General features: G+C 35.8%; 34 protein-coding genes and 4 tRNA genes (1 of these 38 running past the window's edge). 34 read left to right on the top strand and 4 right to left on the bottom strand.

What is annotated here, in order from left to right:
* The first annotated feature begins 4 nt into the window (after window positions 1-4).
* From H9655_RS11430 to rocF, 5 genes are all read left to right on the top strand, one after another.
* Window positions 5-77, top strand: a tRNA-Thr gene (locus tag H9655_RS11430).
* Between the two features lie 11 nt (window positions 78-88).
* Window positions 89-172 (top strand) — tRNA-Tyr (locus H9655_RS11425).
* A gap of 79 nt (window positions 173-251) precedes the next feature.
* Window positions 252-326, top strand: a tRNA-Gln gene (locus H9655_RS11420).
* A 5-nt stretch (window positions 327-331) separates the two neighbouring features.
* Window positions 332-404, top strand: a tRNA-Lys gene (locus H9655_RS11415).
* A 253-nt stretch (window positions 405-657) separates the two neighbouring features.
* Entirely contained in the window at window positions 658-1,554 is an 897-nt protein-coding gene (gene rocF / locus H9655_RS11410) for an arginase (RefSeq protein WP_191813986.1), read from the top strand.
* 24 nt (window positions 1,555-1,578) lie between these two features.
* Here rocF and H9655_RS11405 read toward each other — a convergent pair whose 3' ends face one another.
* Window positions 1,579-1,743, bottom strand: coding sequence for an aspartyl-phosphate phosphatase Spo0E family protein (locus H9655_RS11405; RefSeq protein WP_095371073.1), 165 nt, complete (start codon window positions 1,741-1,743; stop codon window positions 1,579-1,581).
* 322 nt (window positions 1,744-2,065) lie between these two features.
* Here H9655_RS11405 and sigW point away from each other — a divergent pair, with 322 nt between their 5' ends.
* The 11 genes from sigW (at window position 2,066) to H9655_RS11350 (ending at window position 16,015) form a co-directional block, all read left to right on the top strand.
* Window positions 2,066-2,629, top strand: coding sequence for an RNA polymerase sigma factor SigW (sigW, locus tag H9655_RS11400; RefSeq protein WP_191813984.1), 564 nt, complete (start codon window positions 2,066-2,068; stop codon window positions 2,627-2,629).
* 13 nt (window positions 2,630-2,642) lie between these two features.
* Window positions 2,643-3,272, top strand: a complete 630-nt coding sequence (locus tag H9655_RS11395; protein ID WP_191813982.1) for a zf-HC2 domain-containing protein — start codon at window positions 2,643-2,645, stop codon at window positions 3,270-3,272.
* 235 nt (window positions 3,273-3,507) lie between these two features.
* A complete protein-coding gene (cdaA, locus tag H9655_RS11390; RefSeq protein WP_191813980.1) occupies window positions 3,508-4,350 on the top strand; it encodes a diadenylate cyclase CdaA in 843 nt (280 codons plus the stop codon).
* The gene (locus H9655_RS11385) at window positions 4,343-5,674 is read left to right on the top strand and encodes a CdaR family protein (protein ID WP_191813977.1); all 1,332 of its coding nucleotides are present in this window, start codon (window positions 4,343-4,345) and stop codon (window positions 5,672-5,674) included. The genes cdaA and H9655_RS11385 overlap by 8 nt, the downstream gene beginning before the upstream one ends.
* Before the next feature lie 36 nt (window positions 5,675-5,710).
* On the top strand, window positions 5,711-7,057 hold the full coding sequence (gene glmM / locus H9655_RS11380) for a phosphoglucosamine mutase (RefSeq protein WP_191813975.1): 1,347 nt from the start codon (window positions 5,711-5,713) through the stop codon (window positions 7,055-7,057).
* 486 nt (window positions 7,058-7,543) lie between these two features.
* Window positions 7,544-9,343: a glutamine--fructose-6-phosphate transaminase (isomerizing) gene (glmS, locus tag H9655_RS11375; RefSeq protein ID WP_191813972.1), complete on the top strand. Its 1,800-nt coding sequence runs from the start codon at window positions 7,544-7,546 to the stop codon at window positions 9,341-9,343.
* 686 nt (window positions 9,344-10,029) lie between these two features.
* Window positions 10,030-10,884 carry an aldo/keto reductase gene (locus H9655_RS11370; protein WP_191813970.1) on the top strand — a complete coding sequence of 285 codons (855 nt, stop codon included), beginning with the start codon at window positions 10,030-10,032 and terminating at the stop codon, window positions 10,882-10,884.
* Window positions 10,885-11,018: 134 nt separating this feature from the next.
* Window positions 11,019-11,375, top strand: coding sequence for an MmcQ/YjbR family DNA-binding protein (locus H9655_RS11365; RefSeq protein ID WP_191814039.1), 357 nt, complete (start codon window positions 11,019-11,021; stop codon window positions 11,373-11,375).
* A gap of 1,704 nt (window positions 11,376-13,079) precedes the next feature.
* Window positions 13,080-13,946 carry a bacteriochlorophyll 4-vinyl reductase gene (locus H9655_RS11360; RefSeq protein WP_191813968.1) on the top strand — a complete coding sequence of 289 codons (867 nt, stop codon included), beginning with the start codon at window positions 13,080-13,082 and terminating at the stop codon, window positions 13,944-13,946.
* Window positions 13,947-14,485: 539 nt separating this feature from the next.
* A complete protein-coding gene (locus H9655_RS11355) occupies window positions 14,486-15,631 on the top strand; it encodes a hypothetical protein (RefSeq protein WP_191813966.1) in 1,146 nt (381 codons plus the stop codon).
* 117 nt (window positions 15,632-15,748) lie between these two features.
* Entirely contained in the window at window positions 15,749-16,015 is a 267-nt protein-coding gene (locus H9655_RS11350; protein WP_191813964.1) for a DUF7662 domain-containing protein, read from the top strand.
* A gap of 396 nt (window positions 16,016-16,411) precedes the next feature.
* Here the strand turns inward: H9655_RS11350 and H9655_RS11345 are convergent, their stop codons facing one another.
* Window positions 16,412-16,855: a MerR family transcriptional regulator gene (locus H9655_RS11345; protein WP_191813962.1), complete on the bottom strand. Its 444-nt coding sequence runs from the start codon at window positions 16,853-16,855 to the stop codon at window positions 16,412-16,414.
* A gap of 257 nt (window positions 16,856-17,112) precedes the next feature.
* Here H9655_RS11345 and H9655_RS11340 point away from each other — a divergent pair, with 257 nt between their 5' ends.
* From H9655_RS11340 to H9655_RS11325, 4 genes are all read left to right on the top strand, one after another.
* Window positions 17,113-18,642: a hypothetical protein gene (locus tag H9655_RS11340; RefSeq protein WP_191813960.1), complete on the top strand. Its 1,530-nt coding sequence runs from the start codon at window positions 17,113-17,115 to the stop codon at window positions 18,640-18,642.
* Between the two features lie 187 nt (window positions 18,643-18,829).
* The gene (locus H9655_RS11335) at window positions 18,830-19,564 is read left to right on the top strand and encodes a DUF1385 domain-containing protein (protein WP_191813958.1); all 735 of its coding nucleotides are present in this window, start codon (window positions 18,830-18,832) and stop codon (window positions 19,562-19,564) included.
* A 79-nt stretch (window positions 19,565-19,643) separates the two neighbouring features.
* On the top strand, window positions 19,644-19,925 hold the full coding sequence (locus tag H9655_RS11330; RefSeq protein ID WP_225230577.1) for a hypothetical protein: 282 nt from the start codon (window positions 19,644-19,646) through the stop codon (window positions 19,923-19,925).
* A 6-nt stretch (window positions 19,926-19,931) separates the two neighbouring features.
* A complete protein-coding gene (locus H9655_RS11325; protein WP_191813953.1) occupies window positions 19,932-20,744 on the top strand; it encodes an ankyrin repeat domain-containing protein in 813 nt (270 codons plus the stop codon).
* A 15-nt stretch (window positions 20,745-20,759) separates the two neighbouring features.
* On the opposite strand, the gene H9655_RS11320 is transcribed toward H9655_RS11325, so the two are convergent.
* Window positions 20,760-21,278, bottom strand: coding sequence for a hypothetical protein (locus H9655_RS11320; protein ID WP_191813951.1), 519 nt, complete (start codon window positions 21,276-21,278; stop codon window positions 20,760-20,762).
* Between the two features lie 187 nt (window positions 21,279-21,465).
* Between H9655_RS11320 and H9655_RS11315 the strand changes: the two genes are divergently transcribed.
* The 12 genes from H9655_RS11315 to H9655_RS11260 all read left to right on the top strand — a co-directional run bounded on the left by H9655_RS11315 (window position 21,466) and on the right by H9655_RS11260 (window position 41,946).
* Complete coding sequence (locus H9655_RS11315; RefSeq protein WP_191813948.1) at window positions 21,466-21,744, top strand: helix-turn-helix domain-containing protein; 279 nt, start codon at window positions 21,466-21,468, stop codon at window positions 21,742-21,744.
* Between the two features lie 411 nt (window positions 21,745-22,155).
* Complete coding sequence (locus H9655_RS11310) at window positions 22,156-22,392, top strand: TIGR04540 family protein (RefSeq protein WP_318245473.1); 237 nt, start codon at window positions 22,156-22,158, stop codon at window positions 22,390-22,392.
* 31 nt (window positions 22,393-22,423) lie between these two features.
* The gene (locus H9655_RS11305) at window positions 22,424-23,020 is read left to right on the top strand and encodes a DUF1819 family protein (protein ID WP_191813946.1); all 597 of its coding nucleotides are present in this window, start codon (window positions 22,424-22,426) and stop codon (window positions 23,018-23,020) included.
* An 11-nt stretch (window positions 23,021-23,031) separates the two neighbouring features.
* Window positions 23,032-23,598, top strand: coding sequence for a DUF1788 domain-containing protein (locus H9655_RS11300; RefSeq protein WP_191813944.1), 567 nt, complete (start codon window positions 23,032-23,034; stop codon window positions 23,596-23,598).
* Window positions 23,599-23,617: 19 nt separating this feature from the next.
* Window positions 23,618-27,202 carry a BREX system P-loop protein BrxC gene (gene brxC / locus H9655_RS11295; protein ID WP_191813942.1) on the top strand — a complete coding sequence of 1,195 codons (3,585 nt, stop codon included), beginning with the start codon at window positions 23,618-23,620 and terminating at the stop codon, window positions 27,200-27,202.
* A 14-nt stretch (window positions 27,203-27,216) separates the two neighbouring features.
* The gene (gene pglX, locus H9655_RS11290) at window positions 27,217-30,711 is read left to right on the top strand and encodes a BREX-1 system adenine-specific DNA-methyltransferase PglX (protein WP_191813940.1); all 3,495 of its coding nucleotides are present in this window, start codon (window positions 27,217-27,219) and stop codon (window positions 30,709-30,711) included.
* 78 nt (window positions 30,712-30,789) lie between these two features.
* Window positions 30,790-33,348 (top strand): BREX-1 system phosphatase PglZ type A, encoded by a 2,559-nt coding sequence (pglZ, locus tag H9655_RS11285; protein ID WP_191813938.1) that lies wholly within the window; start codon window positions 30,790-30,792, stop codon window positions 33,346-33,348.
* A 30-nt stretch (window positions 33,349-33,378) separates the two neighbouring features.
* Window positions 33,379-35,424, top strand: coding sequence for a protease Lon-related BREX system protein BrxL (brxL, locus tag H9655_RS11280; RefSeq protein WP_191814035.1), 2,046 nt, complete (start codon window positions 33,379-33,381; stop codon window positions 35,422-35,424).
* A gap of 1,504 nt (window positions 35,425-36,928) precedes the next feature.
* Window positions 36,929-37,669, top strand: a complete 741-nt coding sequence (locus H9655_RS11275; RefSeq protein WP_191813936.1) for a helix-turn-helix domain-containing protein — start codon at window positions 36,929-36,931, stop codon at window positions 37,667-37,669.
* Between the two features lie 93 nt (window positions 37,670-37,762).
* The gene (locus tag H9655_RS11270; protein WP_191813934.1) at window positions 37,763-39,625 is read left to right on the top strand and encodes a DNA primase family protein; all 1,863 of its coding nucleotides are present in this window, start codon (window positions 37,763-37,765) and stop codon (window positions 39,623-39,625) included.
* A gap of 147 nt (window positions 39,626-39,772) precedes the next feature.
* Window positions 39,773-40,666, top strand: coding sequence for a hypothetical protein (locus H9655_RS11265; protein ID WP_191813931.1), 894 nt, complete (start codon window positions 39,773-39,775; stop codon window positions 40,664-40,666).
* Between the two features lie 200 nt (window positions 40,667-40,866).
* A complete protein-coding gene (locus tag H9655_RS11260; protein WP_191813929.1) occupies window positions 40,867-41,946 on the top strand; it encodes a four helix bundle protein in 1,080 nt (359 codons plus the stop codon).
* Window positions 41,947-42,006: 60 nt separating this feature from the next.
* Here H9655_RS11260 and H9655_RS11255 read toward each other — a convergent pair whose 3' ends face one another.
* Window positions 42,007-42,468 (bottom strand): hypothetical protein, encoded by a 462-nt coding sequence (locus tag H9655_RS11255; RefSeq protein WP_225230575.1) that lies wholly within the window; start codon window positions 42,466-42,468, stop codon window positions 42,007-42,009.
* 280 nt (window positions 42,469-42,748) lie between these two features.
* Here H9655_RS11255 and H9655_RS11250 point away from each other — a divergent pair, with 280 nt between their 5' ends.
* Window positions 42,749-43,318 carry a tyrosine-type recombinase/integrase gene (locus tag H9655_RS11250; RefSeq protein ID WP_080848942.1) on the top strand — a complete coding sequence of 190 codons (570 nt, stop codon included), beginning with the start codon at window positions 42,749-42,751 and terminating at the stop codon, window positions 43,316-43,318.
* A gap of 109 nt (window positions 43,319-43,427) precedes the next feature.
* On the top strand, window positions 43,428-43,467 hold the beginning of the coding sequence (locus H9655_RS11245; protein ID WP_080848941.1) for an AraC family transcriptional regulator. The gene runs 314 nt beyond the window's last position; 40 of the gene's 354 nt are visible here — the first part of the coding sequence; the start codon lies at window positions 43,428-43,430; its stop codon lies beyond the right edge, outside the window.

Raw genomic sequence — 43,467 nt, 5'->3', positions numbered from 1 at the left:
ATTTGCCGGCCTAGCTCAATTGGTAGAGCAACTGACTTGTAATCAGTAGGTTGGGGGTTCAAGTCCTCTGGCCGGCATCGTTTTTCATGGAGGGGTAGCGAAGTGGCTAAACGCGGCGGACTGTAAATCCGCTCCTTCGGGTTCGGCAGTTCGAATCTGCCCCCCTCCACCATTTCAATTTTATTTGAATGAAAATCCAAAAAGCGGACATAATATAATTAGTCCTTTTTATTTTGTTTTTTTACATATGATGGGCTATAGCCAAGCGGTAAGGCAACGGATTTTGATTCCGTCATTCGCAGGTTCGATCCCTGCTAGCCCAGCCATTTTCGAGCCATTAGCTCAGTTGGTAGAGCATCTGACTTTTAATCAGAGGGTCGAAGGTTCGAGTCCTTCATGGCTCACTAAATCCTTAAACATTTATGTTTAAGGATTTTTATTTGTTGTTTAACATTTTTCCCAATTACAAAGATTTTCACAGACTTCCTAAGCATGCAGAAGAAACGCAGCTATTTTTGGTGATTTTATAATTGCCCCTAGCGCTTTAATAAATGTCCTTTTTTTGTATAGATATACAAAATTTTGCACAGTTGAACCACCAGAATGTAACCGTTTACAATAGAATTAGAATTTATTCTGGGTAGGGGGAGCAACTATATGAAAAAAATTTCGATTATTGGTATGCCGATGGACTTGGGACAATTAAGAAGAGGGGTAGACATGGGGCCAAGTGCCATCCGATATGCGGGCATTGAAAATAGATTACAACAACTTAATCACCAAGTTGATGATTTAGGGGATATTGAAATAGGTAGGTCGACTGAACAAATAGATAAGGATACAGGTTTAAGAAACTTGGACTTAATTGCAGCGAAAACTAAAATCTTAGCAGATCAAGTTGATGGGGTAGTAGAAAAAGGAGCATTTCCTCTTGTTTTAGGAGGGGATCATAGTATTGCTATTGGTACATTAGCTGGTTTATTGCAGCATTATCACAACTTAGGTGTCATTTGGTACGACGCACACGGGGATTTAAATACAGCAGAAACTTCTCCTTCCGGTAATATTCATGGTATGTCCTTAGCAGTTGCTTTAGGACATGGACATCCGTTGTTATTAGAAGTGGGCGGCGTCCATAGGAAGTTAAAGCCAGAAAATGTTGTAATTATCGGAGCAAGGTCTTTAGACGAAGGAGAAAGAGATTTGATTAAAGCTAAAGGAATAAAAGTCTTTACGATGCATGAGATTGATCGTTTAGGCATGCCGAGGGTAATGGAAGAGACGATTAGTTATTTACAAGACCGAACAGATGGTGTTCATCTTTCGCTAGATTTAGATGGTCTTGATCCATCTGATGCACCTGGTGTGGGTACACCGGTTATGGGGGGAATTAGTTATCGTGAGAGCCATCTGGCAATGGAGATATTAGCTGAATCACAATTGATTACTTCGGCCGAATTTGTTGAGGTTAATCCGATATTAGATGAAAGAAATAAAACAGCTGATGCAGCGGTGGCTTTAATGGGCTCGCTATTCGGAGAAAAATTACTATAAAGTGAAAGAAGCTTGAGTCGATGCTCAAGCTTCTTTTTTTAATGTTAATGTATAGTATCTATTAATTAGGTTGTCCAATTCAATGCTCGCTTTAAGAACTTGGTGGTTTGAAAATGAAGAAATAGAAGCAAGTTCAACCATTTTAGCTCTGTGGATTTCAATATCTTTTAATAGTTCCTCCGTATACATGAGATCATTGTCCTTTCCATTTGAAAAATTTTATGCCAGCACGTAGACAATTTTTAAATGTATGGTCTCTTGTTCGTTGGAGCAAAAATATTGAAGGGAAGGTCTTTTTTCCTTCGTCAACACACTGGTTTTAAATCCTTTATACCCAGTATGAAAATTAATTAAACTACTTTAGTTAAAATTTGTTAAAATATTATGTGATAACTCTTATATAACTGAAGTACTTATGGAGGAAAAGGAACCAAATAAAAAATATGTGAAACCTTTTTGCTATCGATTCGTAAATGATTATCGATAAGCCGCATAGAGCGGGGGTAAATAGATGGAATTGTTGGTGAAGAAAAGAATTAAACAAGTATTAAAAGGAGATCAAGATGCTTACGCTGAAATAGTAGAAATATACAAAGACAGAGTATATCATATCTGTTATCGAATGTTGGGTAATCAACATGAGTCTGAAGATATTGCACAAGAAGCTTTCTTACGAGCATATGTAAATATACAAAGCTTCAATACGAACTTAAAATTCTCAACTTGGTTATATCGCATTGCAACAAACCTATGTATCGACCGGATCAGGAAGAAAAAGCCTGACTATTATTTGGACGCGGAAGTAGCAGGAACAGACGGTTTAAATATGTATTCACAGATTCCTGCGAATACGAAACTACCTGAAGAAGATGTAGAAAAAATGGAGTTACAGGAAACCATCCAAATGGAAATTTCGAAGCTACCGGAAAAATATCGATCGGTCATCGTGCTTAAGTACATTGAGGAACTGTCCTTGAATGAAATCAGTGAGACCTTAGATTTACCATTAGGTACTGTGAAAACGAGGATTCATAGGGGAAGAGAAGCTTTAAGAAAGCAATTACGCTACGTATAAGAAGGTGATTTCAGTGAAATGTAATGAAGAAATTATTGAATATATGCATGAATATTTAGATGAAGAAATAACAGATGAGCATAAACAAATACTCAAAACACATATAGAGCAATGTGAAGAATGCCGCACGCATTTTCATGAACTAAAACGAGCGATTGCCTTTGTACAGAGTACATCACATTTCCAAGCGCCTGCAGGTTTTACTGAAAATGTGATGGCGAGACTGCCTAAAGAAAAGAAAAAAGTAGGTGCACAAAGATGGCTTAGGAAGCACCCGATGCTTGCTGCAGCATCCCTCTTTCTCATCTTAATGTCTGGTAGTGTTCTATCTGCCTGGAATCAAGAAAATGCATTGTCTGTCTCCAAGCAACCTAATCTAGTGATTGAGAACGAAACAGTCATTGTCCCAGAAGGAGAAGTGGTCAAGGGCGATGTTGTCGTTAAGAATGGAAACTTGCAGATAAACGGTGAAGTTGAAGGGGATGCAACGGTCATTAATGGTGAGCAATATTTAGCCTCTGCTGGTAAAGTAACTGGGGAAATTAAAGAAGTGGATCAGCTTTTTGAATGGTTATGGTATCACATTAAAAATACAAGTAAAAGTTTAATCTCGACTGTTACACAAGAGAATAAAGAAAAATAAGGTCACTGCTAAGATGCGGTGGCCTTTTCCTTTGTTCAAAGAAGTATAAATATGTAATAATTTGTTAATAAATCGCTTAATCTTTGCATATGTAGTAATAAAAATGTAGGATATATTTTAATAACGTTAACGATTGTATACATACCTAGAAAATTGGATTCCAGTAGAAATATGGTATAATAAGTAGGTTAAACGACTATTTTAATGGTGGAAATAAATACTTGGAGGAAGGAAAATGTCGCTTTTAGATTTATCTTTCACAGATTTACCTTTATTAAGGCTTTTAGCGAATACAGTAGACATTCTCCTTGTCTGGTTCGTTATATATAAATTAATTATGATTGTTAAAGGGACGAAAGCCGTCCAATTAGTCAAAGGGATCTTTATTATTCTGATTGTAAAGGTTTTAAGTGATATCCTACAATTGCAAACATTAGGATGGATGATGGAACAAGTTCTCTTATGGGGGGTACTAGCCATTATAATTATCTTCCAACCAGAGTTGCGTCGTGCACTAGAGCAGCTTGGTAGGGGTAAATTCTTCGTTAGAAGTGGCAACCAAGAAGAGATGGATCAAGATCAATTAGTTACTGCAATTGTTAAGTCTGTTGATTATATGGCTAAGCGGAGAATTGGTGCGTTAATTTCGATTGAACGTGAAACTGGTATGGGTGACTATATTGAAACTGGTATTCCATTGCATTCCAAAATATCATCAGAATTACTTATTAATATCTTTATTCCCAATACACCATTACATGATGGCGCCGTTATTATACAGAAAAGTCAAATTGCAGCGGCCGCATGTTACTTGCCGTTATCAGAAAGTCCTTTTATCTCCAAAGAGTTAGGTACGAGACATCGAGCGGCGATGGGGATTAGTGAGGTAACAGATAGTATCACCATTATTGTGTCTGAAGAGACAGGTGGGATATCTGTAGCGAAAAATGGTGAACTTACACGCGATTTGAAACTCGATCAGCTCAAAGAACTTTTAAATGAAGAGCTTATTCACTCAGCTAAATCAAAACAATCTTCTTCCACTCTTTGGAACTGGAGGGGAAAGAAAAATGGATAAATATATTGATAAGCTCATTGATACCAGATGGTTTATGAAGGTAGTGGCTTTATTAATTGCTCTGCTCCTGTTTGATTCGGTTTATGATACGAATAATGAAAATAGAAGTATCAATGTACCTGGGGATGATGGCTCAGCTGTCATAGAAAACGTCCCGCTTACAGCTTACTATGATACAGATAATCTTGTCGTAACCGGTCTTCCTGAAACAGTGGCTGTTACCTTAGATGGCCCAAGGAGTCATTTGGAAAATGCGAAGGCACAGCGGAACTTTGAAGTGTTTGTGGACTTATCAGATGCAGAGATTGGTCGACAAGAAGTAGAAGTAGGGATCAAAGATCTATCCGATAAGCTTGAATATATCATTGATCCTTCTACTGTAGATGTAACAATTGATGAAAAAGTAACAGAAGAGTTCAATGTGGAAGCAGAATTTAACAATAGTTTACTTGAAGAAGGTTACAAGGCCGAAGCGGCACTTGCTGAACCAAATACAGTCAAAATAACAGGTGCCAAAAATGTGATTGAATCGATTGCTTATGTGAAAGCAACTGTTAATACGAAAGGTTCTATTACGGAATCATTTACAGAAACAGCTGCGATTAATGTGCTCGATCGTAATATGAATAAATTAGATGTAGATGTTAGCCCAGGTGAGGTGGAGGTCTCGGTCGATGTGAAACGTTTAAGTAAGACGGTGCCCATCGATATTGTTGAAACTGGGAGCCTTCCTTCTGGAGTTGAGTTAGATTCTCTTAAGCTCAGCCAAACAGAAGCAACCATATTTGCTCCAGAAAATGTTCTAAGTGAGGTCAAAACGGTTAGGGTAGAGGTTGATTTAAGCAAACTCGATAAAGATCAGGAATTAAAATTACCTGTGTTTATCTCTGATGGAATTACTAGTGTCGATCCTAAAGAAGTGACGGTTGATGCCAATGTGACTGTTACAGAACAAGAGTCATCAGAAGATAGTAGTGAAGAAGAAGAAACACAAGTACAAGAACAAGAAAATGAGCAGGAACAAACCGCGGATGAACAAACAGTGAATCGTACGTATTCGGGCATGCCAATTACAATCACAGGCTTAGACGATCAATATGAAATGACCTTTCAAAGTCCTGATGAAGGTGAGACAAGCTTGAAGGTTTCTGGTAATGAAAAGGATATGAATAGTTTAAGTAAAAGTGATTTTACTCTATCTATAGATGTAACTGGCCTTGATCCTGGAGAACATGAGGTGAATATTCAATTAGACGCACCACCTGGTGTGGAGTCCCAACTTGAGAGTGAGACAGCAACAATCAATATTACAGAAAAAGAATAGATGAACAGCAGAGGAAAGTGAAGGAGCGATTTAATAATGGGAAAATATTTTGGTACGGATGGCGTACGCGGAGTGGCAAATAGTGAGTTAACGCCAGAGTTAGCCTTTAAACTAGGAAGATTTGGTGGGTATGTATTAACAAAAGATCAAGATCGACCAAAAGTTTTAATTGGGAGAGATACAAGAATCTCAGGACATATGCTTGAGAATGCACTAGTATCAGGCCTTCTTTCAATCGGTGCAGAGGTGATGCGACTCGGCGTTATTTCTACACCAGGTGTGGCCTATTTAACGAAAGCATTAGATGCAGAAGCGGGCGTAATGATATCTGCTTCCCATAATCCTGTTGCGGATAATGGAATTAAGTTTTTTGGTCCAGATGGCTTCAAGCTTTCAGATGCACAGGAAAATGAAATCGAAGAACTAATGGACAAGGAGAATGATTCCCTACCACGACCAGTTGGTGGTGATCTTGGACAAGTGAATGATTACTTTGAAGGCGGACAGAAATATCTGCAATACTTAAAGCAATCTGTTGATGATGATTTTTCTGGCATTCATATCGCTTTAGATTGTGCACATGGAGCCACTTCTTTCCTAGCGAATCATTTATTTGCTGACTTGGATGCCGATTTATCGATGATGGGCGCTTCACCAAACGGTTTAAATATCAACGAGGAAGTTGGCTCTACACATCCAGAAGCCTTAGCTGCTTTTGTGAAAGAAAGAGGAGCGGATGTAGGACTTGCCTTTGATGGTGATGGTGATCGCTTAATAGCCATCGATGAAAAAGGGCAAATTGTTGACGGTGACCAAATCATGTTCATTTGTGCGAAGTACTTGAAAGAACAAGGTAGGCTTAAAGAGGATACCGTTGTTTCTACAGTAATGAGCAACCTCGGTTTCTATAAGGGATTAGAGGCAAATGAGATGAAAAGTGTGCAGACGGCAGTCGGTGACCGCTATGTTGTAGAAGAAATGAAGAAGAATGGTTATAGTTTAGGTGGCGAACAATCCGGCCATATTATCTTCCTTGATCATATCACGACAGGTGACGGGCTACTTTCAGGATTACAACTAGTGAACATTATGAAAGTAACAAACAAATCACTTTCCGAGCTTGCCAAAGAAATGCAGAAGTTTCCACAAAAGCTCGTCAATATAAGAGTAACGGATAAACATCATGTAACAGATAATGAAAAGGTGAAAGCTGTTATAAGTGAAGTTGAAAAAGAAATGAATGGAGATGGACGTATTCTTGTCCGCCCTTCAGGAACAGAACCGCTTGTTCGCGTCATGGCAGAAGCAGCTACAGAAGAGGCATGTGAAGCATATGTCTACCGTATTGCTGCTGTTGTAGAAGAAGAAATGGGTCTGAAATAAGCGTGTAATAATGATGCATAAGGGAACGCTTCTGTTTTCTTATGCATATTTTATTTATGTATGAAAAAAGCATGATAAACTTCCATTTATAGTAATAAATACCTTTTAATTGATGGTTATTCGTTGACTTTCAACAGCGTATCGGTTATGCTTATCATGTTTTTGTATATAAAAAAGAAAGGTGGTTTAGAAGAACAATTTCATAATTAAAGCGCCCGGGCTAATCTTTGAACGGATATGGAAGGTTAGTTGACGAGGAGGAGGTTTATCGAAGCATCGGCGGGTACCTCCCGGTTGAAAAGCACAACCGTAATCATGTCTTTAAATCATTAGGGTAACCTAATGGACAAAGAGAGATGAATGCCATAAATATAGAAAGGAAAGGCATCTATGTCATGCCTTACTTTCACATTGAAAAAATACGGAGATAAGGGGCAAGTACGCCCTTAAAGGCTTCTTGCCCCTTCTACATTAGGAGGAAGAAGTATGTGCGGTATTGTTGGATATATTGGTAACCAAGATTCGAAGGAAATTTTATTAAAAGGCTTAGAAAAGCTAGAATATAGAGGCTATGATTCTGCAGGTATTGCAGTAGTTAATGAGGCTGGCGTGCAAGTTTTTAAAGAAAAAGGTAGAATTGCTGACCTTCGTGCGATTGTAGACGAAAAAGTTTTAGCGAATACAGGAATCGGTCATACACGTTGGGCAACACATGGTGTACCTAGTCAAGAAAATGCACACCCTCATCAAAGTAATTCAGGTCGTTACACACTTGTTCATAACGGTGTAATTGAAAACTATGAACAGATGAAGCGTGAATTCTTACAAGGTGTAGAGTTGAAAAGTGAAACAGACACTGAAGTTATCGTACAAATGATTGATCAATTTGCGAAAGAATTAAGCACTGAAGAAGCTTTCCGCAAAACATTGAAACAGCTTAAAGGCTCTTATGCACTTGCACTTGTTGATAATGAAGATAGAAGCACGATCTATGTAGCGAAAAACAAAAGTCCATTATTAGTCGGTTTAGGAGAGGCATTCAATGTCGTGGCATCTGATGCGATGGCGATGATCCAAATTACAGATCAATATGTAGAACTAATGGATAAAGAAATGGTCATGGTCACAAAAGACGGTGTAACGATTAAGAACCTTAAAGGGGAAACAATTGAACGTGCCCCTTATACAGCAGAACTTGATGCAAGCGATATTGAAAAAGGAACATACCCTCACTACATGCTAAAAGAAATCGATGAGCAACCACTTGTTCTTCGCAAGATCATTCAAAAATACCAGAATGACCAAGGAGAGCTAGCGATTGATGGCGAGATTCTTAACGCTATGAACAGTGCGGATCGTATCTACATTATCGCTGCCGGTACGTCTTACCATGCTGGATTAGTCGGTAAGCAATATATTGAAAAAGTAGCGAAAGTTCCTGTTGAAGTGCATATCTCAAGTGAATTTGTTTATAACACACCGTTGCTATCAGAAAAGCCGTTATTCATCTTTATTTCACAAAGCGGTGAAACAGCTGATAGCCGTGCAGTATTAGTTAGTGTAAAAGAAATGGGCTATCCGGCATTAACGATTACAAATGTCCCTGGCTCAACCTTATCCCGTGAAGCAGACTACACGCTCTTATTACATGCTGGACCAGAAATTGCTGTCGCTTCTACAAAGGCATACACTGCCCAAGTAGCGGTATTAGCGATCTTAGCAGAGGTCACAGCGATTGCTAAAGGTCGTAAATTAGAATTTAACCTTGTAAAAGAACTAGGTATTGTTGCAAACGCGATGGAAACCCTATGTGATTCAAAAGAAACATTCGAAGACATCTCACGTAGCTTCCTATCAACAACAAGAAATGCCTTCTTCATCGGCCGTAGCATTGATTACTACGTAGGCCTTGAAGGCGCATTAAAACTAAAAGAAATCTCTTACATCCAAGCAGAAGGCTTTGCTGGAGGAGAACTTAAACATGGTACCATTGCTCTGATCGAAGACGGTACACCAATCATCGCCCTAGCAACCCAAGAAGGCGTAAACCTAAGCATCCGCGGCAACGTCAAAGAAGTCGTCGCACGTGGCGCTAACCCATGCATCATCTCAATGAAAGGCCTAGACCAAGACGGTGACACATTCGTCCTTCCAGAAGTACACGAAATGCTCTCACCACTTGTTTCAGTTATTCCATTGCAGTTGATTTCTTATTACGCTGCTCTACACCGTGACTGTGATGTAGATAAACCGAGGAACTTGGCTAAGTCGGTTACTGTTGAATAAGAGGATTTTGTTGGATTTTAGAATTTGTGTTTGAATAATAAGGTTGTTTAAATATTTAACTATTTACACCCGTTCGCTTATAATTAAAATAAGCGAACGGGTGTTTTTGTTATTCAACTGTCTTATTCCTCTTCCCCATGCTAAAAAGTCGGTACCTACTGCTTAATAGTTGGTATCCAAACGGCAAAGGAAGCGGGGAGAGCAGCGGCAGATCTTTATGTACTCAATCGTATTTCAATTGGTTTTTTTAAATAAAAAATCAATATTAATTCGGGGCGGGTCCAATAGGACTTAGTCCCTTTTCTTTGTCTCCAATATTCCTTCAATCCCTTATTCAATAGGGGTGAAATCGTTTCGCCCATACAAAAATCCGTAGGATTTCCAATCTCTTTTCAGTGTGTTTTCCCAACCGTAAAACCGTCCCAAAAGGGCTGCATTTCCTTTCTTTTCTCCATCATTGGTACGAACTTAATACCATTGCCTTCAGGCGTAAAAGAGGGGATGGACCGTTGGAGGAGGAAGGATGGAGGGGATTTAGTGAGAAACCAAGAAAGTAACAAAGGCATAACTATCAATTCCGGTTGGTGTAGGATTTTTTAAATCGGGTATTGTAATTATGGACATCATGGAAATAGCTATTTCCAATCTCAACTTACATTGCAAAATTTTTAAAAGGAGATGAGGTTTTGACTTTAAATAATAATGGTTTTACTCTAAATGATGGTACAGAACTTCCTTTTGTGGGATTAGGTACGATCGGTATTAACGGAGATCAGGGTACGTTTGAAATTTTAAACGCCTTCAATATAGGACATCGCTTAATCGATACGTCAACAAACTACGACAATGAGGGGATTGTCGGTGAAGCTGTGCGTCGGTCCGCACTGCCCAGAGAAGAAATTTTGATTAGTACGAAATTGCCCGGTGCTTACCATGAATATGACAAGGCATTTATCTTTATTCAAGAATCTCTACGCCGCACTGGATTAAAATATTTTGACAAGTATTTAATTCATTGGCCCAACCCTAAGGACGGCAAGTATGTAGAAGCTTGGAAGGCTTTAGTGGATGCTCAAAAACAAGGGTTAATCAGAACCATTGGCGTTTCAAACTTTGAACCAGATCATCTGGACGACATTATCGAGGCAACAGGTGTGACACCTGCTACAAACCAGGTGGAGCGTCATCCGTATTTTAATAATAATCGTATGGTAGAAGAAAATAAAAAACGGGGCATTCTTACTGAATCTTGGAGCCCTTTTGGTAGAGGTTATCTGAATGACGTGCTAAAAAATAACACAATTAAAGAAATTGCGGATAAGTACGATAAAAGCCCGGCGCAGATTATTTTAAATTGGAATTACCAAGCAGACGTATTTTCTATACCAAAATCCAGTAATCCCGTGCATCAAAAAGATAACTTCAATAGTACCAACTTTGAATTAGCACCTGAGGATATTGAAAGAATTGATTCATTGGATAAAGGAGAAGCCGGACGTGTAGAAGGGCAGGACCCGAATGAATATCACGAATATGTATAGGCAGGACAATATATAAACATCGTGTAGTATTCGTTCAAAAAATGAATATCGTTTTGATATGATATTTGGTTGGAAACGCTGAATTAGATATTTTTGAACTATAGATAATAGAAGGGTTGGAGGGATTATCCAGGATATTGACAAGAGAAGATATCTTTAAGCATGTCAAAGAAAACTACGGGACATCGCCTGATTATCCATTTCAAAAATTTCCAAACTATGCTGCTTTAAGACATGAATCTAACGGAAGATGGTATGGTTTAATCATGAATGTTCCCTCAGAAAAATTAGGATTAGATGGTAATGATAAAATTGATGTTTTAAATTTAAAATGTCCCCCCGAAATTAGTGATAGTTTAAGAAATGGAAAAAACATTTTATATGGATATCATATGGATAAAGAAAATTGGGTTTCACTTGTTTTAGAACGTACCGATTCAAAAGGAGAAATTTATAAATTAATTGAGCAAAGCTTTAATTTAACCAAGTAAAAAAAGATTGTTCTTGCTCATCATCCCTAATAAATGTTGAAAAATTGATGAAGTGTAACCTTTGTGTTGTTCCGTTAACGTGGCGTTTGTTGAAGTATGTAGCTGTCTTATTCTTCTTCTCCATGCTAAAAAGTCGGTAGCTACTGTTAAATAGTTGGTATCCAGAGCGGAAGGAAGAGTGAGGAAAAAAGAGCAGGCGAACAATATGTACTCAATCATTTTTCAATCGTAAAATCAATTATATTTCAGGCTGGATCCAATAGTGGTCCAGTCTTTTTGTTTTGTCCAATATCTCCTCAATCCCTTGTCCAGTAGGGGTTCAATCATCCTTGCTCATTCTTTTCTCTCTTCTAATATGTTGTTTTCCTCACTGCATAAACCCGTAGGGTTTCAGTTCTTTTTCGTGTATTTCTCAACGTGTTTTTTCAATCTTTTCTCTTGATTCTTCCCTCCATTATGGAAGAACTTTTTAACATTGTCTGAATATTCGATACGACCCAGAACGGAAAAAAGAGGGCGAAAATGGGGGTTTTGGGGAAGAACTATGTAGCAGAATGGAATGAAGAAAAAAGGCAAGATAAGAAGGGTGGGGCTTAGAGTCGCAAGGGTTTGAGGGGAGTGAGAGGGAGAGGAAGACGGGGAAGGACTTTTTAGCAGGGCAATATAGTAGAAGGAAGTAAAGGGATGAAGCAAGAGTTGGATCGGTAAATAAAATGTATTTCAATGGGATTCAATTGAAATTTTGCGTTTCAATTCAGGATGGAATGTATTCAAGTTGTGACTGTGGAATTTACGAAGGCAATCCTGGTGGAAATAATATGTCCCTGCTACTTTCCTCTTCCACATGCTAAAAAGTCGGTACCTACTGTTAAATAGTTGGTATCCAAACGGCAAAGGAAGCGGGAAGAGCAGCGAGCAGTCTATTATGTAACCAATCGTTACTCAAGCAGTTTTTTCAATAAAAAATCAATAAAAAATTCGAGGCTGGGTCCATTAGTGATCTAGTCTTTTTGTTTAGTTCAATATTTCCTCAATCCCATGTCCAATAAGGGTTGCAGTCATCTTTTATCAATTTTACTCTGTTCTATTCTGTTGTTTTCCTCACTATATAAACCCGTAGGGTTTCAATACTTTTTCAGTAGTTTCTTTGCATTTTTTCCATTCTTTTCTCCTGATTCTTCTCTCAGTTCGGTACGAACTTAATAACATTGTCCGAATATTCGATACAAGCCAGAACGGAAAAAAGAGGGCAAAAATGGGGGTTTTGGGGAAGAACAATAAAGCAGAAGAAAGAGTGGGGGAGAGAAGAGGAAAGAGGGATGGGACTTAGAGCCGCAAGGATTTGAGGGGAGTGAGAGGGAGAGGAGGGGCGGGGAAGGACAAAAAGACAGGGGAATATAGTAGAAAGAAGAAAAAGGAGAGAAAAGAAAGAGTTCATTTTTATCACCTAAGTTTCTGAAAAAAAATTCCACTTTTCCTGTGCCAAAAGAAAAATAACGTTTCTAAAAATTATGTTTCTAATCCGAAGGTTCTTTCCTGTTTTGTCTTGTCAGCCTTCGTGATAAAATTGCAGAGTATGAAAGAAAAACTCCAGAACAAATGACTAAAAAGGCGTTGTCTAGTTATACAAGTTCTGAATCTTTGAATTATGAAACGAATACCATAAATATTAAAACGTCGCTAATATGAGAGAGGGTTAATAGCATGGCTAATAATGGAGAGTCTACAAATGTCGAATTGATTATAGCAAACGCATTAAAGATGCCAGGTGTTAAAGTAAATAGAAAAGAATTTTTGGTAAAAACATTCGGTGATAAATTAAGCTCGGATATGATCCCTATCTTGATTGATAAAGGACCACAAGAAGTAGGAATCGCTGCTGACAAAATTAACAGAATGGCAAAATCCCTCGTAAATAAAAGAACGTTACAAAGTTCTGGTACATCGTTTGCGGCTGGTCTACCTGGTGGGTGGGCTATGGCTGCCACAATTCCTGCTGACACTCTTCAGTTTTTCGGAGTAGCTTTACGTTTATCACAAGAACTAGCTTATATGTTTGGATACAGGGACTTTTGGGATGATGATGAACTAGACTTGGAGCGAGTGAGAAGTGAATTAATTCTATTCCTTGGTGTTATGTTTGGTGTAGGGGGTGCTGCTTCGACCTTAAAAGTGATTTCTTCCAAAATGGCACAACAGGCATTAAAAAGGCTACCTCAAAAGGCATTAACTAAAACATTCTACTATCCTATTGTTAAGAAAATTGCAGCTCTTATTGGAGTTAAGATGACAAAAGATACATTTGCAAAAGGGGTTTCTAAAGTAATTCCTGTTATTGGAGGAGTAGTTTCTGGTGGTCTAACTTATTCATCTATGACTAAAATGGGAAACCGTTTAAGAAATACAATGTATGATTCTTTAAACTACTCAACAAAAGAATTTCAAAAGGACATGGATGAAATCAAGAGAGAAATGCCAGACATCATTGACATAGAATTTGAAGAGATAGATGAGCAGATTATAGACCATTCAGATAAAGATAACGATCAAGATAAAGATCAACACGAATAACATCAACTATCTAAGTATCCCAATAAAAAGTTTCGGTTCCTCAGATATAATAATCGGTCTCTAAATAAAATTATGTTCCCAATCCGAAGGTTTTTTCCGGTATTTTTCCCGGCAGTCCTTCGGTTTTTTTATGCGATATTCTGTGTGTATCCAATCGTAACCCAATCCCACTTTTCAATCAAATTCAATCCATATCCAGTCGCCTTTTAAATTCTTTATTCCTCCAATCCTTTGTCCAGTAAGGGTTCAGTCTGACTCCAGTTCTTTTTCAGTTGGTTTCCTCACGCTATTGAATCAGTATTCTTTCCAGTGCTTTCCCTCAAATCTTAGTCAATAAAACTCTTGCCATTTCCTATAGTCAAAATTATTAGTATTGCCATAGGATAAAAATTCTATTCAGTATATAGGTATAAAAATTATTTGAATTGTCCAATTTGATAACAGGGTTTCATTGCAATTTTAGTAATCATTCCAAGTTGTACTTTTTTAGGAAAGTAATGGAGGGAGTAAATAAGATGAGGAAGAATCTTAATGAGTTATTGGATGAAACAACAAAGAAATTATTAATTGGGGAGGGGATGTTTTTAGCTGGTTTTTCTTTGAGGGCAATTGAGAGACATTTGAAGATAAACAGAAAAGTGCTCGCTAGTTATCTAAAAAAAGAAGGGTATGGTATAGAAGCTAAAACAGGAAATTCCGGTTATGATAAGTATGAAAAGTATGAAAAAGCAGTCCCTGAGTTTCTTGAAGGAAAAAGTATTCGGGAATTAGCTAAGAAGTATGGATTTAGTAGACAGGGGTTTTCTCTGCATTTAAAAGATCAAGGAATACAAGTAAATGCTACCAAGCCATCAAATGGCTCTGAAGAAACATCAAGAAAAATCAAGCAGGCGAAGGAATTATACAACGAAGGTAAAAGTATACAGGAAATAAAAAAAGAGGTAAAGCTGGATGGAGCAATCTTGGCACATGAATTTAAAAAAATGGGGATTGATACAATTGAAGAAGCTAGAAAGTATAAGGTAAATGAAGATATTTTTAAAACCATAGATACGGGAGAAAAGGCATATTGGCTTGGGTTTTTATATGCAGATGGATCTGTAACATTTGAGAATGGAAGATATGTACTAGAACTTGGGTTAAAAGCCGAAGATGTCAACCATCTTGAGAAGTTTAAAAGATTTATTGATACAGATGCCAAAATTGATGATAAATTAGTAAAGTTAAAAGGAAAAAAGTATATGGCAAAGAGAATTGCTATTCATAATAAAAAGTTTGTGCAAAATTTAATTAAAAATGGCTGTACACCTAGAAAGTCTCTTAATCTTTCCTTTCCAGACGAAACCATTCTACCAAAAGAATTTGTAAATGATTTTATAAGGGGATATTTAGATGGAGATGGTAACATCAAGAAGTTTGATAGAAATACATACAATCCTCAAGTATATGTTTCATTTACTGGTACGGAAGAATTCCTAACAAGTTTATGTAAATGGTTAGATGTTAATCCAAATAAATTCGATAATGAAGGAAATGCCTTTCGCCAAAGATTCGGAGGTAATAATAAGGCATTTAATATCTTGTATTGTCTTTATGATAGGGGTACTGTTTTCCTCGATAGAAAAAAAGAAATATTTGATGAGTGGAACAAATATTTAAGTCAAAGGAAGTCTCTTTTCAAATGATGATAAAACACTCATTTATCTTTGAACACAACAAACAACTCACAACTCTTTCATTACTTACGTATATTGAATTTTTGTGTTACCATACATTCAATAAAGTTGAAGGAAGGGATCGCAATGAGTAAATCCGACTATTACCCTCTTAGTCAACACTTAAACATGCTGGTGGAAAAAGGTGTTACACAGACAACATTCACTTTTAGGGAGATTGAACATATATTAAAAAGGGATTTACCACCAACTGCTAGAAAGAATCCAACATGGTGGTCAAATTCACGTACGGAAAAATATAGACAGTGTGCTTCTTGGCTTGATTATGGTTGGGAGAAAAAGAAAGTGGATTTAAAAGGTGAAAAGATAGAGTTCCAATATATGGCTAAATAAAAAATTACAGAATTAACCGGTTCTTCAATATTCTCCAACCCTTGTTTCAAGGGGATAGTAAGATTTAAAAGGTTCTATTCTATATAGTGAGGAAACAAACTAAATAGAGAAATGGCAATTCATATTTTTCTAAGAAAAATGTGTTAACACTCAACAATTATTTAAAAGTAAAATTAATTAGGCAATGATAACATTTACTTTCTATGAACCTTTGTTATATCAATGTTTATTTTAGGAAGTGTTAACACTTTTTTATCCTCTGAAAAGTGTTGAGTATGCTGTAGCATCGCAAAGCCAATCAGTATTTAGCTCTGGGTGGCTTACTTAGTAATAATGGAAAATAGGATGAATTGAACTTCCTCTGGACTAACAATTTATTTAATCCTCAATTTCTACTTACCAATCCTCAATATAGTCCGAACCAAGTAGTTTTTTAATTTCTTCCTCTGTTGCATCTGATTCTCTTTTAGATTTAAGGTAATCAAACTCCTCTTTTGGTACTAAGTATTCTCCTTCCATTTGCTTTCCAGAAAGGTACCCTTGTTTAATCCAACTTATCACTTTTTCTAATGTAACCTTATAATAATCAGCCACTATTTTTGCATGAATAAAAGGTATAACAGTTTCATCCCTTCCTCCATAATTTTTTCTATCAATATGCATTAGGAATTTCTCCGCTTTTTCATCCTGTTTTTTTGTGGTGATGAAATTATATTCCGGAATCAGCCAATCACCATTTTCAGTTTGATAAGCATCCTGGAACATTCCTTTTTCACACATGTTTTGTACTGTTTGACTATCTAACCCTAGTTTCTTGCATACTTCAGTAAATGAATACATATTTTCACCTTTTTTCTTAGTAATGTAAAGTTTATCCAAATACTTACCTTGATTATCGCATTAATCTTATTTATAATACAATTTAATAAAATGAAAAGCAGGGAAAACTATGATTGAAAAAACTTCGTTTAAAATAAAATTCAATATATTAAATGGCTCGTATTCCAGTTAAGGGGGAATACGGGCTTTTTTATTTTCCTTTGACTTTAGTCATTGGTAAAGAGTTGGAAGAGATTCACCTATGAGGAGGATGAAGAATGGGAATTTATATTGGCCTGGACATAATCCCGAATCATATTAACCAGGAAGATTGGCAAAAGGTTTTTGAAGAGACGTTACAGTTGATACAAGCGTACCCATTTGCAACGTTAAACGTGGATAGTGTTAATGGATTTATGCGATTCGTATTAGACCGAACAGAACGACAAAATGTCGAAGGCTATGGTTCCGAGGCAGAATATTGGAAAATAAATGGAGACTTAGAAAGCAAAGAAACTGGAGAGAGTTTTACCTTGTTTTCTAGTTTAGATAGATATAGTAGATTGAAAGAAGAAAGAGCGAAAGAAGATATTTTATTAAACTTTTTAAATAAGAACGAGCGAGGAGCAAGAGAAGTTTTTTATTCAAAAACCCAAGGTAAGGATTATCATATTTATCTCCTTGCCATCGCTGCGTTAATCGAAAGTAGGTTTCCGAAGTTTGCATGTGTCTATGGTGATATTTCCAAAGACCAGGCACAAAATGCAGTAAATTGGGCTAATTCTATTTTAGAAAAGCCAATAGATTTACCTGTCCGAGTTAACCCTTCCAAGCTCTTAGAGCGTTTGGAGGTAATTGGTATAGAAGAAAAGCAGCTTGAGGCTTTATACGACCTTTCCATTGGTGCTAGTGAGGAAGTGGATGGCCTTGTTGGAAAACATTTTAACATGAATACGATACGAAATTATTTCTCTAAAGAACTTCAAGATTTCAAAAGTCCTGTACAACTAGGAGCTGAGCTTGTCATTATAAGATTTCTAAACGCTGGTCTCCCATTAGAAATACTAACTGACATATGTTGTTTTGATAACAATGGTCCGAAGTTTGAACCTATTGAGTTTACAAAGGCAATTTGCTCAACATGGGTAATGATTGAACCAGATACAAGAGCAAATATAGGAATTGCAAATGAAGTACCTGAGACAGTCGAGTCACAATTCGGAAACATGTTTTTAGACATGGGATATATGGGAAGACGGACAAGGAGATATGTTCCAAAAGAAAAGGTAATAAGTGTTCTTAAAGGGAAATTGGGCGACAATAACCAGTTTGTCCAGACAATAGAAGCGAAATATCAAGATATTGTAAAAATGCTAAAGGAAAAAGGAAGGAAACTGAAGGAAATAGAAGACGATTCCTATGTTAAGTTGGAGCGGGATGTTATCTATGCCTTTGATGAGTTGTTGTATTGGAATGATCAGTACGAGATAAGCGAAAGTATCATGAACATTATCACGACCGTAAAAGAAGCTGTTGAAGATAGTCTTAGTAAGAGGAGCGATTTAATGCAGTTAATTGGGGAGGTAGAAGAACAAGGCCAATTAATCAAAGTGTTGAGTCAAATAATCCAAGAACATCAAAATCTAGTATTAACAAGAGCATCATGGGATTGGATTGAAAATGAAGCCACTAATGTCATAAAACAAATGGTGGTTATGCTTTTGACTTTTGAGAATTACAGTGAGCTGCGGAAACTCTTTAGAGCATATTTCGAAAATAAAGGTTTGTTTAATAAATATATGAAATGAAGTAACGAAGATGTAGGTACTTAACCAAGGAATTAATGAAATTTATATAAAGGGGAGGAGTTATTGTGTGGTTATTAATTGTTTCCACTGTTGCTATTCTGATTATTATTTTATTAGGTGCAGTTGCTACAACGATTATTTGGAAGTCGAGAAGGAGGAAGTAAAGTTTAAGTAGGAGTGATAGATAGTGAAAATATACGGAGGAAGAGCTGGATATAATTCTGTTAGTTTTACTGGGGATAAGTATCAGGCTTTATCCCGACTCAAGGATAGGAAAATCACAACAGAAACGAGACTGAAAAAGGGAGATAAGAAAATAACGATTATTTTTTCTAAGGTCCCCTTCGTTCGCTCTTTTTCAATGGTATTTGAACTAATAATTGAAAATTGGAGACGGTTTTTATTTGCGGCAATAGTCTCGTTATTAATAGAGCTTATATTCATTGGAAAATCAAATTTTCATTTATTATATACTATCCCAATTAACACCTTAGAGATGTTGTTTTTCTTTCTAGTTATAGCTGGCCTAGTGATAAAAATAAGCCCGATAGGTAAGTACCATGCGGCTGAACACATGATTGCAAATGCTTATGAGAGTAATCAGAATTTGACGTTAGAAAGAGTAAAAAAGCAACCAAGGACACATAGAGACTGTGGGACAAATTTAGCGGTTTCTATTTTCATCTGTTTTTTTATACTATCTATGGTATTTGGTGATGGAGTTTGGGTGTTTCTAGTCTCTTGGAGTATTGGATATGAGTTATGGAAGACTGAACCAAAAGTAATTTGGAGTTCTGTATTGATGATTGGCAAGGTTGTACAATATATTCTTTTTACTGCAAAGCCTGAAGATAAACATTTAAAGGTGGCAATAGAGGCAATGACAAGATTACAAGAGAAAGAATTAGCAAATGAAAATTAAATTCTTAAACAAGGGAAAACATTTTAGGGTAAATCAGTGGAAAAAGAGCCTAACAATTAGAATAGGGGGGAATAAAGGGATGAATGAAGAGAAGAGAGACCCTGGGAGAATAAAAAGGCTTTTGTATTTGCTTCAAGAAATATGGGAGTCAAACCCGGACATGCGTTTCTTTCAGTTAATAGATTTACTAAAACATGAATACTCATCCGAAAATGATGGATTTGGCAAGAGAGAAGGTTTTGAAATAGATTCGAAGGGATATAAAATGCCGATTTCTAATATAGACTTATTTTACCTTGAAGATAAAGAATTTGAAGAATTTCTACAGGCTTATATTAATCAATTTGGAAATAGGGAGTAAAGCTAAATGAACAATGAAAAGGACCGTGAAGGACCTCCTCTTTTGTATATATACTCTCAAAAAGAGCCTCACCAAGATGTCTTAATTGTATCGAATAAAGCTGCTTTATTACGATTGAAGGAAAGCATTGAGCATGCACTAAAAAGTGGAGAAGGAGATTGCACGGGTGTTTTCTCTGACTTTGAGACATATGGTATTAAGATAATCCTAAATGATGAGCAATATGATTCAGAGTTCTGGCAAAGGTTACAATTGCCCTTTTTTGAGGTCGATGATAGTCATGGGGGAGAAGTATTATCAGTTGAAGACATGATCGGTTTCGGTTTAAAAAGTTCCGAGGATATAAGAAAGGCCCAACCGGAAATGAATGAGTATAGGAAATATAATAAAGAGATGACTGAAAAGATGAAGCGAATTGCAAAAAGGAACACGCCTAGGGATTCCCAATTGGACTATATAAAGATACTAAATTCAAATAATTTTAAGAAACTAGATGAATACTTGAATAATCATGAAGTTAATGAAAAAGTAAATGGCGAAAGCCTAATTTACTGGGCGGTGTTTAATAACAAGCTACCTTTTGTAAAAAGATTACTTGAATTGGGAGCTGATCCTAATCAATTGGATACTCTTGGCAGATCACTGCTAGAAATCGCTTCCTATTTTGGATACTTTGAGGTTTGTAAGGCTGTCCTTGAAAAGGGGGCAAACGTTAATGAGAATTGCCTGCAACGGAGTCGATATAGTTGGAACAGTCAATCACAGAATGAAATCATCGAATTGTTAAATGAATGGAATGGAAATAAAAAAACTATATAACAGTCCCCCTAGAAATCATAATCTAGGGGTCTTGTCCTTATTTCTCTCACAAAATTCATAAATGCACTGTGATAAGACATCACGTAATCTTAAATGGCCGAACTTTTTCGAGCACAAATCAGAGAATTCACTGTATACCTTGGAATTAATTTGCACTGTCTTTGTTACAGTTTCGATATTTGCGTCATAGACGATTGGATTCAAGACCAACTGACTAGAATGTACCTCCAATAGAACTTTGAGTTCATCAAAGTGATCTTTGATAAACTGAACAACATCATTTGCATCTCCACTTTTGTTTATATATTTCTCAACCTCCTTATACTCTTCTATAGAGAATGTCTTCTCATATTGCTTCCTTGACTGGTTAAATGAATACCCACCTTTTCGCATCTCTTTGCAGAAGGAGCTATAGTTCAATTGAAGTTTCTCCGCCACTTTTCTAAGGGGTTCCTCTTTTTCCTTTGCTAACAAACTATTCACATATTCTGCACGTTCAATTAGGTCCATCTTTTGAAATTCCTCTTGCTGCATTACACATCACTCTCCTGTTTTTCTAGTAGTTTGTAATTCCTTTTATACTATTGATCTGATGAATATTTAATAACTTATTATGGTTCGATTAGGGAGTTATATTTCGCCATTATCTTCAGTAGTATACAGGGCAGCAACAAAAATGGGACTGGTGATTGCCAGTAAGATAGACTGGAGGATATGTGGTATGAATAATGATGAAGCAATAGAGATGGCATTAAATGACTTTGGGGCATATGTTAGAAGATCACGGCAACAGTACGGCATGAGTTTGAAGGATTTGGCAGACAAAACCGATTTATCCGAAGCCTTCATTTATAGAATAGAGGTAGGTCAAAGAAACGCTCTTTTAAATACAAGGTTAGTCTTACTTCTTTGTGGTTTCAATTGGGACAATTATAGCCTTATGGCATATTTGGAAAGAATTATAAAGGACATTAAGGAGTTTAAAAGGATAAAAAATTAGAAGAAATGCTGTTGAATAACAGGGAATATACCAGTTATTCAATGGCGTTTTTTTAATTCAAAATGTCATTGGAACTCGATTGGGGACGTTTCGGGTACACTATAAAATGATCATGGAAGTTATGATTGATATAATGTACTCAATCAGGCTCCAATAAAGACTTTATAAGCAAATACACAAACTGTGGGTTTGAATAAATTCATTAAGAACAACAATCAGTTAAGTTTTAGGGAGACGGACCTTATGGTTGGTCTCTTTTGACGTTATATAATGATAAACCAAACTACAACCGAACTTATTGTATTATGTTTAACACAATAGAACAAAAATTAGCTTACCCTTTACATTGAGTTCCAAATTAAATAAGACTAAAATAAGAGGTAAGTAAGAAAATTGCAAGAGGTGAATCCTGTGGAACTGAAAATGTTTTACCGTACACAGAGAGATTTGGCTGTTGATTTGAACAAGCTAGTCGATTCTTATTGGCAGGAAGAGATAAAAGAGAATGAGCTAATAGATGGGATAAAGAATTTATATGAACATAATCAAGAGAAACTAATTAAGGATAATCAGTTTACAAAAGTAGTCCAGCAGCAATGTGGTAAAAGGCGTTTGGCTGTGGTGGGAAAAGTATTGGAAATAAAATAGGAAAATAGTCTTGTCTGAAAGGTTTGATTGCATGACAATAGAATTAGAATATTCTTCAAGTTTAAATGGAGCATCTTTTTTACTTTTTGAATTAAAACAGGTTATAAAGTTGAAACAACAGGGCTTAGCCAAAGATGAAATAAGAAAAAAAGTAAAGGAAGAAAATCTGTTTCAATTTAATAATCAAGGGAGAATCAATAGAGCACTACCTTCCGTTATGAAAAGGGCAGAAGTTATTGACGAAACTCTGGCGGCTTTAATGCTAGAAGGTTCCATTGAAACGGGAAAGACCCTTAACCTGTATGCCATTATGAAGACTGATTTGCTGTTTTTTGAATTCATGGATGAGGTAATAGGGGAAAAGCTACATAATAATGACTACCTAATAGAAAAGAAGGACATTAATCTCTTCTTCACCTCTAAGGCTGAACAAAGTGAAAAGGTAGCCAGTTGGAGCGATATTAATATTGAAAAGTTACAAAGAGCTTACATGCAAGTGCTGTATGAAAGCAGAATGTTAAGAACCAGAAAAGGTAAAGAGTTAGACAGGCTAATCATTGATGAACAGATAAAGAATCATCTCACTCAAATTGGTGATGCTCGTTATATACGTGCAATGGGTGAATAGGGGGTAAATATGTGGCAAATTTGAATGCAAGACTGGATCAGATAATACCGAAAATTAAAGAGGATAAGTTCATAGAGGGACGTGGCCTTGGCAATGAAATTAGCTTTTACGTATTTGACTACGAGCCGCAAGAAGAACTTGTGGTAAGGGATTATATTAAGCATATTAAGAAAGAATTTGGTTATGAAGGATCGAACCGTAGAATTATTGAGTTTGATTTGTATAAGATGCTGTTAGAAATTACAAAGGATAAAAGGATCTTTGACCGAATCTTTGAAATGGAAGAACGACAAGGGAAAGATCAATTGTTTAAAGCAATGACGACATTTGCTAAGCCAGAAGTGTTTCTAGGAAAGATTAAAGAACAAATGGATGATTATAATGTGGTGTTCCTCACTGGAATAGGTAAGGTTTATCCATTTGTTCGTTCCCACAATATTTTAAATAACTTACAAGAAGTGTTGGACAATGTTCCCGTTATCATGTTTTTCCCTGGAAAATATGATGGGCAATCATTACAATTGTTTGGAAAATTTAAGGATGATAATTATTACCGGGCATTTCGATTAGTCGATTAAAAGGATAGGGGGAATTTAGATGATTATTAAAGATATGTTTCAAAAAGACATTGAACGTGATATTCGTGGAGTCATTAAAGTAGCTCAACAAGATGAAGATAATATTTATCAGGAATTGGACGAGTATGTCGTTACCCGTGAGCTGCAAAAACACCTTTCTAAGTTTTATGAGAACTATCAAAAAGGGATTAATGGAGTAACTGATAAGATGGGGGTTTGGATTTCAGGATTTTTTGGTTCCGGTAAATCACACTTTCTGAAGATACTTGCTTACTTACTTGAAAACAAGAAGGTAAAAGGTAAACAAGCGATTGATTTCTTCCAAGATAAAGTACAAGACCCTCTTGTATATGCGAATATGCAAAGAACGGCTGATGTGGAAACAGAGGTTATTCTGTTCAACATAGATTCGAAAGGTTCACTCGATAACAAATCAAAAGAAGATGCAATTCTCCGTGTCTTCATGAAGGTATTTTATGAGCATCGTGGCTATTACGGAGATATACCCGGTGTGGCCGAAATGGAGAAGTACCTGGATAAACAGGGAGTCTATGAGGCGTTTAAAGCGGAATTTAAGTCATTAGCTGGTGAAGCGTGGGAAGAACGTCGTAATAGTTTTTACTTTGATGCGGACTTTGTTATTGGTGCCCTAACGAAAGTAACCGATATGACGGAAGAATCTGCTCGAAATTGGTTTGAAAATGGTGTAAATAATTTCGAAATCAGTATTGAAAAGTTTGCGAAAGACGTAAATGAGTACATCAATAATAAGGGGAAAAACTTCCACCTTATTTTCCTCGTGGATGAGATCGGCCAATACATTGGTGATAACCGTAGTTTAATGTTGAACTTGCAGACAGTGGCTGAAGATCTTGGAACCCATTGTAAAGGTAAGGTTTGGATTATGGTTACTTCTCAAGAGAGTATTGATAGCATTATCAAAGTTAAAGGGGACGACTTCTCCCGTATTCAAGGGCGATTCGATACAAGACTCTCTCTATCATCCATCTCGGTTGATGAAGTTATCAAAAAGCGTATCCTATTGAAAAAGGACTTTGCTAATGACAAATTGAAGGTTCTTTATCCTGAAAAAAGTGCTATTTTAAAGAACTTAATTAGTTTCCGAGAAAGCACAGCGGATTTACGTGGATTTGACAATGAACAGGAATTTGCAGATGTTTATCCATTCATGCCTTATCAATTTAAGTTGTTACAAAACGTTTTTGAGCAAGTAAGAAAACATGGCTCTTCTGGTAAGCATTTATCTGAAGGGGAACGCTCAATGTTATCAGCATTTAAAGAAGCTGGTCTTCAATATAAGAATGCTGAAGAAGGTACGCTTATACCTTTTTATGCCTTCTATGACACGATAAAGGAATTTTTGAATCCATCCATTTCAAGAGTTATCGAAGGTGCCTATGAAAATCCAGCCCTAAAAGATGATGATTTTAACATTGATCTATTAAAGGTTCTATTCATGATTAAATATGTAAAAGAACTGCCAGCAAATCTTGATAATATTGCTACTCTAATGGTTACACATATTGATGAGGATAAGTTGCAGCTTAAAGAGAAAATTAAGGTTTCCTTGCGTAAGCTAATTTCCCAAACGTTGGTACAGAAAAATGGGGATAATTTTATCTTTTTAACAGATGACGAACAAGACATTAATAGGGAAATCAAGTCCCTAAATATTGATGAGGACATTGTTAAGCGGGAGTTAGCACACTATATTTTCCAAGACCTATATGATGAAAAGCGTTTCCGTTACAACAGTGAATACTCATTTACCTACAATCAGAAAATGGATGAGAAAAACTATGGAAATCAGACATCCAATATAGGTATGCAAATACTCTCTCCATTATCAGATCATTACCAGAAGTCTGAACAAGAATTAATGATGATGACTTCGGGTAACGGGGAAATGATCATCAAACTTGGTGGTAATGAGGCTTATATCGAGGAAATCGGAGAAGCATTGCGTATTGAGGAATTCCGTAAGAAAACGAATATTACGCAACTTCCTGAAAACATCCAAAATATCCTAAATAATAAACAAGCGGAAGTTCGTGAACGTAGAAGAAGGGTTCGTGAGCTTTTGGAGGATGCAATTAAAGATAGTGCATTCTTTATCAATGGGGATAAAGTAGAAATTAAAGGAGCAACTGTTCGTGAGAAGATAAATGCTGCCTTTACGATGTTAGTCGATAATGTTTACACAAAACTTAGTTATGTAAAGGAACACTTAGATAATGAACGTACTTTAATTTCAATCCTTGCTTCAAACGATGAACAATTGTCATTTGAAGAAACTTTGAAAGTAAATCCAAATGACTTGGCAAAGCGGGAAGTGTCTGATTTTATCAGTTTACAAGACGATTTGAAAAAACAGGTGCGTATTAAGATTCTATTTGATCGTTTTGGAGACAAGCCATATGGTTGGAAAATGCTTGATATAGCAGGAATGATTGCACATTTATTAAAAGAACAACGTATCCGGATTCGTTATAATGCAGAATACTTGGAGCCTGAAGACAATGTAAATACTCTTGTAACGATTTTTACAAAGACACAGGAAGCCGACAAAGCCATTGTGTTGAAGAGGGTAAAGGTTGATGAAAAACTAATTAAAACAGCTAAAAGTATTTGTAAGGATGTTTTCAATAAAACAGATTTAGCTGATGATGAAGATGGACTATTGAAGGACATTCGACTACTTGTTGAAAAACAGATAGACGAAATCAAGGGGTACAAAGCCCGTTATGAGGGTAGAAAGTATCCTGGTATGAGCTTACTTGACAAAGGATTAGAATACTTTGAGCAGTTCCATAATGGCTTAGACAATGTATCTTTTTTCAATAAGTTAAAGGAACTAGAAGATGATTTACTTGATTGGGAAGAGGATATTGTCTATGTCAAAAGTTTCTTCGGTACTGATCAGAAGAAAATCTTTGATGATGGATTGGCAGCTATACGAAAATATGATGAAAGTAAATCCTATTTGACGGGTGTAGAGGTAGAAGGAGTTATTAATAAGCTCCAGTCCATTCTTCAGGATCCCATACCTTACAAAAAGATAAAGGACATTCCAGAGCTTATTCATGCAATGGATGAACAAATCAATAATGTTTTAAATGAGAAAAGGGAAAATGCTCATAAAAGGTTAAAAGACGATAGTGATTACTTATCGTTATTGACATCACAATACGGTGTATCCAATGAAACGAAAGAACGAGTAAATCGTTACTATCAAGAACTAAATGCTAATGTAGATACATATACAGATATTTATAAAGTTGATGCAACAGTTTCTCAAAGCACCAGCTTCAAGGAAAAAATGGAAGGGCATATCGAGCGGGAAATTGAGGAATGGAAACGTAAAAAGGAAGAAGAACAAAGAAAACGTCCTGATGGTGAAGTAGTTGATCCTCCTGTATCACCTGTTGAGCCGACCATTCAAAAGCAACCAGTAAAGGTAACAAAGCTGGTTAATGTTAAAACATTAACTACAGAAGATGATGTCGATAAGTACATCAATGCTTTATCCAATAAGTTAAAACAGATTATTAAAGAAAATAAACAAATTGAGTTTGTTGAGTAATCGGGGTGAAATGGATGAATAAAACTGCACTCAAGACTTTTGCTACGAATGCACGAAGAGAGCTGTTGAAAAAGGTCGAAGCAAGAGCAATGAAGATAGGAATTACAGAAGATAACATAAAAAAAGTAGACATTGAAAGCTCAGATGCCATCTTTATTGATGGCAGACAGCTTTCAAAGGAAGAAAAGATTCAAAGAGATAAGTTGATTGATCGCATTGGTCAAATTGGGTTCAAGCGAGTAATGGAGGAAGTTGCTTATACTTGGTTTAACCGTTTCACTGCCTTACGCTTTATGGAGGTAAATGACTACTTACCAACGAAAGTAAGGGTACTTTCTTCTACCAATGTTGATAGTACCGAGCCAGATATGATGAAAGAAGCACTATCGTTAGAATTAGATTTGGACAAGGAATATATCTATGAGCTAAAAATAAATAATAACTCAGAGGAGCTATTCAAATATCTTATTATCAAGCATTGCAATGACTTGAACCGATACATGCCTTTCATGTTTGAAACAATTGATGACTATACAGAAATTCTATTTCCAGAAGGTTTGCTTGCAACCGATTCTTTCGTTAGGCAGATGACGAATACAGAAATTATACCGGAAGATAATTGGTCCAAGGTTGAAGTCATTGGTTGGTTGTATCAATATTATATCGCAGAGGAGAAAGATAGGGTAATTAAGGCGAAGAAGAAATATAAAACCGAGGAAATACCTTTTGCAACCCAGCTTTTTACACCTAACTGGATAGTACGTTATATGGTTCAAAATTCATTAGGTCGTTATTGGATTGAATCTCACCCTGAACATAGGGATCTGTTAGAGAATTGGGAATTCTATCTGGAAAACGCTAATCCAGGACTAGATGTTGATGATAACTTGGCTCCTTTCATCAATAAAGAATTAAAAGTAGAAGAAATCAAATGTTTTGATCCATCCATGGGGAGTGGCCATATTCTTGTATACATGTTTGATGTATTTTATGAAATATACAGTAAAAGTGGATATATTGAAAGAGAAATACCGAGGTTAATTATTGAGAATAATCTATATGGATTGGATATAGATGATAGGGCTTATCAACTTGCCTGTTTTTCTGTTGTAATGAAAGCATTGCAATATAATAGACGATTTTTAAGAAGTATTGAAAGAGATGGTTTAATACTAAATTTGGCTTCAATTCAAGAAACCAATATTTTAACGAATGAAGACATTGCTTATATTGCTGGAGAAAATATTGGAAAGAAATATGATGATACCAAAGAATTTATTAAACAGTTTATAGATGGTAAAACGATTGGTTCCTTAGTAAATGTAGACCATTTTCCGCAAGACTTTCTATACGAAAGGTTAACATTTATTCAAAACAATCCAGCAAGTGATCTCTTTGAAGAAGGAATGAGAGAAAAAGCATTATTATTGTTACCAAATTTGATAAAGCAAGCGAAATTGTTATATCAAAAATATTCTTGTACCATTACAAATCCGCCTTACATTGGATATAAATTCCTTAATGAAAAATTGAAGAAATTTATTGATGAAAATTACCCTAATTATGGAACAGATTTGTTCAGTGTCTTTATTAAATTTGTTCAAAGTTGTACTGAAGATTATGGTCAAATTGGATTAGTTACTCCTTATGCTTGGATGTTTATAAAAAACTATGAAATATTAAGAACTGACTTGATTAGAGATAGAACCATTAGTTCATTGATTCAATTAGAACCAAATGCCTTTGAGACTGCTGCAGTTCCAGTTTGTACTTTTACCCTAAGAAATTATAGTGTGAATGTGCCTGGGGAATATATAAGATTACATGATTTTAAAGGCATAAATATTCAAGAAATTAAGGTGAAGGAAGCTATTCAAAATTCCAATGTAAGCTATAGATATACTGTTAGCGACAAGGTATTTGTGGAGATTCCCGGAAAAAGGTTTGCTTATTGGATTTCAAAAAGATTTAGAAGACTATTTATTGAAAGTGAAATATTGGATAATGTGATTGAAATTTCGGGTTCCCAGAACATAACTGGAAATAACAAAAAGTATTTAAGGAACTTTTGGGAAGTGGAGCTCCAAAAAATAAAGGAAAAAAGATGGAGTTTATATTCAAAAGGTGGAGATTACAGAAAGTGGTTTGGAAATATAGAACTTGTAGTGGATTGGTCAGAAGCTGGTAGAGCATTTTATAAAAATAATCCAACTTCAAATTTATTAGATAAACAATACTGGCATAGGGAAGGCATTACGTATAATGGTGTATCATTGAGAGGTTTTACTGTCAGGTGGGTTAGTAATGTTATTTATGATAAAGGTGGACCTACCCTACATGTAAATGATGAGGAATTGCAATATTATATTCTGGCACTATTGAATACGAAAATAGCTTCAACTGTTATTAGTATTTTTAACCCTACTCCTAATACGCAAGTTAACGACATAAAATATATTCCTTTTATTCCTACAGAGGACAAGGATCTTAAAAGTAGAATAGTTAGCTTGGCAAAGAATTCAATCAAAATAGCCAAAAAGGATTGGGATGAATTTGAAAACTCTATCGACTTTGAGGTCTCACCTTTGCTTAAATATAAAACTGAAACAGGATTAATAAAGGATTCTTTTGATGAATGGAAAGCTGTCAAAAAACAAGATTTTCTCCAATTGAAGGAAAATGAGGAATCGTTGAATAAGCTATTTATTGATATTTATAATTTAAGTGAGGATTTCACTCCAGATGTGGATGATGAGGACATAATTCTTCATACGCCCGATTTGGAAAGGGATATTAGAAATTTCATATCGTATGCTGTAGGTTGTATTTTAGGCCGTTATTCAATTGATATTCCTGGAGTAGTGTATGCTGGTGGACAGTTTGATCTTAGTAAATATAAAAGTTTCCCTGTAAGCAATGATGGAATTGTGCCGGTATTCCAAGATAATCATTTTGACAATGATATAGTTACACGTTTTGTGGAATTTGTTAGGGTTACTTTTGGTGAAAGTAATCTAAATGAAAACTTAGATTTTATTACAAACGCTTTAGGAAGAACGGAAAGGGAAACACCTAAAGAGAGACTTGGGAAGTATTTTACTACAGAGTTCTATAATGACCATATAGGCATATTCAATACAAGAGGAAGAAGAACCCCGATATACTGGCTTTTTTCTTCAGGAAAACAGAAAGCATTTAACAGTTTAGTCTATATTCACCGTTATGATAAAACAACTCTATCAAGAATGAGAACTGATTATCTGCATGAATACCAGATAAGACTGGAAGCTGAAAGAAAAAACCATATAAATGTGATTGAAGGAGACTCGACTGCAAAAGAAATTAGTAATGCTAAAAAAGAGTTAAAGCTATTGGATAAGAAGATTGAGGAGTTAAAAGAATATGATGAAAAATTACATCATATGGCAGATATGCAGATAGAAATGGATTTAGATGATGGAGTTATAGCGAATTATGAAATATTTAAAGGTCTCGTCGCAAAAATTTAATTAACTCTAACGGAGATACATCGGTGTTTTGCTGATGTATCTTTGCACTATAATAATAATAGAAGGTAGGTGAAGGGAATGAACATAAATCAAATTGAGGCTGCGTTATCAGATATATTCAATGAACCATTAAAAGATGGGGAACAACGGAAAATTGTGTTCTGGGTGGATAAAGATAATGAGTTTGCTGAGGATATTGAACATCTTACAGTTGATAAAGTAAAAGTTCATACGCTAACGGATTCTAACCAGTTTCAGACGAAATATTTGCTCGAAGAAGAAGATCCTACATCTCCTTACCTGATTTATACAAATATGGAGTTAGGTGTGGAAGACAACTGGTTAGCAGATACTGTTTTTTATTCGAAAACATTCTATGCAGATCGAATTTCACTTATATTAAGTGAATTGAATATAGACCCATCACTTCGTGCAGTAATCAAAAAGTATGAACGTTTCTTTAATAATAAGGACCGTTTTAGAAAGTTTTCAGCATTAAATATAGAAACCTATTCAGAGCAAATCATTGAACTTTCTATTATGAGTGTCTTATGCAACGTTAAAACTCCAGATTTTGAAGAAGTTTTAAAGGCTGTATTAATGGACACTCTGGAGGACAATGAGAATAAATACTTATCCCTTATGGAAAAGTTTTTTGATATTGGTGTGTTTTGGAATTACGTTTCTAATCACTACGGTTATGAACGGGAGAAGAAGAGTCTAAAAACTTTGTTCATCCATCTAGCAATAACTGCATTCAGTCAATCGGTTGGAGAAGAAAATCTAAATGAACTTAGTGATTTTATATCCAATCGAAATAAAACAAATGCTGTTGTGTTTATTGACCATTGGATGCACCATAAGACTGACTATATGGTATTCGATGAATATGCTGAAATGGCTGAGCAGGAAATCCACCTTTCGAACATAATCAATAATTTGCCAATTGAAGTATTCAAACAGGCGGATACTTTCCCATATCTCGATCGAGCAATCATTATTTACATAGCGAATGGATTGGTTACACAGCTTGAGGATTATGAAGAATACACGAAACTCATTAAATTGAGAAGAGCTAAGCATTACTATGAAAAATTTGCTTCCGTGTATGAGGCACTTTATTATACTGTTAAAATTCATGAGTTTTATAAAGAACATCGCCAAGGGATACCGCAGGGACGGGCTATTGATTTGTATCAGGCATATGTAAATGACTATCATTTAATGGATACATACTACCGAAAGTTTTATGTGGCTTATGATGAGGAAAGTAATCATGATTTATTGAAAAAGTTAAAAATGCTGGTAGAAAATCTATATACGAACTGGTATATGGGTGAGTTGAGTTCCCATTGGTCCCAAGCGGTGGAGTCTGAAATGACACAGGACTGGTCATTACCCGGTATCAAAAATCAGCAAGACTTTTATTCTTCATTCATTGACTCTAAAGTTAGAAATGGGGAACGAGTTTTTGTTATTGTTTCAGATGCGATGCGATATGAAATAGGTGTTGAGCTGGCCGATCGTCTTAATACCGAGACAATGGGTGTTTGTGATGTGGAAACATTACTTGGAGTAGTGCCTTCTATTACAAAACTAGGGATGCCTTCACTCCTACCACACAAAGAAATAGACATAGATACAAATGCAAGGGTATTTGTTGATGGAAAAGATTCCTCTGGTTTGGAAAATCGGAAAAAGATTCTTGAATCTAAAGTGGCTGAAAGCATTGCTGTTCATTTTCAAGATGTACTAGCGATGAATAAAGCGGGGCGAAGAGAAACCTTTAAGGGTAAAAAGCTCATATACATCTATCACGATACGATTGATGCAATGGGAGATAAGGCATCAACAGAAGTCTATACATTTAATGCAGTAGAAACTTCATTAAATCAATTGTATGACTTAGTTAAAATAATTCGGGATGATTTAAGCGGAACGAATGTGTATATTACGGCTGATCACGGTTTCTTATACCAAAGGGATGAATTAGAAGAAAGTGATAAGATTGGACAAGATGCAGGTAGTAGTATTGAAGTTAAACGTCGCTATATACTGTCAAATGAGCAGCGTGAACTATCAGGACAATTGGCTATCAATCTGTCATCTGTTATAAAAAATGAGCATCAATTAATAGCGTATTTTCCAAAGGCAACTCTCAGATACAAGATGCAAGGATCAGGTATTAATTTTGTTCATGGTGGTGCAAGTCTACAAGAGATTGTCGTCCCACTATTAACTTTTAAAAACAAACGTACTGGGCAAAAAGGTGCTAAGGCCATTAAAAAAGTAGATATTAAACTTACGAATACTACTCGTAAGATAACCAATAGCATTTTTAATCTTGAGTTTTTCCAAAACGAAAAGGTGGAGGACAAAACAACTCCTCGAACTGTAGTCATCTATATGGCTGATGAGGAAGGAAGCGTAATATCTAACGAGGAAACAATTATAGGAGATCGCCCATTTGATAATCCTGCTGATCGTACTTTCAAAATAAGGTTTGTATTGAAGAACATTCCTTATGATCGAAATAAAACGTATTACCTAACTATTAGGGATACAGAGACAAGTGTTGTAGTGGAGAAAATACCGTTTAACATCAACCTGGGTATTATCAGTGATTTCGACTTTTAAGAGGGAGGGGGACCGTGAGTGGAAGAAAATATGAATGAAGGATTAACTGTTGATTTAGATAAAAAACTGAATGACGTTTTTGCCGGAAGAGTTGTACGCAAAGATTTAACCAATCTTATTAAAGAAGGAGCGAACGTCCCTATTTACGTACTCGAGTATTTACTCGGAATGTATGCTGCAACTGATGATGAGGACAGTATTCGTGAAGGGCTAGAGCGAGTGAAGAAGATTCTTTCCGAAAATTTCGTTCGTCCTGATGAGGCAGAGAAGATTAAATCACGTATACGAGAATATGGTCAATACTCTGTTATAGATAAGGTAACAGTGGCGTTAAATCCGAAGATTGATACTTACGAAGCTGAGTTCTCCAACCTTGGATTAAAAGGTGTTCCCATTTCATCCATGTATGTAAAAGAGTTTGATAAGCTCCTTGTTGGCGGCATTTGGTGCATGGTCAAAATTGATTATTTTTATGACGAAGAGGTACGTAATTCTAATCCTTTTAATGTTAGTAGCTTACAGCCGATTCAAATGCCAAATATGGACATAGATGAGGTATTTGAAGGGAGAAAGGGCTTTACAAAAGACGAATGGATTGATGTATTAATACGCTCTATAGGAATGGAACCCACACAATTAGAAGAGCGGGTGAAGTGGCATTTGTTGCTACGTTTGGTTCCCCTTGTAGAAAACAACTACAATATGTGTGAACTCGGCCCACGTGGTACCGGGAAATCGCATGTCTATAAGGAACTATCACCGAATTCGATTCTCGTTTCGGGTGGACAAACAACCGTAGCAAATCTTTTCTATAATATGTCTACGAGAAAAGTAGGACTTGTAGGGATGTGGGACTGTGTTACTTTTGACGAGGTAGCTGGTATTCGCTTTAAAGATAAAGATGGCATTCAAATCATGAAGGACTACATGGCATCGGGTTCTTTTGCTAGAGGCAAAGAAGAGAAGAATGCCTCTGCTGCTATGGTATTTGTCGGTAATATCAATCAAAGTGTGGACACTTTAATTAAAACATCACACTTGTTTGCACCATTCCCAGAAGAGATGGCAAATGATTCGGCATTCTTTGATCGGATGCACTATTATCTGCCTGGTTGGGAAATTCCAAAGATGCGTCCAGATCTTATTACCGAAAAATATGGCTTTATAGTGGATTACATTGCAGAGTTTTTCCGTGAAATGCGGAAGCGGACTTTCAGTGATGCGATTGATCGCTATTTCAAACTTGGAAACAATCTAAACCAACGTGATACAAATGCAATCCGAAAAACGGTTTCTGGTATGTTAAAGCTCCTTTATCCTCACGGCAAATTTACAAAGGAAGAAGTCAGCGAGGTATTGGAATACGCTCTTGAAGGTCGCCGCAGGGTTAAAGAACAGTTGAAGAAAATTGGCGGTATGGAGTTTTATGACGTAATGTTCTCTTATATTGATAAGGAAACACTTGAAGAACATTATGTGTCAGTTCCAGAGCAAGGTGGAGGCAAATTAATACCAGAAGGTATGGGTAAGCCGGGGCATGTTTATGTTGCTGGACATGGTCATTCTGGCATGATTGGTATATATAAGCTCGAAAATCAAGTTGTTAGTGGAACAGGTAAATTTGATAAATCAGGTGTTGGTTCTAACCGTGAAGCAAAAGAAAGCCTAGACACAGCTTTTCGTTTCTTTACGGCTAATAGCAAAAGCATTAGTAATACCATTAGCACCAAAACAAAAGACTATCTCATGCACATAAGTGATTTACAAGGTATTGGCTTAACTGATGAACTGGCCGTTGCTGAATTAATTGGCCTTTGCTCTGGTGCACTAGGAAAGCCAACACAAGAGAGTTTGGTCGTCATAGGCAATATGACTGTCGGTGGCACTATTTCCAAAGTGGAGGAATTCGCAAACACTTTACAAGTATGCGTAGATGCAGGTGCCAAAAAAGTATTAATACCTGCAGCGTCAGTTATGGACTTGCAGACAGTCCCGCCAGATCTATTAGTAAAAGTGCAACCAGTGTTTTATTCTGATCCAATAGATGCTGTGTTTAAGGCTTTAGGAGTTAGCTGAATAGAGTAATTATATAAGAAGGAGTCGGTCATCCCGATTCCTTTTTGTGCATTTACAATCATTCTTAATGAGCATGTCTAATGGATAGTTCTTAGATGGCTCTAGAATGGTTGCATTTTTTGTATATCTAGGTAGCAATTATCAACCTTGAGAAAAAGATCGCCCTTGACGGTAAAAACAAAATTATTTACTCAAAGAGGGCTTTGCTTGCATTAACTGAAATGCTTCATTCAACTGCCTTTTTAGATGGTGCGAGTGAAACGAGTGCATTTGACTCATTATATTTTTACTAAAATACGTGATCTCTCTTTGTGTGTTTTCCTTTTGTATCCTTTTATTAAACCCTGAATGGAGTTTTTTACTAATTAGGTAATCAATCTTACGTGAAAAGGGAAAAAGACCCCCTTGATGTCAAAAACACGATATTCACATAGTTGGGTGATAGCTTATTTATCCAAAGAACTTTTTAACAGATTAATTTAAAAGGGTAGACACTTTCTTTGTACGAGTGAAACGAGCATATAAAGGCAATTCCTTTTTATTCTTATATCATGCAAACCTTAATGGGTTTAAGGCTATTTATTGCTTTAGTGAACAGAAAAGAATCTAAATCAACTATGATTGCTTCTTATATATGGAAATCTTTATTGTATGAAGCATTTATCAAATAAACGAGTATAACGAGTAAAGATTTATAAAAGTAATAACATATTCTTAGATAAGTGTACATTACTCAAGTGAATTTATATCATTATTAGAATGTATAAATGTAAATAGATTAATTGCACTCGTTTTACTCGTAAGATATATAAACCTTAAATCATGGATTAATAATTTATTAATATATCAATTATTGTAGCTACTCATGATGAATGAACAAATTACATATTAAAGTGCACTATAAGTATAAAACTAAAATGAACATATACACTCGTTTCACTCGTATAAGGTAAGAAGAGCTTCATTCAATGCAAATGAGTCATGGGAAAAGGGTATCTTAATCACAGTCAAGGGTACATGTTTTAGAATGTGAATGAAGGTTTTTAAATAATTTTAATAGATAAGGTGAATTAATCTACTCGTTTCACTCGTTTATGATTTAAAATGTACCCAATATAGTAGTTAGACAGTGTTAATTAACATAGATTAAGCGACTTTATGTCATCTAGGCAAGAAAAAGAACAGGGATAGAACATTAAAAATTTTGTTATGTAGCAAATCGGTAGTAAAATAAGGTTATGGCTCATTAAAAGCATTCGATGGAACCTTTCTTCAATGTAGCATACCAAAACCTATTCAAATAAAAAGGATGTTATCATGGTGCAGTAGGAAAGCATAGTAATAAGTCCCTCCATCAGTGTTAGATAAAAAAGCCCCTTGTTTACCATGATTAATGGGTCAGAAAAAAATAAAATCTACTCGAACATTAAATATATTGACATTATGCAATATTTTAGTATAATGGAATCATAGACAGGCAATAAAGTTCTAAGGAGGTGAATAATTGGAAGAAAACAAAGTACCTGGATTTGGACAACTTATTCTTAAGAAAAGGAAATCTAAGGACTGGTCCCTAGCAACGTTAGCTAATGAGTCAGAAAAGTATGGACATCGCCTCAGCGAAAGTTACCTCAATAGGTTGGAGCGTGGTGAACGGACAGAGCCAAGTATTAACATAGTCATGGTTCTCATACAGGCGTTGGGGCTTTCTTTAAAGGAAGTTTTTGAAAGCCTTGAAATGGGATACATATACGACAAGGCAATACATGGTGATACGGATACGGCATTTGTTCTCCCTCATGATCTGAACAAACTCAATCTTGTGGTTGCAACGGAAAAGGATGATATTTCTATGTCCGATGAACAAAAGCAGTTAATTGGCAAGATGATCGTCGATTTATATGAAATCACACTTCATGGCGAACCAAGTTATTTTGAAAACAAGGCAGCAGGATACGTACTAAGTTTAGGTGGACTTTTGGAAAAAGAGCTATACTTAATTGAACTAGAGGATCAAGGATTCAAGCTATTCTTCGATGTCAGAGTAATGGTTAGCAAGTATAACCTCCTAAAAGGTGATATTAAATCATCACTGGAAAACATCAATATAAAAGCATTGCATAATACCGAAATGTCTATTCCTTTGCCAATTATAGGTGAATATTGGGCTACAACAAGGGAAAATGACAGAATAATAATAGTAGACAAAGTATCAGAAACGTTGAAACCTTATATAAAACCTTAGTAATGGGGGATACCCCATTATAATTTCATCATTATATTGCCTAATGGCAATAGATTTTGTGATGAACTACACAATATAAGGAGGAATACCATTATGCTTAAAGAAGAAAAGAAATTGAATCATGGACTAATAAAGGAATTAAGAGAGGCTCCAATTTTTGTTTGCACAAAAACGGAGCAGATAGGGAAGGAGTATGTAACTACTGCTTGGGATCCAACAACTGATGAACCGGTAGATGCAAATGATCCATCTAACTGGATGGATTACCAGAATGCACTTGAACTGAAGGAAAATGCTCCGAAATACGCAAATGCAGGAATTGGCCTTGTTTTAAAAAAGGAGTATCCCTACATTTCAATAGAGATTCAAAATGCAATGTCTGCTGGAGAATTAAGTGAAGTAGCAAGGGAAGCCGTTGACACGCTTGATGGTGAGTTCTACGGGGAAATTGTTGGAACGTCTTTGACCATGATAGTAAAAGGGATCTCTATAGGAAATCAGCATTTCAAAAATATCAAGGTAAACTACTTTGATAGAGATCATATTGTTCCATTAAAAGGAACAGCAACTTGGAAACCTAAATCTCCATGGACTGAATCAAAAGGCTTGGAAAGAATCGGAGAATATCATTTCAAAAAGAACTGTCAGGTAGATGAGAATTCAAAACAACTTCCAGATCATTATATAAAAACAAATAGTGGTTTAAGGTTGCTCCCTAATGTTCTAGTTTCAACACTATTGAGTCAAAAGGATTTGCTCATGTGTAATTCGAATGTTTACGCTAGGGAAAAGGGCAAAGGTATTTTTGAAAAGGTTGGAATTGATGAACTTGAACTTGAAATCCTAGATTACATGTCGCCAAGATATCTAACAAATAAGGATATTGAGGATACAAAGAAACTTCTCTTGAAAAGAATACCAAAAGATAATGGGCTGACAAACTCGGATCGAATGAAAGACAAGGTAAATTTCAAAAACGGTGTTTATGACATAAAGTCAAATACGTTTGGACCTTACGCTCAAAACTACAAAACTGCCTTTCAATTAAATGTTGAGTACCAGATTGGTGCACAGTGTCCAAGATTTAAAGAATATATAGCAGCTTCATTAACGGAAGATGATGCTAAAACAGTCCAGGAAATGATTGGCTATTTGCTAACAACAGAAATGAAGGCACAGAAAGCCTTTATATTGTATGGGCCTGGGAATACGGGAAAATCAACATTAATTGAAATTATTGAGAGAATTATTGGTAAGGATTATGTGTCCAATGTTCCTTTTCAAGAATTAGGAGCAAAATACCGGACAGTAAAGTTATTCGGAAAATTACTGAATACTTATGCTGACCTTCCTCAAGGAAACATTAAAGACACAGCCGTATTTAAAGCATTAGTCTCTGGAGATAGCATGCACGCAGACGATAAGTATGAAAAAGGATTTGACTTTAACAATACTGCCCGCCTTCTCTTTGCCGCAAACAAATTACCCTCGAACTATGTTGATCACACCTCTGGGTTCTACAGAAGATTAGCTCTAATCCCCTTCCAAAATATTGTTTCCAGTGAAAATATTGACCGAAATTTAAAAGAAGAATTGCTTAAAGAACGTGAAGGCATTGTTCAGTGGGCTTTAATTGGATTGAAACGGTTAATTGAAAATAATTATGAGTTCACTGAAAGCGAAGAAGCAAAGAACTTGATGAAGGAATACAAGAAAGGAAATAACAGTGTTCTTTGGTTTTCCGATGAATATTGCACGATATCTCCAATGTCGAATGAATCAGGAAAAAGACTTTATGATGAATATAAAAAAGAATGTTTAGATGCCAAGGTATCACCAGTTCCCCAACGTGAATTTTATTCACAATTGGTAAGTCTATTTGCTGATGAAGGTGTTGCGAAACGTCAAGGATCACAAACAAGAGCCGTTGAGTTTGTCGGAATCAAGTTAAAGTAAAAAAATAGAGAATCGTGTCCCTTAGTGGGGGGCAACAACCTTTCAAGCAAAGAATTTAAGTAAGGTAATTGGAGAGATTCATAATATTTCTCTCCTCCTGTTACCTTAGATAACAACTAAAAAACAAAAAAAAGGAGTAGATCTATAATGACAATTTCAAGAGAATTCCATCCATATCGTTCTGCATTTATCCAAGAAAGAATGATGGCAAAAAATGAGTTGAGTAAAGGTGAAAAGGCCTCAAAATGGCGGAAGACGATGTACGATGCTTCAACTACTTTTGTGAACCTAAAGAATCATGATGAATTTGAGAGTGCAGCAGTAGAAAATAATGTCTTTTCAATGGTTTTTCCAAATTTAAAAGTTATAAAGGAAGAAACACTTTTTCCTTGTGAAATATTCGATGGAAACGAAGCGTGGATTGGTAAGGATACTACAGGGAAATACAAATACTTCACAGGTCAACCTTATGATGAAGCAGTTGCTTATTCGATTTTTGATTTGCTACTTTGCTTTCCAAAAGTAGAAGGAAAAGGATATACACAGCAACGTCAGTTTGTAAGAGATGAGCTGATCAATTTATTGAATGTGTCTTATGATAATGTCGATTGGGAGCGAGAGGAGAAGGAGAAATACATTGAAAATGAGCGTATTCTTGCCTTGTATAAAAATCAAGATTTTCAAGGAAAGTATCCCAATCTATTTAAAAAAATTAAGTCCTTTGTAGATGTACTGGAAAACATGTTAATTCATGGTCAAAAGTTCATTGACTTAGAGAAAAGAAATGATGAAAACAGCTCTATCTTCGCTATGTATGCTAGTCAAAGTAAAGTATCTTCCGCAAGATTCAGTAGTGCTGTAAAGAGATTTAGGGAGTTAGGATTACTTTTTGCTGAAAAAAGAAAAGTTACCTATTTTGATAAGAATACTCGATCAAAATGCCTGACCGAAACAACATTATACTCCTTTCCACATTACTCGGAGTCATTCTTCAAGGAATTAGAAGAAAGTTTAAAGAGGAACAAGGCAGTTAAAAAATAAAATGCTACTCCTTTCCACTCGCACTATCCACACTTAGGCTCAACTCAAGAAGCTGAGAACCTCACCTTAACTTAGAACCCAGAAGTCAAACAAAGTAGAATAAAGAGAGGTAATTGTATCTGCTGAAATATAATAGGATAAGTTAGATATTTCGCTTTTGCCTCTCTTATCTATCATAGAAAAATTGGAGTTGATGATAATTGAATGAGATAGTAGGACAAATCCAGGAATCATATCGGGCAGAGAGAATAAGAGTTTCCTATTGTGTCTTTGACATTGGAGCTTATTTGAAGAACCTAGCAGAGAAAGGGTTTATCTGGATTCTAAAAGAAATGAAGGACCTTTCTGATGCTGAAAAAATACTGATTGATCATTATTTGATTGAGTACAGAGCCAATCAGATTTACGACAACCTCGACGATTGCCTCAATATGCAAACCCATAAGAATAATTCCGCAGCAACCTCCGATAAATCCACACAATCGACAACACCAACAAAAGAAAAACAAGCCAAAAAACAACAGCACCTTGAAGTAAGAGATGTAAAGCAATTCATTGGTTACAAAAAGGCTAAGGAGCTAGAGACAAATATAATTGAACTGTGTAAGAACTTTCCCTCATACGAAGTTGATCACATTGTAAACCAGATTGAAAGAAGTGCCGGTTCAATTAAAGAAAGAATTGAAATGGGTGAGCAAATTTATGTAGGGGAGAAGTTTAACCAATACAGCATTGCAATAGGATCAGCAAAAGAAACATCGGCATGGCTCCAAGTTTCATTGGGACAGAAATATATAACCCAAGTTCAATTCAATGAGCTAGATAACTTAACAACTCAAGTGGTAAGCATTCTAACAAAAAACCTGTCCAATATAAAAGAGAAAGAGGGGAAGGGAATGGATTTACCAAATCCATTTACACCAAACGTTAAAAACTTTGGTGCCTATACTAATGCCCTGCAATTGGTTGACAAGATTTATGAGATTACAGATAGACGTGAATTTCGGAAGGAAAAAGACCTTGTGAAGATAATCAGGAAACGGGCGACATCAAGCGTTGCCAACCTTGCCGAGGCACATCAATTGTATATTCCTAAAAAGTTTCGTTTCTTTAATGATTCATTGAAGGCATTGGATGGCCTTCATAGTTTGTTGGAAACATCCTTAATCAAAGGGATTATTCCAGAGAAGGAGCTAAAAGAGATTAATGAGTTGAGGATTTCTATACGGAATGTTCTTTCAATGAAGATGAAAAACATTAGTGATGAGAAAGCGAGTTAACATTTGAAAGAAAAGGATAAAGAGATATTTTGCTCTTTATCCTATCTTGCCTACTTACTTCTAGTTTAAAGTTGTTTCTAGTTTGTTACCTTTTTTAAAATCGTCATCCCAAGTGATAATGATTTCATAAGGAGGTGCTGTATTACCAGCAATAGACAATAGGATATTTACTGTCTGTCCTGCATTTATTTTTGACGGAATTCTATCTATTAATGGGTTAATTTTACGTTTTTCGCCTTTATTAAAACGGTCATAATTGTAGAATTCAACCTTGAGTTCTCTAGCTTCTGCTTGTCCGATATTGTGTAATAAAAGCCTATCTTGCATTTGTTTTGACCCCATTTGTTTGGTTCGTTCAACTTGGAATGATGCCTTTTTCTTTGCTTCAAGACGTTCCTTTTCTATTCTTTTTGTAATAGTTGTTCTTTGTTGATTTAAAACCAACGCCCAAATTCCTGTTATTGAACCGAGAATCGCCAATCCTAATGAAATCCATTGTGTCCAAACGGGCAATATTTCCACCTACATTCTATTAAATAGACAAAAGTAGTTAGCTTCCTTTGTCTTCCATTATATCAAAAGGTTCTGAAGGAATGTATCGGAATGATTAACCTGGGACGAATCGTTTTCCGCAGTGTACAATTTAATTTTCAAAAAGTAGTTTACACAACCCTGTTGTGTAAACAAGGAAATCCTATAAAATCGGCATTTTTATTTTTGGATTTTGCCTCTAGGCTGTTGAATCTTACTCAAATAGAGATTTACAATGAATATGTAAGATTCATACAGGAGGTGAACTAAAGTGAAAGTTGTTCATCCGATTCGAGATTTAAAACAACTTGAAGCGGTGAAAGGATACCTTCGAGGGAAAAATAAAAGAGACTATTTGCTTTTTATGGTCGGTATTTCATCAGCTCTAAGAATTTCTGACATTTTGATGTTAAAGGTGAATCAAGTGTGGGACGGTAGGAAGCCAACAGAGTTTATCGAAGTGAATGAAAAGAAGACTGGTAAATATAAGCGGTTCCCGATTACGCCAAATTTAGCGAAAAGTATTAAAGAATTTAATAGAGAGTTTCCTGATAAGAAACAGGAGGACTTCCTTTTTACCAGTAGAAAGGGAACCAATCAACCTATCACCAGGCAATATGCTGCATCAATGTTGAATGAAGCCTGTGATATGGTAGGGATAACAGAGAAATTCTCAACGCACGGAATGAGAAAAACTTGGGGCTATTGGGCTTTTAAGAAAGGCATATCACTTGATTACATATGTATAGCCCTTAATCATAGGTCCGTTGCGGAAACTAAAAGGTATCTTGGAATATTACAAGAAGATCTTGATGAATTGTACTTACAAGTTAATTTATAAAATAGAGGCATTTGTTGCTGACTTTGTTATACGGAGAAAAAAAACAATCCGTTTTGACAAAAGTCAACGCAACAAATGCTTTTTTATATTTAAGGGGGCTTACTAAACGATGGACAAAATTAATGCTGTCATTCAATACATTGATGAGC

This window comes from Cytobacillus stercorigallinarum (assembly GCF_014836495.1).
GTDB lineage: Bacteria > Bacillota > Bacilli > Bacillales > Cytobacillaceae > Cytobacillus > Cytobacillus stercorigallinarum.
The sequence above is the reverse complement of the archived record's forward strand: the minus strand, read 5'-3'. Positions and strand labels throughout refer to the sequence as shown.

What these genes read in the sequence shown, in the direction of transcription:
- H9655_RS11345 (WP_191813962.1), bottom strand. Translation starts at nt 16,855, where the DNA reads ATGTATTCATTTACTGAAGTATGCAAGAAACTAGGGTTAGATAGTCAA.
- H9655_RS11405 (WP_095371073.1), bottom strand. Translation starts at nt 1,743, where the DNA reads ATGTATACGGAGGAACTATTAAAAGATATTGAAATCCACAGAGCTAAA.
- brxL (WP_191814035.1), top strand. Translation starts at nt 33,379, where the DNA reads ATGAATGAAGGATTAACTGTTGATTTAGATAAAAAACTGAATGACGTT.
- H9655_RS11360 (WP_191813968.1), top strand. Translation starts at nt 13,080, where the DNA reads ATGGCTAATAATGGAGAGTCTACAAATGTCGAATTGATTATAGCAAAC.
- rocF (WP_191813986.1), top strand. Translation starts at nt 658, where the DNA reads ATGAAAAAAATTTCGATTATTGGTATGCCGATGGACTTGGGACAATTA.
- H9655_RS11330 (WP_225230577.1), top strand. Translation starts at nt 19,644, where the DNA reads ATGAATGAAGAGAAGAGAGACCCTGGGAGAATAAAAAGGCTTTTGTAT.
- H9655_RS11385 (WP_191813977.1), top strand. Translation starts at nt 4,343, where the DNA reads ATGGATAAATATATTGATAAGCTCATTGATACCAGATGGTTTATGAAG.
- pglX (WP_191813940.1), top strand. Translation starts at nt 27,217, where the DNA reads ATGAATAAAACTGCACTCAAGACTTTTGCTACGAATGCACGAAGAGAG.
- H9655_RS11305 (WP_191813946.1), top strand. Translation starts at nt 22,424, where the DNA reads ATGACAATAGAATTAGAATATTCTTCAAGTTTAAATGGAGCATCTTTT.
- glmM (WP_191813975.1), top strand. Translation starts at nt 5,711, where the DNA reads ATGGGAAAATATTTTGGTACGGATGGCGTACGCGGAGTGGCAAATAGT.
- pglZ (WP_191813938.1), top strand. Translation starts at nt 30,790, where the DNA reads ATGAACATAAATCAAATTGAGGCTGCGTTATCAGATATATTCAATGAA.
- H9655_RS11325 (WP_191813953.1), top strand. Translation starts at nt 19,932, where the DNA reads ATGAACAATGAAAAGGACCGTGAAGGACCTCCTCTTTTGTATATATAC.
- H9655_RS11340 (WP_191813960.1), top strand. Translation starts at nt 17,113, where the DNA reads ATGGGAATTTATATTGGCCTGGACATAATCCCGAATCATATTAACCAG.
- sigW (WP_191813984.1), top strand. Translation starts at nt 2,066, where the DNA reads ATGGAATTGTTGGTGAAGAAAAGAATTAAACAAGTATTAAAAGGAGAT.
- H9655_RS11320 (WP_191813951.1), bottom strand. Translation starts at nt 21,278, where the DNA reads ATGCAGCAAGAGGAATTTCAAAAGATGGACCTAATTGAACGTGCAGAA.
- H9655_RS11270 (WP_191813934.1), top strand. Translation starts at nt 37,763, where the DNA reads ATGCTTAAAGAAGAAAAGAAATTGAATCATGGACTAATAAAGGAATTA.
- cdaA (WP_191813980.1), top strand. Translation starts at nt 3,508, where the DNA reads ATGTCGCTTTTAGATTTATCTTTCACAGATTTACCTTTATTAAGGCTT.
- glmS (WP_191813972.1), top strand. Translation starts at nt 7,544, where the DNA reads ATGTGCGGTATTGTTGGATATATTGGTAACCAAGATTCGAAGGAAATT.
- H9655_RS11350 (WP_191813964.1), top strand. Translation starts at nt 15,749, where the DNA reads ATGAGTAAATCCGACTATTACCCTCTTAGTCAACACTTAAACATGCTG.
- brxC (WP_191813942.1), top strand. Translation starts at nt 23,618, where the DNA reads ATGATTATTAAAGATATGTTTCAAAAAGACATTGAACGTGATATTCGT.
- H9655_RS11315 (WP_191813948.1), top strand. Translation starts at nt 21,466, where the DNA reads ATGAATAATGATGAAGCAATAGAGATGGCATTAAATGACTTTGGGGCA.
- H9655_RS11265 (WP_191813931.1), top strand. Translation starts at nt 39,773, where the DNA reads ATGACAATTTCAAGAGAATTCCATCCATATCGTTCTGCATTTATCCAA.